Origin of the sequence: Sphingobacterium arenae, assembly GCF_014692505.1 — a bacterium.
Taxonomy (GTDB): Bacteria; Bacteroidota; Bacteroidia; order Sphingobacteriales; family Sphingobacteriaceae; genus Sphingobacterium; species Sphingobacterium arenae.
This window is the reverse complement of sequence record NZ_JACNYK010000006.1, coordinates 230685-288355: the sequence shown is the minus strand read 5'-3', so window position 1 is coordinate 288355 and position 57671 is coordinate 230685. Positions and strand designations below refer to the sequence as shown.

Annotated in this window: 38 protein-coding genes (1 of these 38 only partly in view); 11 read left to right on the top strand and 27 right to left on the bottom strand. The window is 42.4% G+C overall.

The genetic code is table 11. The features are described from left to right. Nucleotides 1–425: 425 nt before the first annotated feature. The 9 genes from H8B17_RS18070 to H8B17_RS18030 form a co-directional block, all read right to left on the bottom strand. Nucleotides 426–1661, bottom strand: a complete 1236-nt coding sequence (locus H8B17_RS18070) for an MFS transporter (protein WP_190310634.1) — start codon at nt 1659–1661, stop codon at nt 426–428. 229 nt (nt 1662–1890) lie between these two features. Further along, nucleotides 1891–2475, bottom strand: a complete 585-nt coding sequence (locus H8B17_RS18065) for a uracil-DNA glycosylase family protein (protein ID WP_190310633.1) — start codon at nt 2473–2475, stop codon at nt 1891–1893. A 22-nt stretch (nt 2476–2497) separates the two neighbouring features. Then, the gene (locus H8B17_RS18060) at nt 2498–3313 is read right to left on the bottom strand and encodes a ZIP family metal transporter (protein WP_190310632.1); all 816 of its coding nucleotides are present in this window, start codon (nt 3311–3313) and stop codon (nt 2498–2500) included. A 388-nt stretch (nt 3314–3701) separates the two neighbouring features. Beyond that, nucleotides 3702–5420, bottom strand: a complete 1719-nt coding sequence (locus H8B17_RS18055) for a polysaccharide biosynthesis protein (RefSeq protein WP_223816659.1) — start codon at nt 5418–5420, stop codon at nt 3702–3704. A 782-nt stretch (nt 5421–6202) separates the two neighbouring features. Further along, nucleotides 6203–7003, bottom strand: a complete 801-nt coding sequence (locus H8B17_RS18050; RefSeq protein WP_190310630.1) for an MBL fold metallo-hydrolase — start codon at nt 7001–7003, stop codon at nt 6203–6205. A gap of 30 nt (nt 7004–7033) precedes the next feature. Next, complete coding sequence (locus H8B17_RS18045) at nt 7034–8464, bottom strand: L-serine ammonia-lyase (protein WP_190310629.1); 1431 nt, start codon at nt 8462–8464, stop codon at nt 7034–7036. Nucleotides 8465–8597: 133 nt separating this feature from the next. Continuing rightward, the gene (locus H8B17_RS18040; protein WP_190310628.1) at nt 8598–10076 is read right to left on the bottom strand and encodes a redoxin domain-containing protein; all 1479 of its coding nucleotides are present in this window, start codon (nt 10074–10076) and stop codon (nt 8598–8600) included. A gap of 105 nt (nt 10077–10181) precedes the next feature. Beyond that, nucleotides 10182–11840 (bottom strand): glycoside hydrolase family 3 protein, encoded by a 1659-nt coding sequence (locus H8B17_RS18035; protein ID WP_223816658.1) that lies wholly within the window; start codon nt 11838–11840, stop codon nt 10182–10184. A 139-nt stretch (nt 11841–11979) separates the two neighbouring features. Next, entirely contained in the window at nt 11980–12522 is a 543-nt protein-coding gene (locus H8B17_RS18030; protein WP_190310626.1) for a TetR/AcrR family transcriptional regulator, read from the bottom strand. A gap of 125 nt (nt 12523–12647) precedes the next feature. On the opposite strand from H8B17_RS18030, the gene H8B17_RS18025 reads away from it, so the two are divergent. The 3 genes from H8B17_RS18025 to H8B17_RS18015 all read left to right on the top strand — a co-directional run bounded on the left by H8B17_RS18025 (nt 12648) and on the right by H8B17_RS18015 (nt 17941). Further along, nucleotides 12648–15413 (top strand): outer membrane beta-barrel protein, encoded by a 2766-nt coding sequence (locus tag H8B17_RS18025; protein WP_190310625.1) that lies wholly within the window; start codon nt 12648–12650, stop codon nt 15411–15413. Between the two features lie 137 nt (nt 15414–15550). Beyond that, nucleotides 15551–16924, top strand: coding sequence for a DUF4270 family protein (locus H8B17_RS18020; protein ID WP_190310624.1), 1374 nt, complete (start codon nt 15551–15553; stop codon nt 16922–16924). 3 nt (nt 16925–16927) lie between these two features. Beyond that, the gene (locus H8B17_RS18015; protein WP_190310623.1) at nt 16928–17941 is read left to right on the top strand and encodes a Kelch repeat-containing protein; all 1014 of its coding nucleotides are present in this window, start codon (nt 16928–16930) and stop codon (nt 17939–17941) included. Nucleotides 17942–18014: 73 nt separating this feature from the next. On the opposite strand, the gene gltX is transcribed toward H8B17_RS18015, so the two are convergent. Then, the gene (gene gltX / locus H8B17_RS18010) at nt 18015–19535 is read right to left on the bottom strand and encodes a glutamate--tRNA ligase (RefSeq protein ID WP_190310622.1); all 1521 of its coding nucleotides are present in this window, start codon (nt 19533–19535) and stop codon (nt 18015–18017) included. A 25-nt stretch (nt 19536–19560) separates the two neighbouring features. Here gltX and H8B17_RS18005 point away from each other — a divergent pair, with 25 nt between their 5' ends. The 5 genes from H8B17_RS18005 (at nt 19561) to H8B17_RS17985 (ending at nt 24396) form a co-directional block, all read left to right on the top strand. Then, nucleotides 19561–20835 (top strand): sensor histidine kinase, encoded by a 1275-nt coding sequence (locus H8B17_RS18005; protein ID WP_380933905.1) that lies wholly within the window; start codon nt 19561–19563, stop codon nt 20833–20835. Continuing rightward, on the top strand, nt 20816–21370 hold the full coding sequence (locus H8B17_RS18000; protein WP_190310621.1) for a DinB family protein: 555 nt from the start codon (nt 20816–20818) through the stop codon (nt 21368–21370). Before H8B17_RS18005 ends, H8B17_RS18000 begins: the two co-directional genes overlap by 20 nt. Nucleotides 21371–21497: 127 nt before the next feature. Beyond that, nucleotides 21498–21935, top strand: a complete 438-nt coding sequence (locus H8B17_RS17995) for a hotdog fold thioesterase (protein WP_190310620.1) — start codon at nt 21498–21500, stop codon at nt 21933–21935. Nucleotides 21936–22232: 297 nt separating this feature from the next. Then, nucleotides 22233–23516, top strand: a complete 1284-nt coding sequence (locus tag H8B17_RS17990; RefSeq protein WP_190310619.1) for a sugar MFS transporter — start codon at nt 22233–22235, stop codon at nt 23514–23516. A gap of 37 nt (nt 23517–23553) precedes the next feature. Continuing rightward, nucleotides 23554–24396: a DUF2911 domain-containing protein gene (locus H8B17_RS17985; protein WP_190310618.1), complete on the top strand. Its 843-nt coding sequence runs from the start codon at nt 23554–23556 to the stop codon at nt 24394–24396. A 246-nt stretch (nt 24397–24642) separates the two neighbouring features. Here the strand turns inward: H8B17_RS17985 and H8B17_RS17980 are convergent, their stop codons facing one another. The 6 genes from H8B17_RS17980 to H8B17_RS20845 all read right to left on the bottom strand — a co-directional run bounded on the left by H8B17_RS17980 (nt 24643) and on the right by H8B17_RS20845 (nt 39135). Continuing rightward, on the bottom strand, nt 24643–28881 hold the full coding sequence (locus H8B17_RS17980; RefSeq protein WP_190310617.1) for a two-component regulator propeller domain-containing protein: 4239 nt from the start codon (nt 28879–28881) through the stop codon (nt 24643–24645). 40 nt (nt 28882–28921) lie between these two features. After that, entirely contained in the window at nt 28922–30088 is a 1167-nt protein-coding gene (locus H8B17_RS17975) for a glycoside hydrolase family 88 protein (protein ID WP_190310616.1), read from the bottom strand. Between the two features lies 1 nt (nt 30089). Beyond that, nucleotides 30090–30632 (bottom strand): hypothetical protein, encoded by a 543-nt coding sequence (locus H8B17_RS17970; RefSeq protein ID WP_223816657.1) that lies wholly within the window; start codon nt 30630–30632, stop codon nt 30090–30092. Nucleotide 30633: 1 nt separating this feature from the next. Beyond that, entirely contained in the window at nt 30634–32292 is a 1659-nt protein-coding gene (locus tag H8B17_RS17965) for a RagB/SusD family nutrient uptake outer membrane protein (protein WP_190310615.1), read from the bottom strand. 11 nt (nt 32293–32303) lie between these two features. Further along, nucleotides 32304–35429: a SusC/RagA family TonB-linked outer membrane protein gene (locus H8B17_RS17960; RefSeq protein ID WP_223816656.1), complete on the bottom strand. Its 3126-nt coding sequence runs from the start codon at nt 35427–35429 to the stop codon at nt 32304–32306. A 133-nt stretch (nt 35430–35562) separates the two neighbouring features. Continuing rightward, entirely contained in the window at nt 35563–39135 is a 3573-nt protein-coding gene (locus H8B17_RS20845) for an alginate lyase family protein (RefSeq protein ID WP_190310614.1), read from the bottom strand. Between the two features lie 363 nt (nt 39136–39498). Between H8B17_RS20845 and H8B17_RS17950 the strand changes: the two genes are divergently transcribed. Then, nucleotides 39499–40482, top strand: coding sequence for an aldo/keto reductase (locus tag H8B17_RS17950; RefSeq protein WP_190310613.1), 984 nt, complete (start codon nt 39499–39501; stop codon nt 40480–40482). A gap of 89 nt (nt 40483–40571) precedes the next feature. On the opposite strand, the gene fabD is transcribed toward H8B17_RS17950, so the two are convergent. The 4 genes from fabD to H8B17_RS17930 all read right to left on the bottom strand — a co-directional run bounded on the left by fabD (nt 40572) and on the right by H8B17_RS17930 (nt 46380). Then, nucleotides 40572–41462: an ACP S-malonyltransferase gene (fabD, locus tag H8B17_RS17945; RefSeq protein WP_190310612.1), complete on the bottom strand. Its 891-nt coding sequence runs from the start codon at nt 41460–41462 to the stop codon at nt 40572–40574. A gap of 90 nt (nt 41463–41552) precedes the next feature. Continuing rightward, a complete protein-coding gene (locus H8B17_RS17940; RefSeq protein ID WP_190310611.1) occupies nt 41553–42779 on the bottom strand; it encodes a M16 family metallopeptidase in 1227 nt (408 codons plus the stop codon). A gap of 44 nt (nt 42780–42823) precedes the next feature. Next, on the bottom strand, nt 42824–45643 hold the full coding sequence (locus H8B17_RS17935; protein WP_190310610.1) for an outer membrane beta-barrel protein: 2820 nt from the start codon (nt 45641–45643) through the stop codon (nt 42824–42826). 14 nt (nt 45644–45657) lie between these two features. After that, nucleotides 45658–46380 (bottom strand): hypothetical protein, encoded by a 723-nt coding sequence (locus H8B17_RS17930; RefSeq protein ID WP_190310609.1) that lies wholly within the window; start codon nt 46378–46380, stop codon nt 45658–45660. A gap of 254 nt (nt 46381–46634) precedes the next feature. Between H8B17_RS17930 and H8B17_RS17925 the strand changes: the two genes are divergently transcribed. Continuing rightward, nucleotides 46635–47231 carry a ribonuclease HII gene (locus tag H8B17_RS17925; protein WP_190310608.1) on the top strand — a complete coding sequence of 199 codons (597 nt, stop codon included), beginning with the start codon at nt 46635–46637 and terminating at the stop codon, nt 47229–47231. A 44-nt stretch (nt 47232–47275) separates the two neighbouring features. On the opposite strand, the gene H8B17_RS17920 is transcribed toward H8B17_RS17925, so the two are convergent. Further along, nucleotides 47276–49411, bottom strand: a complete 2136-nt coding sequence (locus H8B17_RS17920) for a carboxy terminal-processing peptidase (RefSeq protein ID WP_190310607.1) — start codon at nt 49409–49411, stop codon at nt 47276–47278. 486 nt (nt 49412–49897) lie between these two features. Here H8B17_RS17920 and H8B17_RS17915 point away from each other — a divergent pair, with 486 nt between their 5' ends. Next, entirely contained in the window at nt 49898–51019 is a 1122-nt protein-coding gene (locus tag H8B17_RS17915; protein WP_190310606.1) for a tetratricopeptide repeat protein, read from the top strand. A 28-nt stretch (nt 51020–51047) separates the two neighbouring features. Here H8B17_RS17915 and H8B17_RS17910 read toward each other — a convergent pair whose 3' ends face one another. From H8B17_RS17910 to H8B17_RS17885, 6 genes are all read right to left on the bottom strand, one after another. Beyond that, nucleotides 51048–52289: an MFS transporter gene (locus H8B17_RS17910; protein WP_190310605.1), complete on the bottom strand. Its 1242-nt coding sequence runs from the start codon at nt 52287–52289 to the stop codon at nt 51048–51050. Between the two features lie 69 nt (nt 52290–52358). Then, on the bottom strand, nt 52359–53378 hold the full coding sequence (locus H8B17_RS17905; RefSeq protein WP_190310604.1) for a kelch repeat-containing protein: 1020 nt from the start codon (nt 53376–53378) through the stop codon (nt 52359–52361). Nucleotides 53379–53421: 43 nt separating this feature from the next. After that, nucleotides 53422–54360 carry a dihydrodipicolinate synthase family protein gene (locus H8B17_RS17900; RefSeq protein WP_190310642.1) on the bottom strand — a complete coding sequence of 313 codons (939 nt, stop codon included), beginning with the start codon at nt 54358–54360 and terminating at the stop codon, nt 53422–53424. Between the two features lie 59 nt (nt 54361–54419). Then, complete coding sequence (locus H8B17_RS17895; RefSeq protein ID WP_190310603.1) at nt 54420–56093, bottom strand: sialidase family protein; 1674 nt, start codon at nt 56091–56093, stop codon at nt 54420–54422. 33 nt (nt 56094–56126) lie between these two features. Continuing rightward, nucleotides 56127–57371: a sialidase family protein gene (locus tag H8B17_RS17890; RefSeq protein ID WP_190310602.1), complete on the bottom strand. Its 1245-nt coding sequence runs from the start codon at nt 57369–57371 to the stop codon at nt 56127–56129. 56 nt (nt 57372–57427) lie between these two features. Next, on the bottom strand, nt 57428–57671 hold the end of the coding sequence (locus H8B17_RS17885) for a PKD domain-containing protein (protein ID WP_190310601.1). 1259 nt of this gene lie beyond the right edge of the window; the window shows 244 of its 1503 coding nt (coding positions 1260–1503); its start codon lies off the right edge, out of view; its stop codon occupies nt 57428–57430.

Genomic DNA, 57671 nt, shown 5'->3' with positions numbered 1-57671 from the left:
CTGTATAGACCGGATCGTCAGTATTCTTGTACTGTACGGCCCGGACCGGAATAATTGTAACTTCTGTTACAGCATTCCCCTATAAAGGGTATCTGCTGCGCTACATGATCATCTATTTAAAGAACTTCTATACCTCCGCTTCGCGCTTTGGCCTCTATATCTGGACCGAATAAACGGCCGGATTATCTTTTTTTAAAACCCCTCGTTCCCGAAGGGACTGCAAAGGTAAGGGAAATTTCCAACAAAACAAAATAAAACTTTCTTTTTTATCGGACCGGAACCTATCTACCGGTATCCCCCGTACCATACCCCCTCGCGGAGTGGTGCAAAGGTAGAAACTTTAACCTTATACTCCAAGGCCCATAGCAACCTTTTACACCAAAAATATCCTAAAGCGCTGAAAGGTTGGAGAATAATTTCACATATCAACTCCGTTTATCTCCTCTAATATCGGGCAGAAACCACGTCACGACACCAATTAAGGGAAGATAAGCACAAATCCGAAACACATATTCAATACTCGTTTGATCCGCCAGCCACCCCAAGAAAGCCGAGCCCAACCCGGCAATCCCAAAAGCAAAACCAAAAAAAAGACCTGCAATCATACCTACTTTACCGGGCACTAAATCGGTGGCGTACACCAAAATGGCTGAGAATGCCGACGAGATTATGACGCCGATAATAACCGCCAATACAACCGTGAGCGTCAGCCCCACATGAGGCAATAAGAGCGTAAAAGGAGCGGCACCTAAAATAGAAATCCATATAATCAACTTGCGACCATATCGGTCACCTAATGACCCACCTAGTATTGTTCCTACAGCTACTGCCGCGAGAAATGCAAATAAATAAAATTGTGACTCTTGGACACTTAGACCAAATTTATCGATTAGATAAAAAGTAAAATAACTAGTCATAGATGCCATATAAATGTATTTAGAAAAAATCAGCACAAGCAAAATAACGATCGAGCCTATCACCTTTGATCGGCTTAAAACATCGGCAGGCACAACCTGACTTCCTTTTCCTACGTCCGGTAAAACCTCCCGACTCACCCGCGCCTCTATATTTCCCCTATACCATTTTCCCACAACAGACAGCAGCAAAATCCCGACAAGGGCGATTAAGCAAAACCATCGGATATTTGCCTGTCCATGCGGTATAATAATTAGCGCTGCCATCAATGGCCCAATAGCGCTACCAGCATTCCCCCCCACCTGAAAAATGGATTGTGCAAGCCCTTTTTTACCTCCCGACGCAAGTTGAGCAACACGAGAAGCTTCCGGATGAAACACGGATGAACCAATCCCAACTAAGCAAACAGAAAGAAGAACGAACAAGAAGCTTGACGCCACAGACAGCGACACCAGCCCGACCAATGTAAACCCCATACCAATAGCAAGCGATTTTGGATTCGGCTTTATATCTGTATAGCGCCCCACAAATGGCTGCAATATGGAAGCGGATAATTGAAAGACTAACGTAATCAAACCAATTTGTGTGAAATTTAATTTAAAATTTTCTTTTAACATAGGATATATGGAGGGTATAACCGCTTGCAATAAGTCATTGATAAAGTGTCCAAAACTTATTGCGAACAAAATACTATATACCGTTTTCCTCACCGCTGGATGCTTCGACGGCCTGGCTGTTGCTTTCATATTCACTTCCTCACTTATGAGATTCTATATTCACTTAAAATTGTATGCGATTTACGAAAAATCAAGGACACTCGTCTATTTTTTTGGTCACAATTCTCTTTTCATATCTGGTCCCTCACTCGAAATAGTTTTGGCACAGAATTTGCAAGAGTCTTAATTCATAATTTAGGTTAATAATTGGTTTGGAAACCCTGAAGTCGCCCGACTTCGGGGTTTCTTTTTTCCTATCTTAATATAACACCCGACCTACTACCTCTTGTAACCGAGGCACAACCTCTTTTTTAAACCACTGATTTTTTGACAACCAAATAAAATTCCTCGGTGACGGATGCGGTAACGGAAAATACGTCGGTAAATAGCTTTGATAATTTTTCACAGTATCCGTCAAAGTTTTATGTTTTCGCCCCCGAAGGTAATAGGATTGTGCATATTGACCGATTAATAATGTTAATTCAATATTTTGCAATTGCGCTAGCACACGTTCATGCCACAAAGGAGCGCATTCTACACAGGGAGGTAAATCACCATTTTTACCTTTTCCAGGGTAACAAAACCCCATAGGAATAATAGCAAATTTTTTGGAATCATAGAATACGTCTTCGGTAACACCTAGCCAATCCCTAAGCTCTCTGCCGCTTTGATCATCCCAAGGGATACCCGACAAGTGTACTTTTGCACCGGGAGCTTGTCCTACAATCAAAATTTTTGAACAATCGTCCATTGTTACCACAGGATTAACTCCCGCTGGCAATTTTGACTCACACAGCCTACAACGTTTTATCTCCTTATATAATGCCTCCGTTTCCTCCTTCATATCTATCCCCTCTTTCTCTTATCTAGCCCAATACCACATCCAATGACATCATTAAAATAAATCCTCCGATAAATCCCAAAGTTGCCCAATCAGAGTCCTTATTTTGTTGTGCTTCAGGAATTACCTCCTCTACCACAACAAACATCATCGCCCCAGCAGCAAACGCCAAAGCATACGGCAATAATGGGGTAAAAAATGCTACCGCAAATGCGCCCAACACAGCAGCTATCGGCTCCACAACGGCGGAAAGCTGTCCATAATAAAAACTCTTCCGACGTGAAATCCCCATACGACGCAACGGCATCGCTACAGCAATACCTTCAGGGAAATTCTGCAGCCCTATTCCGACAGCCAGAGCCACAGCACCACCAATGCTGGCCTCCGGAACACCTGCCGCGACAGCTCCAAATAGCACACCGACAGCAAGTCCCTCCGGAATATTATGTAGTGTAATGGCTAGCACCAGTAACGTCGTCTTTTGCCATGGGGACTTCACGCCCTCCACTTGCCTAAAATTAACATGGAAATGCGGCAACAACTTGTCAAGTGCAAAGAGGAATCCGGCCCCCATTAAAAAGCCCATAACAGCGGGGAACACCTGAATGAACCCTTCTCCTTCACTCATATTTATTGCTGGAATTAATAAACTCCATATACTGGCGGCCACCATCACCCCTCCTGTGAAGCCTAACATAGAATCGAGAAAATTACGGTTCATAGTCTTGAAGAAAAAGACAAATGCCGCACCTAAGGCCGTCACCAACCAAGTGAATGTCGATGCATATAAGGCTGCTAATACAGGATTTATTTCCGAAAGGTAGTTAATAACGTAATCCATTAATTATGCTTTGGGGTATATCATGCACAAAGTTAATACAAAAACTAAACTTTCGTGAACCGACATGTACCGACAGTTACAAAATAATCCTGAAACGTCTCGCTTCGGAACGACCGGTATAACGGTTACCCTCAAAAAAAATCCTGGAGCGGGGAACTCCAGGATTTCTCTACTAACCAATTATTAATTAACCTAAATTATGAAAAAAATTACTCTATTGTTATTACTAAAACGCACAACCCCAGGCTTTATTTTTTTCATCCGTTTCATTTAACATCTTTTAACGATTAACACCCCTTAGGAAGCCATTTCTTTCCTTGGAAGGATAAAAAACATACTTGATAGTGCCCTATTATTTAAGAACTCTATTACCACTTATATGAAACCGTTATTTATCTAATTGGTCAAAAATGGAATTTTGGGATATAAATTCGGGAACGATGGCTTTTAGTTGACGAACAATTTCCAAATCAGCACGTTCTGCACATGATATTTCACTGTGTTCGACAAGCCCGCATAAAACATCTATTTGTCTCCTTTTCATCAACAAATCTTCCGTACACACTTTCGCTATCATAATTTTGGGATGATGTGTTTTCAGTGTATTCTCATTATTTGCTAAAAGTTCCTCATATATTTTTTCTCCGGGACGCAATCCGACTATCTTAATATCGATATCTTGTGGATATCGATAACCTTTCAACTTGATCATACGCTTAGCCAAATCAATAATTTTGACCGATTTCCCCATATCAAAAACAAATATCTCTCCTCCTTTCCCCATAGTTCCGGCTTCCAAGACAAGCTGACATGCTTCCGGAATAGTCATAAAGAAACGTGTAATCTCTGGGTGTGTCAGTGTTAATGGTCCACCTTTCGTTAGTTGCTTCTCAAAAAGAGGAATAACAGAACCGTTGGATCCCAACACATTTCCAAACCGAGTAATAATAAAATTGGTCTCACTCTGTTCATTGCAGGAGTTCACATACATTTCCGCAGCTCGTTTAGATGCCCCCATGACATTTGTAGGGTTAACAGCTTTATCCGTAGAGATCATCACAAACTTATACACATTATATTCCATCGACAAATCTGCCATAATACGACTGCCGTATACATTCGTCCAAATCGCTTCATAAGGATTCGCTTCCATTAATGGAACATGCTTATATGCGGCCGCATGGAAAACAACGTCGGGACGATGAATCTCAAATATACGTCGCATAAAGATCTTATCCCGTACATCTCCTACAATATAGTACGCTTCTTCGGGATTGGACGTATGGATCGTCTGCTGCACATCGTACAGAGCTGACTCGGCCTGGTCCACGAATACAACTCTTTTATAAGAAAGAATAGCAATCTGTCGTGCAAGCTCACTCCCAATAGAACCCGCAGCACCAGTTATCAAGATAGTTCGACCTTTTAATTCCTTTTCTACAACGGGATTATCCAATTTAATTGGCTTTCTTCCCAAAAGATCTTCAATTCGTAGCTGGCGAATTTGTCGCTTACCTCCCCCGCTCAACAGAGATCGACCGGGTTGCATAATTTTAAGATCAATATTCAAGTTATGAAAATGGTCTGTTACACGCGAAAGTCGCTCTGGATCATCATTTTCCACCGCAATGATCACTTCGTCAATATCGTTTTTCCTCACAAAATTGTGATCGATGTCGGTAATATGTAAAATCCGTACCCCCCGTGAGTTTTTCCCTACTCTATTTGGTTTATCTTCGACAAATGCGATAACTTTATTTTTTGATCGAATATCATCTTGCAGCATGGCATAAGCCACTAAACCAGGTCTCGACGCACCAAATATCAACACATGTCTACTTTTTCTTTTCGTAAAAAAGAGAAGCTCGTAAACCTGTCGATAAACTACTCTGGCCGCAACCAACATCACCATAGTAAAAAAACCATGCGAAAAGATCACAGCATAGGATAAACGAAGATATTCTCCCCATGTCGAATCTTTCAAAGCGGTAGATCGGACCAAGAACGTAATGAGAAAAAGTACCATACAGGCCAGCCAAACCGTCTTGAAAATACGTATAGCTTCACTAAGCCCTGTATGCCGTACAATTTCACGATAAGTTTTCATGAAAAGAAAAGACATCAGGTAAATCGTCAAGATTATTAAGCTTTGCTTAAACATCAATTCTATGTCGAACTCCCCTAAAAAACTATTTAAAATAAAGTTGAATGTGACATAGCATCCGAACACTATTATTATGTCAATCAACAAAATAACCCAACGCGGGTTATCCTTTCGCAACTTCTTCCTCAATACATTCAAATCCATCCTTTGGATAGTCTAGTTTTATTATTTTATGAAAATAAATTTGTTATTGGCATGGCTTTCTTCACACAGTATTCCCTAAAACGGGACCATTATTTAACTGATAAAATAACAGCATCAATCGTAGTATTTTCACTACACTCCCGTCCTAAAACTTACCCGTTTTATAGTATCCGCCGTAGATTAACTGAATCTGTGCAAGGTCAAAAGTTCGACTATTAAAATAAGCATAAATAATACTAACAACCAAAATGTACGCGCTGCAAACGGCACACGATCATATCTATCCTTCAATTTATTCATGTTTTTCCATCGTTAACGTTAATCCACTGATAAGTTCTAAAAATTATCTTCCTAGAGCAGCTGACTTCTATATTCAAGAAGTATGCCGAATCAGCAGATAATGCATGCGATCTCCAAATTTTGTAAAAAATATGTGATAAAGCCCTAAAATTTGGAAAAAATAAAAAATACCTCTAAATTTGTGCTATCATAATTTAGGTTTATAATTGGTTAGCTAAAGGTTTTCATTCTCCCCGTTTGAAAACCTTTTTTATGTTTAAACCAATCTGACCGCAGACTTATCATTCTGGAAAAACAAGAGCAGCCTGATACGATACCGATAAAATTTCGCCACCGAACAGTTTCGTTTCTTCATAACGTGTAGCAATAGACAATTTCATTTGTTGACAATGAGGAGCAAACATTTGACGCACTAATTCCACCTTGTTGTTTTGTCCAGAAAGATGTCCCAATATTAAATGCCGAAGACGGGATGTTCGATATTCTAGAACAGTTTCCAATGCCATGCGGTTAGAAAGGTGTCCCCAACCGTTTCGTATTCTATTCTTCAAAAAGAAAGGATAGCTTCCCGTATCCAATAGCTCTTCATCATAGTTTGCTTCCAGTAAAAGAATATCCGCTTGCCGAATTACTTGTTTCACATTATCACAGATACGCCCGATATCAGTCAGCACAGCGATATTGATCTTTCCATTTGAAACCAAAAAACTACAAGGCTCTTGTGCGTCATGATACTTAGGAACACCACAAATCTTTAGGCTACCAATTTCCACATATTCATCGCGACGAATGATGTGTGTTAAATTTTGTGGCAGTTGCAGTCGAGACCCGCGATATGAACCGGCAGTCATATAAACCGGAATTTGATAACGCTTACAAAAAACGGCTAATCCACGGATATGGTCGGTGTGTTCATGCGTTATGAATATTGCTTTAATTGCTGCAGGATCGACACCTACGTTAGCCATGCGCAGTTCGACGTGCTTCGCATTGATCCCTACATCAATTAAGATAGCATCTTCTTCATTGGCTACGTAATAGCAATTACCATTACTCCCAGAAGCTAAAGCACAATATTTCATCTATTTAGTTTTTTTCATATGGCCCTCAACCTAACATTCCGGTAAACTCAAAGGCACTTTAATAGCCAATCCACCATCTGCAGTTTCTTTATATTTCACATTCATATCTTGCGCAGTCTCCCACATGGTGCTGACCACGGCATCAAGGCTTACCTTCGCTTTATCTGGATTCGAGCTTAATGCCAATTGAGCAGCAGTGATTGCCTTGACGGCACCCATTGTATTTCTTTCTATGCAAGGTATCTGCACTAAGCCACCGATCGGATCACAGGTCAATCCCAAATGATGTTCCATCGCAATTTCCGCGGCCATCAGTACTTGGCGCTGAGACCCCCCAAAACATTCGGTTAGCGCGCTTGCAGCCATGGCAGAGGACACACCAATTTCCGCTTGACAGCCACCCATCGCCGCAGAAATAGTTGCGCCTTTCTTAAAGATGGAACCTATTTCGGATGCTGTGGCGAGAAATTGGATAATTTTCTCTTCTTTATAACCATTGTGAAAGGTAATATAATACTGGAGAACCGCAGGAATAACACCAGATGCGCCATTGGTGGGTGCAGTAACCACCCTTCCGAAAGAAGCATTTTCCTCATTGACTGCAAGCGCAAAACAACTAACCCAATCCAGAATATAATCGAAATCCCTCCCTCCTTCACGGATAGCAGCCATCCATGATTCATAATCTTTATACTCTCCCTCCCTCTTCAATAAGCGTCTATTCATCTTCGAAGCACGTCGCTCTACGTGCAGTCCGCCAGGAAGCACCCCTGTCGTATGACACCCCTTGTATATACAATCCCTGATGGTATAAAAAATTTGCATGACACCTTTTATAGTCTCTTCTTCAGGTCGCCAAGCGAGCTCATTTTCTAACACTAACTCCGAAATTTTCAATCCTGTCCGCATGCACCACATCATCAACTCCTGTGCCGTGTCCACAGGAAAAGCCAAATCAACTTCCTGTAGCACACCAACCGTATCCTCTTCTTGCGCGACAAACCCTCCTCCAATAGAATAATAGGTCTCAGACACTGCAGTGCCATCGTTCAAAAAAGCTTGAAAAGTCAAGGCGTTGGGATGAAAAGGTAGGCTTTCTGCATAGACAAACAATAAGTCTGTTGCATAGGCAAAGTCGATAACGCGTTCCGTACCGAGGTTTAGCTTTCCTGACATTTTTATTTCATGCACTTTTGGCATGACCCGATCCACATCAAATGTGACCGGATCGTCTCCGCTAAGCCCTAATAACACGGCAATATCGGTGCCATGCCCCACGCCCGTTTTTGCTAAAGAACCGTATAATAAAATTTGGATACCGTCAACCTTTTGCAGGAGTTTCCTATCTTTTAAAATAGACACAAAGCGCTGTGCAGCACGCCAAGGACCAAGGGTATGCGAACTCGATGGTCCGATACCGATTTTAAACATATCAAAAATAGAGATTTGTTCCTTAACCATTGCCAAAATCTAAGCTTCACAAAGCTATCGTTTAAAAAGCAATATCCTAAATGAATCATCTTAAAAATTAAAACAATTTATTTAGGATATTTTAAGGTTTGAAGGCTTTGCTTATTACTTTCGCATTTTCAGCTTATCCTTTTTTCACCAGGTCAATTTTGGTTTCCATTTCGTTCACGATTTTTTCTACATCGTCACTACCTCCTGAACTTTGAAAACGGATAAATCCTTCTTTATCAATCACTACTTTTGTTGGAATACCTTTTACGCCATAAGCGGTTACGGTGGCTTTTGCACGATCTTTCATCTCATCAAACAATACGTGGAACGTATAGTTGTTTTCTTTTATGAATTTGTCCACCAGTTCCTTATAGTTTTTCTCCGATTGCCAGGTGTCAATGAATAAAAACTCTACTTCGGGATCGTCTTTGTATTTATTGACTGCCGCTTGCATACCTGGGAATGATATTTTACAGGGTCCACACCAAGTTGCCCAAAAATCCAATACAACAACTTTACCTTTCATATCTGCTAGGCTGACGGTTTCTCCCTTCCGGTTTAGTAATGAAAAAGCAGGAGCTTCTTTTTTAATCATCTCCGCCTCATACTTTGCCACTAAGGCCTCTTTCGCTTGCTTTTCTATCGACGTCAGGTAGTTCTCAAAATCACCTTTATTACCATTCAGTTTAGCATAAAGTGAAGACATCAAATCTGAAAAATCAGCTCGTTTACCGTTTTTCACCGTATATTCTTGCAACAGCAGAAACGCATCCAGTTCCTGACCTTGTTTAGTTAATCCTTCTGCCAGCGCCAACGATGTTTCGGGAGATGGTCGAGAAGCATGCACTTTCTGCAAAACCTCAACAGCCCCATCCATTTGTCCATCTGCTAGCAATGCAACACCATACTGTTGTGCAATACGTCCATCATACTGCGCTACCCGTTTTGTATCCATATCAGTGTCCTCGGCTTTTACCGCCGCCTGTGTTTGGGCATACCCTTTCTCTAATAACGGAAGAGCCGGACGATGTTGTTTGTTCTTTAAGAGCTCTTGAGCCACATCAGAAATCATATGGATACGAATAGAGGGCATTTCAATCATTGCCAAGTATTCATTCATTTTCTCCAGATTGTCCTCTTTCGCATAACGAAGACCTACATAATAAGCTGCAAAGCCATAGATGGTTGGGTTATCTTCGTCAAATGCTTTCGGAGGATACTGTTTGATCCACTTTTCGTACTCCCTCTCGAGCTCTTCGGCATTTGCTCCCTCATTTCTAAAAATAGCATCCGCTGCATGACTACGGGCAGCCATTCCTTTCGGGAAGCGTTTCAATATACTTTCGTTGACTTCCTCAGCCTTTTCGGTGTCGCCCGCCGCCTCATATGCACGGACAGCCAGGCTAACAAAGCGTTCATCCTTGCTTTTCGCCATTGCCTCCGCTTCTTGTTTCAATTCTACTTTCGATACCTCGTCATCTTTCTGACTTAGTACCCTGACGTGCTTGGTGAGTGCCTCTAACGTCACTCCTTTTTGCTTGGCCATCTGCGCTTGCGCAGATGGGAAGTATAAAGCCACGCCCAATAGGGCGACTGCTATTATTCTTTTCATCTTATTTTATATTTAGTTTATAAGTTGCTATTATTTTTCTAAATGCGGGGAACTATTTTAAACCTTTACATGATGTTTCACTGGTAATATGACTACTACAACACCTTATATCCCATCACCATACGCAAACCGTTTATTGACGGTTACCGATAATTTACCTTCTGCCTGGACTTGTCCCAAAAGAACCTTCAGCGCTGCTTTCTGCATAAATGGATCATTTTGATAGGCCATAATGATGCTATTACTTCGTTCAACAGGCAAACTATCCATCACATACGGATTCGTAAACATCACCGTAATGGTTCTTCTGCCCGCCAACCGATCAATGAATTCTCGTACCTGCTCATTTACCTTAATCTCGCTTCCTGGTCGTGTACGGTTGTCATGTATTGCCAAAACAATCTGCGGACTCCGACGAACTTCCTTCAACAGCTCTTTCATCTCATCCGTCGTTTCCTTTCCGGTAATCACAAACTCTTTTTTATTATTTAACTGCACCGCCAAGCCTTTTTCAAAATCTTGCGGTTGATTTATACCGATGGATACGACAGCTGTTTCGTCCCTTTTATCAAATGACCGTATACGCCTATCGGATTTCAAGACAGTAACTGCAGCATCAGCCAAACGCTGCACCAATGATTTTGATGCAGGTGTATTTAAATCATTCACCAGATTCACTGTATTAACCGGCCGATATTGATTTAAACCCAACCAATACTTTGCAGCGAGTACACGTTTTACACGCTGGTCTAGTTCTGTCTGTTTGACACGTCCACTCTTCACCGCTTTTTCGACTAAGCTGATGGCCCGAGCGCTATTTTCGGATATTTCCAGCAAATCATGCCCCGCTTCAATCGCCATTACGTCAGCCTCTCCATTAGGAAAAAACTTCTTCACCCCTTTCATATCCATCGCATCAGTCACTGTTAAGCCCTTAAAGCCTAACTCTTTTCGCAAAAGATCTGTCACCACCTTACGAGAAATCGATGAGGGGATATTGGGTGTCGCATCCAGTACTGGAATATTCATATGGGCAACCATTATTGCCGGTGCGCCTTGTTGAATTAGTTCACGAAAAGGGAAAATTTCCAGACTGTCCAGATGTTCTTTAGAAAATTTCAGTTGGGGGAGGTCGTGGTGAGAATCTACATCCGTGTCACCGTGTCCGGGGAAGTGTTTGAGGGAAGCGATAATTCTTCCGTCGACCATGCCGTCCATATATGCCTTAGCCTTCCGCACCACATTGTATTTATTATCACCAAACGAACGAAAGTTGATAACTGGATTTTTTGGATTATTATTGATATCAACTACCGGAGCAAAATTAAAATGCATACCAATACGTTGGAAATCTCGCGCTACCTGTCGCCCCATTTCATAAATAAGCATTTCGTTTTGTATAGCGCCTAAGGTCATTTGATAAGGAAAGGAAACGGTAGAGTCAGGAAGCCGCATACCGAGCCCCCATTCACCGTCAAAGGTCACCAACAACGGAATTTTTACTAACTTTTGGTATTGATTAAGCATTTGAGCGTGCCGTACTGGCCCACCTTGAAACACCACCAAACCTCCCAATTGTTCTTGTTTGATGACTTGCGCAACCGAATCTATATATCGTTGTCCTAGATTGGTATGGGCACGAACTAAAAAAAGTTGTGCAATACGCTCTTTAGGCGTGAGATTCTGAAAAACGGAATCTACCCAATGGTGTTGGTCATTAATAAACTGGACAAAATTGGATTTTTCTTGCCCCCATACACTCATTGTCAAAAAAACGCAAAGAAAGAGAAAAGAAGAGAGCTTTTTAAACATAAAATACGAATTATCAAGAACCGAATTACGGAAAAAAAAATACTTTTTCCAAATTGTTACGTGTTTCAGAAAAAAAACGCATAAAATCGCTCTACACCAAATTATATTTCTTTTTTAGTAGCTGGGCGAGTTCCACCCCATTATCGATATCCCCATTGGCTTCTTTTTTCCATAGCATATCAATAATAAGCAACAAGCATTGCGTTTCCAATTCGGGGTTTTCATATCCTAATTCAGAAAAAGCCTTAACCAAAACGGGCTGCACCGGCTTCATAAATTGTTCATGTTGTTGCTTGGAAAAACTATTATGCGACAATCGTTCTTGCAATTTCCAAAAGAGGGATTCATCAGCTACCAATTTATTTGGAAGAAAAATCATATTTTTCAAAAACTCTTTCGGGTTTTTATATGTCATCATTCCCCGATGATGTGAAAGCACCCTTCTATACCCCGATTTAATAATATGTGTCAACAAGGAATCTTTATTACCAAAATGCTTAAAAATAAGTGCTTCCGACACCCCTGCTCCTATAGCAATCTCTTTTGTCGACGTATCCACATAGCCTTTCGTCGCAAATAAAGAAAGAGCTACTTTCATTATCTTCTCTTTACGGCTCAATGTCGTCTCTTTCATTTAATATTATACTATTTTTTAACAAAGATACTATTTTTCAGAAGGACTGCTCTTTGCAAAATTTTTGAAACAATCCAAAAGTCTGCTGCACCTTTTTTATCTTTAACAATTAACATAAACCTATAATGGATTTTCGCCACTTCATATGTATTCGTCTTATTAGCCTGACTTTAATTTTATCAGCAACCAGCATTGCTTCCATAGCTCAATACACGATAAACGGTAAGGTCGAAGATAAAGTCTCGAATATTCCACTTACTGGTGTAACGATAAACCTTCTAAATACAAAAGACTCTCTATTACGGTCTACTTCAACAAATCGATTAGGTATGTTTTCGTTTAAAAACATGCCTAAAGGCATGTATAGTGTGCTGGCTACTAATATCAGTTATCAATCTTTTAAATCATCCGTTACCCTAATAAATAAAAATATACACATCGATATTTCATTAGAATCTGGAGAGATCGCTTTGGAAGAAATTGAGATCACTGGAATACCTGCAGTTTCCCTTCGTGGAGACACCACCGAATTCGATGCTAAAAGGTTCAGTACCCGAGAATATGCTGATGCAGATGAATTGGTTGTGCAGATACCAGGTGTAGAAATGGATGAGGAGGGGAACGTGAAAGCGCACGGAGAGGAGGTTACCAAGATTATCGTAGATGGGAAGGAGTTCTTTAGCACGGACCCCCGGATAGCTCTTAAGACGTTACCTGCTGAAATTATAGATAAGATTCAGCTCATAGACGAAAAATCTGAACAAGCCAGGTTTTCTGGTTTTGATGATGGAGAACGACAAAAAGTGATCAATATCGTGACAAAACCAAACAAGAAACGAGGCACCTTTGGAAAGGCATCTTCAGGCTATGGAGACGAAAATAAATTCGCATTAAATACCTCCGTCAATCGTTTTGATGGCGATAAAAAAATCGCTATAAATCTTATGGCAAATAATGTCAACGAAACGAACTTTGCGGAGCAAGGGCGGGGCGGATCACGACAGGGAAACAACAACACAGACCGCGGATTATCGGATACGTATGCGGGGGCCATTAATTATAATAATGATTTTTTTAACAACACCATGGACGTTAGTGGCGATTATAATTTCCGTTCTTCCAAAACAAGTGTCATCTCGCTATCCGATATTGAATATATTTTGGGAAACCGCGCCAACCAATCCCGCGCGCAGGAACAGTATAGCCTTAACCGACAAACAGAACATAAAGCAAACGCGCGTGTACGTTGGAACATCAGCAGTAATCAACGTGTTGATTTCGCACCAAATCTATCCTATCGCTCTATTGGCCGCACGGGAAGCAATCATTTTTCTACCTTTCTAAATCAGGATGCTTTACTTAACAAATCCGCAAGACAGAACGACAATAACGGTACTAATTTCAATATTGGAGGACGACTCACCTATATGTATCGTTTCAAAAAACCGGGGCGCACAATTTCTTTAAGTGCTTCCGGAAATAAAAGCACCAACGACGCCCTAGGCAAAAACCTTGCACTTACAGAATATTATAAGGATGCTTTATTAAATCGTATAGACACCAACAACAATCAAAGTATCACTAATGGGTATGGCTCTGGCTTCAACAATCGGCTGTCGTTTACGGAAAATATTTCTCGACAGAGCCGGTTACAGCTTAGCTATAATTACAGAAACACATTAAACTATTCCGATCGGGAAACATTTGAATGGCTAACGGAGACAGGCCAACTGGGTGAGCTTAACGATCGTCTGTCTAATGAATTTAGAAACGATTACAACTATCATAAAGGAGGTTTATCATTCTCCTACAACAAAAAAGATTCATTACGCTTTCAAATTGGATTAAGCTATCAGCACGGCGTACGTCATAACGATCGCACTATACCCATCCACCTCGTTACACGAGCATCGTTCGGCAGTTTTCATCCGGAATTATCGGCCACCTATAATATAAACCAAGAAAAACGTTTGGAAATAAACTACAATACCTCCACCAATACACCGACGGTCAACCAGTTACAGGACTTCATTAACAATCAGAACGAACTAAACATCCGCAATGGTAATCCTGATCTTCATCAAGAATATAACCATCAGGTGAAAATTCAATATAAGGATGTAAAACGATCTACCGGGCAAAGCTTTAATTCCAGTATGAATTTTAACTATACAAACGACAAAATCGTCAATTCTGTTCTGACGACCGACACAGCCCTCACGCTATTTGACGATATACGTCTAGGAGCCGGTGGCCAATATACCAGACCCATCAACGTCGACGGGGCATACAGCGTACGTTGGACCAACAGCTTTGGCATTCCCATCAAAAAATGGAAACTCAACATCAATCTAAACAACACTACTTTTTACAATAGTAACTTCGCAGTGCTCAATGAAGAATTTGTTCAGGGATACAATTATGGTATACAACAGCGCGTCGGTTTAAACACCAATATTAACAAAAAATTTGTTTCGGGATTAAATTACCGAACCACCCTCACTTTAAGTGAGAATCCTGTGTCTCGTGTAGCTGCTTACAAGGTTTACACCCACATTGCCAACCACACATTAACATACGAATTTCTGGGATCACTGATCGTACATTCCAATCTGTTGTATATCTATAACAGCGGTTTGTTAGAATCTCCCGGAACAAATACGATACTCTGGAATGCTTCGTTGGGCACCAAGTTTTTAAAACAGAAAAATGCAGAACTATCATTAAAAGCTTTCGACATTTTTAATCGAGCACAAAATATTGCTAGAAGGGTCACGGACATTGCGATTACCGACGTTACATCCAACACCTTGACGCGTTATTTTATGTTGTCATTAAATTACAATCTGCGAAGTTTTGATAGTAGCAATGGAAATAACGAAAACCTGTAATTACTTCTAAGAACGTTCTTCATACACCAATAATATTAGTAGCTTTGCACCGCATAAGTAAAAATGGCTCGTTTTTAACAAAATATAACACTGATTAACAGTCCTATTTCATTACTTTTGCTGGTCAAATAACAAATATGAATCCATTTATAAGAAGAAGTATTAACTTTTTTGCTATTTCTTTTCTCGCATTAATCGTTTTCGTTGCTTGCGACAAAGACATGAGCGTCATGTTAGACAATTCCGCGACGAGCAACGTGGGGGTTACCTTAGTAGATTCTTTCACTGTCAATACTTCCACTGTTCAGCTTACAAACATACCCACTGCAGGTTCGGGTACTCTTTTGGTCGGAAAAGCTATGGATCCCCAAAGTGGAACGATAAAATCTACTTCTTATTTTAGAATTGGGCTTTCTTCAACGACAAACGACATTCCGGAGACTGCACAATTTGATTCCATAACTTTAGTTTTAAAACCAACTGCCACCCCCTACTCCTTTGGAGATACGACAAAAACACAGAAAATTGCTGTACACCAGATAGAAAAAGCACTAACAATAAAAACACCAACTCCCCTTTTTCCAAATCAAGCGCTTCCTATCTATGTTACAGGAGCCACTATTTTTGCTGATCAAACCTTTGATTATAATAGCGTTCCTATCGGAACCTCTTCTTTTCGCCCACACATGCACGCTATAGATAGCCTCAGCATTCGCTTAGCCGACGCTATCGGACAAGATTTCTTTACCCGTATAAAAGCAGGCGATATACAAATGACATCCTACGAAAATTTTAAAGAATATTTTAAAGGATTAGTACTTGTTCCAGATGAAGAGAATACAGCTGTAGTTGCTTTCAACGACACCTTGGAAGTTAGGATAAACTATAACTATCCTTCTCCGGACGGGCACAAACGTACAGGTTTCAAAACCCTTAACATTATGGAACCCGCGTTTCAATACAACAATATCATCACGGACAGAACAGGAACTGCTTTTGAAGAGTTGTCTGCAACCAACGAGCTTCGAACGTCCGCTACGGGGGGACTAACTTTCGTCCAGGCAGGCAGTGGTGTTGTAGCGAAAATTGCTTTTCCCTCGTTAAAAGAGTTCTTACAAAGTGAAAATATTGCCATCAATAAGGCAGAATTAGTTATTGAAACTTCTTCAAAATCGAATACTATGCACCCTATACCAAGCAATTTAATGCTTTTTATAGCTGATAAAGACGGTGTCCCTACTTCGTTCTTGCAAAACCCTTACGCACAACAAGGACAAATTCAACAGGCTCCTTTTGTAACGGGGCGAGAGGCAGGACAAAATGGCACCTATACATTCAATCTGATGTTGTTCTTACAGCAACTTAAATCGTCTAGTGTGTATGACAACACCTCCTTCTATTTAAGCACTACGAGTTCTAACTTGTTCACTAGTTTCAACACGGCTTCTATCGCATTGGAAAATTCCACACCCAAAATAAAATTGAATATATTATACACAAAATTTAGATAATTTATGAATAAGAAAAATTGGCTATTGTTATTCTTTGCCTGCACTATTGCCCTGACATCATTTAATTCCTGTAGCAAAGATGATGACAATGATTCAAGTACGGACGATGGTCCTACAGAATGGACAAAATCAACAGTATTTACACAGGATCCACGTAGTGGGGCAACTTCATTCACGATAGATGGAAAAGGCGCTTATGTAGTTGGAGGGTATGTCAATCCAACGATAGGGATTGCTTTGGATGGAGCTGTATTCAATGGCAAAGGATGGAGCGGCATTGCCGACTTCACAGGATCAGCACGTCACGAAGCAGTAGGTTTTGCTGTTGGGGGGAACGGTTATATTGGAACGGGAAGAAACCTTAACAACGAGCTTTTTAAAGACTTCTTTAAATATAACCCCACTACCGACAGCTGGACAGAAATTGCAGACTTTCCTGGCGTTGCCCGTTCTGGTGCCGTAGCATTCACATTGGGCAACTATGCATACGTAGGGCTTGGCACGAATGCTGGTGGAGGACGCTTGGGCGATTTATATCGGTACAACCCCGGTCAAGATGAATGGACTGCTGTAGATAATCTTCCTTTCAAAGATAAGCTGACTGGAGCTTTTGCTTTTGTAATTGGTGATAAGGCTTATATCGGCGGGGGATATAACACGAGTTCTAACCTACCAAGTGGCTTTTACTCTTTCGACGGAACCAACTGGAGCACGTTGAATAGCTTAAACCGTTCAGACGATAACTATACATACGACGCACGCAAATATAATGCGGCCACGTTTGTTATCGGTAACTATGCATATGTAGTAAGTGGAAGAAATGCCAACACGGTTACCAGTACAGTATGGAAATACGACCCTTCTTCGGACTCGTGGACAGACAAACACCAAGCACTTTCCACCGATCCCCGTGAAAAAGGGGTAGGCTTCTCTTTGGACGGCAAAGGTTATGTTGTTACCGGAGTAAATGGCTCTATTGTTTTCGATAATATGTATGAATTTACACCTGTTCGTTAGGAGCAATTATACAATAATAAAAAAGGGTGCTGATTGCACCCTTTTTTATTATACAATCATTTTGATTTGGTTATCATAAAAAATGTGGCAAGCTCCTTTCCATACGCTTAACCACCTCGTCTCTCCCTAATATTTCCGCGATCTGGAATACCTCCGGTCCAAATTTTCCTCCGACTAACATAATCCGGAAAGGCATCATCAATTCGCCGATCTTCATACCCGCCTCGACAATCCTATCTTTAAAAAATGGTTCCAAGGAATCTGCTTTCCATATAGGAAGGGTCACAAATTCCCGAGCTATATCCTGAAAGAAAGCAGTCTTATTTTCGTTCCATTTAGGCTTTACCGCGTCCACATCATAGCGCTCAGGCATAATAAAGAAAAAGGACGCCTGTTCCCAGAAATCTTCAACAAAAGTCATGCGTTCCTTAACCAAGGCCAACACTTTCAATACATATTCTGTCCGATGAGAAGCTATACCATGTCGGTTTAAAACTTCTTCTACCTTCGGTAGGATAGCCGTATTACTTGTTTTCTTAATCCATTCATGATTAAACCACTTCGCTTTCTCAAAATCAAATTTTGCTCCCGCTTTACCAATTCGATCTACGGAGAACTTCGAAACAAGCTCTTCTTTACTAAAAATCTCTTGCTCGGTTCCGTCATTCCAACCCAACACAGCTAGCATATTAATAAATGCCTCGGGTAAAAATCCCATTTCACGAAACCCTTTCGTAGTCTCGTCCGATTTCTGATCAGTCCAGTTCATGGCATATACCGGGAAGCCCAGTCGATCGCCATCTCGTTTGCTCAGCTTGCCATTTCCATCTGGTTTCAATATCAGTGGCAGATGCGCCCAGTACGGCATTTTGTCCTTCCAACCTAGGTATTCCCATAGCAATACATGGACTGGCGCCGAAGGAAGCCATTCTTCTCCCCGAAAAACATGCGAAATCTCCATTGCTTTGTCATCAACCACTACCGCTAAGTGATAAGTTGGCATACCATCTGCTTTTAACAAAACTTTATCATCTACCAGACTCGTTTCAAAAGCTACTCTTCCTCGAATCATGTCCTCAAAAGAAACAGTTTCTTCTACAGGCATTTTAATACGGATGGTGTACGGATGTCCTTCAGATAACAACTTTGCTGTTTGTTCTTTAGATAGACTCAATGAATTACGCAGCTGTAAACGATTTTCGTGCGAATATCGAAAATTAGGTTCTTCTTTGCGCCGCGCATCGAGTTCTTCCGCGGTATCAAACGCGTAATAGGCAAATCCGCCATTCACCAACTGCTCCGCGTACTCCCTGTAGGAATCTTTTCTTTCACTTTGTCGGTAAGGACCAAATTTGCCTGGCTTGTTGGGGCTTTCATCCGGTGTGAGCCCACACCATGCGAGGCATTCGTTTATATAATCTTCTGCTCCGGATACAAATCGAGTTTGGTCAGTATCTTCAATTCTCAAAATAAAATCACCTCCGTAATGCCGAGCGTACAGATAATTGAACAATGCTGTGCGTACACCACCGAGGTGTAAACCGCCTGTAGGGCTTGGTGCAAAACGCACTCTTACTTTTCGTTGCGAACTCATAGGAACAAAATTACACATTTTAGGAATGGCAAAAAATCCCTATTTTGCACACTATTTAGATATGAATCAGAATAAGCTATATCAATATAATCATAAACAACGCTGGAAATTCTTTCTTTTCCTGTTTGCAGCTCTTATTGCCGCAGCCTCGTTGTTTTACACAAACTATTTGGTAAAAAGCCTTTCTCGCTCTGAACGCACCAAAGCTGAAGTTTGGGCGATGAGCACCCGTAGTATTATGACGATGCCCGATGTGGATGATCAGTTCATTAGTTATGTATATGCCGTAAGGGATAGTTTATCTATCCCTGCTATTATCACCGATAGCAAGGGCAACATCATATTCTGGAGAGATCTGGACCCTAACAAGACTAATATCCAAGAACAAATCGATTCAACTGGTAACAATTTAGAGTACGACCCTGTCTATTTCGAAAAACAGTTAGCTAACATGAAACGTAATCGCGCACCCATCGCGCTCCCTCTCGACACGGGCGAAACATGGTCTGTTTACTACTTAGATTCCCTTGCGTTACGTCAATTACGTGTTTTTCCTTACCTCCAACTTTCTCTAATTGCTATTTTTCTGATCATTGCTTATACTGTTTTTAATTCCATAAAAAAATCAGAACAAAACTTAGTTTGGGTAGGGATGGCGAAAGAAGCTGCACATCAGCTCGGCACGCCTATCTCGTCATTGATGGGGTGGCTAGAGCTTGTGCGTATTAAATTCAACGCGGAAGACGACAGTGCATTAAATGAAATGGAAAGAGATGTAAAACGTCTCGAAGTCGTTGCCGACCGCTTTTCAAAGATAGGCTCTATACCTTCTTTAACGAGTCATGTTGTTCACAAAGTTATCCACGATTTCGTCGAATATTTTAAAGTACGAACAAGTGAAAAAATCACTTTCGAAATTACGGGAGATAAAACTGTTGAAGCAAAATTGAACATCCCCTTATTCGATTGGATTATCGAAAATTTACTAAAAAATGCCGTGAATGCAATTGAATCAGAAGGAAAAATAACGGTTAACATTACCGATAACATTGCAAAAGAGGAAATTTTTATAGACATTAGCGATACAGGAAAAGGCATTCCGAAATCGAACTTCGATACGATTTTCCAACCTGGCTTTACGACACGTAAACGTGGTTGGGGATTAGGACTCAGCTTGACAAAACGCATGGTGGACTATCATCAAGGCCAAATATTTGTTAAGGAATCTGAGCTAGGAAAAGGAACAACATTTAGGATTATACTTAAAAGCAATTTGCGCTATGAACCCACTCAAGTCTGATGAATATCCTGCAATATACAGCGACTACATAGAAAATGTAGTTGGTCCTGTTATGGAAGAACTCCACGAACAGGTAGAAACGTTTCCCGAATTTATTCAACGGATTCCAGAAGATTTAGGCGATTACACCTACGCTGAAGGAAAATGGACAGTGAAAGAAGTATTATGTCACATCTTAGACACGGAACGGGTTATGGCTTATCGTGCTTTACGGTTCGCACGAAATGACATGACGGAACTAGCCCCTTTTGAACAAGATGAATTTGTGCAAAATGGACGTCACAACGAACGTTCTTTGGAGAGCATCGAAGAAGAATTTACATACCTCCGGAAAGCGAACCTCGCTTTATTCAATACGTTTAGCGAAACAGAATTAGAGCGCAAAGGCATGGCTTCAGGGAGGCTCATCACCGTTAAAGCATTCCTTTATGTAATTGCAGGCCACGTCACCCATCATCGCATTATTTTACAGGAGCGTTACCTCAACAATGAGACCAACCCCGACGCCGTTGGCGGAGTTCTCATCACCCATTGAAATCAAAATGTAAATGATCTTGCGCCTCACGCGATGATTATCTGCGATGAGCTCGCAAGCTCGGTTATTTACTCGTGCTCTCTTCAGCCCGAAGAAAGAAAAATAAATAGATGAAAACAATAAACAGATGAAAACGTCGAAAATTTGGTTTAAAGATTATACCTTGGAGGAGATTAACCGTATCTTCCATAAGTTTATGACAGGCTATCTCAACATTCAGGCCACTGAAGTACGAGATGATATGCTCATCGCATCAATGCCCGTATCTGATAAAGTCAAACAACCATTCGGTATCTTGCATGGGGGAGCCTCTGTGGTTCTGGCAGAATCTGTAGGGAGTGTGGCTTCCAATCTCCTTATCGATCCCCAACATCTCGTAGGTGTCGGCATGGAAGTAAACGCAAATCATTTGAAATCTATTGCGGAGGGTACGCTATTCGCTTACTGCACTCCGCTTCATATTGGAAAAAAAAGTCATGTCTGGGATATTAAAATAAAAAATGAAAAAGACCTCCTGATTTGTGTTTCAAGGTTGACCGTGGCGATTATCGAAAAGCCCTCCTGAAACAAAATCTGTAGCAACTCCAACTTTTTTTATAAAAAATAAAATTTTTAAAACTTAATCATCCCCTTAATTGTACTATATATAAATACCATTCAATATGGTTTTATGATACGGTTTAGGTTTTAGAGAGATTTCACCCCCAAATGAAATCTCTCTATTTTTTTGTACTAGGGTGATGTAAAAGTTTTTACAGTATGCAATCGTTTGTGTATATTTTTCTGTTTCCTAATATCAATATATTTTATTAGTCTTGTAATTCGATTTTGATGATCACATATTAAATCTAATATTCCACGAATGAATTCGAAAACCTCAACACAACAAGCCGGCCAATCTTCCCTGGGGCCAATGATTATTATTGCCTCACTATTCTTTATTTTCGGCTTTGCTACCTGGCTAAATTCCTTATTGATACCTTATCTAAGAATCGCCTGTGAACTCTCCGAAGTACAATCTTATTTTGTAACGTTTGCTTTTTATATCGCGTATTTAGTCATGGCACCGGTATCTACCTGGGTTTTAAATAAATACGGATTTAAGAGAGGAATGGCTATTTCTTTAGGAGTCATGGCTGTCGGTGCTTTACTGTTTATCCCCGCGGCTTATACCAGAACATATCTCATTTTTTTAATAGGCTTATTTACAATGGGCGGAGGTTTAGCTATTTTACAAACAGCTTCTAATCCGTATATTACCATTATTGGTCCGGTTGAGACGGCAGCAAGACGGATCAGTATCATGGGTATCTGTAACAAGGTAGCAGGTGCTATCGCTCCCGTTTTATTAGGTTTATTCCTAAATCTCGGCGAAGCCGATAAGATTGCTAAACAAGTGGAATCAATGCCGGCGGATCAATACGCCGCGGCTTTAGATCAAGTTGCACTACAGGTTGTCAACCCTTATATTGGTATTGTTGTTGTCTTGGTACTTTTAGCCATTTGGATTTCCCGTGCGAATCTTCCGGAAGTAAAGGGCGATGAAGAAGAGACTGCCGATCACCACATGGTATCGGAAGATAAGAAAAGTATCTGGGATTTTCCGCATGTTATACTGGGATTCATTGCGTTGTTCATGTATGTGGGTGTAGAAGTTCTTGCGGGTGACACGATTATTGCCTACGGTGTATCACAAGGAGTCAGCTTAGACAAGGCGACCGTTTTTACCGGATATACCATGGGTGCCATGGTATTCGGCTACATTATTGGAATCATTGCCATTCCAAAATATTTCTCACAAGAAACGGCCATGAAAGCATGTGCTATCCTCGGTATACTCTTTACGTTAGGCATTGTTTCCACTGACGGGATGCTTTCTCTTACTTTTGTTGCCTTACTAGGTTTAGCCAATTCATTAGTATGGCCAGCGATTTGGCCCTTGGCATTAAAAGGAGTAGGCAAGTTTACCAATGCGGCTTCCGGTCTATTGGTTATGGGAATCGCGGGGGGAGCGGTTATCCCCTTAATTTACGGTCAAATAGCCCACATGGTAGGTTCTCATGCTGCGTATTGGATAGCCCTTCCCTGTTATTTATTTATTCTTTATTACGGTATTGCCGGACATAAAGTGGGTAAAAGTTCATAAAAAACTATATTTTAGCATATAAAACAAACAACATTATATGAAAAAGACATTCTTTTCGTTAGTATTTGCCGGAGTGATCTTGTTTTCAACACAAGAGACACAAGCGCAGGCGAAGTTTCCACCTGCGAGCAGCACGACAAAAATCGAACAAGGCATTGGCATCAAAAAGGCCACACTTGTATACCAACGTCCAAACGTAAACAGCCGTAAAATCTTCGGAGGGTTGGTACCTTATGACCAAGTTTGGCGGACAGGAGCTAATGGCATACCTTCCCTTACATTTGAAGAGGAAGTCACGATAGCGGGCAATAAAGTTCCCGCTGGTACTTACGGTCTCTTTACGATACCGACAAAAGGTGATTGGACCATTATTTTGAGCAAGAATGTAGAGCAATGGGGCGCTTACCAATATAACCAAAGCGAAGATTTTTTACGCTTTCAAGCCAAATCGCAACAAATTTCGGATAAAGTAGAAACCTTCACTATTGCTTTTGAAAATGTGAAACCAGACGGAGCAGAGTTAACGCTGTCGTGGGAAAACACGAAAGTTTCGTTTCCTATTGCAGTAGACCAATCCCAAGAAATCCTAGCAGGTATAGAGGAGGCGATGAAAGGAGAAAAGAAACCCTATTTTGCAGCCGCTCAATATTACTTCCACAACAATTTAGACATTAACAAGGCGGTTGAATGGGTTAACGAAGCGGATAAAGACAATACAAAAGCGCCTTACATCAAATACTGGAAAGCGAGAATGTTATTGAAAGCGGGTGATAAGGCAGGTGCCGCAAAAGCTGCTACTGAAGGTATTGCCATAGCGAAGGCAGCTAATAACGATGAATACATAAAATTGAATACGCAAGTGCTCGAGGAAGCAAAATAGGAAATAGGAAGGTTTAAGCGCCAGAACATTTTTGGTGCTTTTCTTTCTCATTTTTTGTAAGTCCATCGTCCCCCTGTTCCCAACCATAGAAAACCAACGTCTTCTTTTATAATAGTATTGATATGGTCGTTTACGAGACCTTCGTCGACGGTCAGGTGGTCAACGCTAGCTGTTTAAGTGGTATTACTGCTATACTGTTCCCCAATTTTTTTATAATTTTTGTAGACTATGTTTAGATAATCGCCTCTAGTTAAGTTTCTGAAAAATATGAAATAGGTTGTGCTCGTCGATAATCCGCGCTTTTTCCGCCGGCGCCATCTCCGCAAATCTCTTCGGCGTAATACCATAATATGATTTAAAGGTTTTACTAAACCATTTCGGATCCGAATAGCCTACTTGGTAGGCAATGTCACTTATTCCTAACGATTCGCAATCGAAAAGCTCCGTCGCCCGTCTCAAACGTAGCATATTGATCAGCTCTATGATACTCATCCCTGTAAGTTGTTTAATCTTTTTATACAGTACGGGTCTACTCATACCCAACTCTGACGACAACTGCATTACATTGAGCTCTTCACTGCACAGCCGACTTTCAATAACGTTGACAATACGATTTAAGAACAACTGATCTTCATCAGGTGCCTCCTTGTCCTCCTTAACGAGCATGTATTTGCGGATAAACCAACGCCTAGCACTCTTCTTGGTGTAGAGAATATTCTGGATTTTGATCATCAGCAAGCCCATGTGAACCGGTTTGGTTAGGTAATCATCCGATCCAGCGCCCAGTCCTACGAGCATATCCTCCTCCGAGCTCAATGCCGTGAGTAGTATGACTGGAATGTGAGCGGTCATTTCGTTGCTCTTTATCAAATTCGTCAGACAAGCGCCATCCATATTAGGCATCATGACGTCGGAGATCACCACATCAGGTAGTCTATCACGTACAATATCCCACGCCTCTTCACCGTCGCGCGCGGTAACGACCTTGTATTCCTTGGCCAGCTCCTGTTGCAAGAATTGCAGAATATCTTCGTTATCGTCTGCCACAAGTACCAATGCGGGGGCTGTTTCTTTTTCAACACTCGGCTCGTCAGTTACTATTCCATTGCTCAGGAAATCCATAGGAGCTTTCTCCGGTAGCACCGTATTGGCTTCCTTCTTTACCGTATCGATAAAATCAACTTTATCGCTATCGAAATGTATCTTTCCAACGGGTATCTCTACTGTAAATGCCGTAAATGATTCCGTTGATGATGCCTTCTGCTGACTGCTCGCGTTAATTTTTCCACCGTGTAGGTGGATGATATCTCGTGTGAGTGCCAAGCCCAAGCCGCTACCATACCTATTCTTAGCAGCCATTGGGCTTTTACTTTGGTAAAAGAGCTCAAAAATAAAAGGCAAGTCTTCTTCCATAATGCCTGGACCATTATCGCCAATCTCCACGCGTACAATTCCTTTTCCTGCTATTTCGGCTGCCGCCGACAGATGGATCCAAATCCGGCCTCCTTGCGGCACGTAGCGCAATGCATTACCCAAAAGATTAAAGAAGACTTTTTCCATTTGCCTATAGTCCAACCAAACAACTGGAACGGGCTCTTTATACTTCAACTCAATAGTGACACTCTTTGTTCGAATTTCCTCTTGAAAAGAAGCTAACACCTCTTGAACAAGATCAAGTAACGGATATTCACTAACATTTAGTCGTACCAGATTCAATTCATTTTTACGGCTGTCTAACAGCTCGTTAACCAAACGCAAGAGCCGCTGTGTATTTTGCCGTACCACTTGTAGCGTCGATCGACGGGGATCATTTTCCGCCGTTTCTGAAAGCATTTGATGCACCGGTCCTAGAATCAATGTTAAGGGCGTCCGCAATTCGTGGGATATATGGGTATAAAAATTTGCTTTTATATCCGCCATCTTTTTCTCGTTGGCCGCCTCTAGTTGTTTTAAACGTAACTGATACTTCAGTTCTCTCCGGGCATGGAAAAACCGCCAAACAATAAGCAGCAGTACTAAAAAGGTTCCAATATAGATTGTATATGCCCACCACGTAGCCCACCAAGGCGGCAACACAACGAGCCGGAGTTTTCCGACCTCTTCGGACCATACACCGTCATTTGTCGTTCCCTTCACCTCTAAAACGTATGTTCCCGGATGTAAGTTTGTATACGTAGCTGTTGGCACATGCACATAATTCCACTCCTCTTCCAGCCCTTCCAACCGATAGGCATATTTGTTCTTCTCTGGTGTAATATAATTGAGTGTGGCAAAGTCTATACTCACATTATTATCCCGATGTGATAATAGAACTTCTTTTGCCATCGAAACATGCTGATTCGCTAACTGACTACTTTCTGGGAGCAGTACTTTATTGTGTACCCGAACTTCAGAAAAAATCATTTTGGGACGAAAACGACTACGGGAGATTTTACCGGGGTAAAAAGCCGTAATCCCATGTGTCCCGCCCAACAAAAGCTCGCCTTCCCGGCTGTGGCATACTGCTCCAACGGAGAATTCATTTCCGTGCAGTCCATCCTTTAAATTATACGATACAATCTCGTCTGTCGACGGATCGAAAGCACAAATACCGTTGTTCGTGCTCAACCATAATATACCCTCTTCTTCCGCTATTCCGACGACATTATTACCCGGAAGCCCTTTCGAGGTCCCTATTCTTCTGAAATCTTTCGTGGCATATCGAAATTCATTTAAACCGTTCATAGATGTCCCTATCCACAACCTCCCTTTTTCATCCTCATAGACACTCAATATAACATTTCCGCTGATGCTATAGGGATTATCCACTTGGGGGTGAAAAACGTCAAAACGATCTGTTCCTGCCCATTTGACATGCAGTCCATCTTCCGTTCCTACCCATAAGTTTTCGCGACTGTCTAGATAAACGATTCGAATTAGGTCCGAACTTAAGCGATATTGCTCTTTATTAGTCGATCGGTAAGTTTCGAAATATCCTTCCGTTCCCGCTTTCTTTACGTTCAGTCCGCCACCATAAGTTCCTATCCAGAGGTTCCCTGCTTTATCCTCCGTCATGGAATAAACGTTATTATTAGATAAGGAGGATATATCGTCTGGATCATGTTTATAATGCACAAAGCCCTGCGTCCCTTTCTTAAGCAAATTCAAACCACCAGTGTACGTTCCCACCCATAGATTGTCATCGCTATCCAGATAAATATGTTTAACATGGTTGTTCGTCAAGGAACGCGGGTCTTCCCGTTTATGTTTATAATGTCGTTTCACCCGCCTGTCAGTCGTCATGTAATCCAATCCCCCGCCCTCGTAGCCAATCCAAAATCCACCTTGACGATCCTGTACAATACCACTCACCACACTGTAAGACAAGTGGTCATCTTGTCCGTTTTTCCCATAATGTCGGAATTTTGCCAAATCCCGATCGAAAATGCTAATTCCGCCGTAATATGTTCCCACCCAGATCGACCCTCGTCGATCCTGAAAGATAGGACGGATGGAATTATCGGCTAATGAATAGGTATCATACTGATCTTTAAGGAAGGAAATAAAACCGAGCTCTTCATCATAATAGTTTAAGCCATTGATCGTGCCGATCCAGTACCCACCTTGCCGATCGCGAACTAAGCTCCGCACGTCGTTGCTACTCAATGTCGATTGCTTGTTTTCTTGAGACCCTTCATGTATGATATAACGAAACGTACCCTTGTCTTCCGCATACACATTAATTCCTCCTTCTTTTGTGCCCATCCAAAATACGCCCGGTTTCATTTCGTAGACAAAACGAACATCAGCACTGTTCAGTGCTCCTCTCCGCTGCTGGATATCGTACACAAGCTTGGGATTTGACTGTCTAGAAAGTCCTTCGAATACATATACGCCATTTGTCGTACTGAGCCAGTGTCTACCTCGACTATCCTGATAAATCTGTTGGACATTGCCCGATCCCGGAGGGAAAGTGTGCCCAGCAATGTTTCTACCATTAAAGATCAAGAAACATTGTAGTTGATTTTCCGGATTGGATTTTAGCAGAAATAATCCTGCACTGGAACAAAACCAGATATTACCGTTACGATCCTGGTCGATAGCGTAGACAAAGGGTTGGTGCGCCCCTCCCCCGACCAGCGGCACGCGCACAAATCGATCAGATTTCCGATCATATAAATTAATACCTTGTCCTGTACCTATCCAAAGCCTGTTATCACTGTCCTCATAAACAGCTGTTACATAATTATCGGACAGCGATGTGCTATCAGAAAGCACATTTCTATAGGTGACAAATCGATGCGCATCGTATTTATTCAACCCGTCCCGCGTTCCGACCCACATGAGATCTAGATGATCCTGTGCTATTGCAAAGATGCTACTTTGCGACAAACCATCTTTGGTGGATATATGCACAAACTTTACCTGATCAGCAAAAGGTTGCGCATGCAAAAACTTACTGATCAGACAGAGGCATAACAACGGTATTTTCAGGCTTATCTTCATCGTTAGCAAATGGCGGGATAACGCCAAGGTGTTAAATTACTCAAAGTTTTCCATTTTTACGCAACAGGGCTTCTAAATAATAATAGTCTGCATAGATCAATGGTACATCCACCTCGGAATCATGGGGCTTGGATCCTGTGCTATGCGCTAGAAGAAACCCGCGATTGGTTCCCTTTTTGTTTCGGTAGTCCTCCGTTAAAGAAGTCATGATACGATCAGCTAATTCCCGCAATGCAGGTTTATGGGGAACCAGATCGTCCAGTTCGTATAATGCGGATGTCATAACAGCGGCTGCAGACGCATCCCGCGGCTCATTAGGAATAGTAGGCGCATCAAAATCCCAATAGGCGACACCATCTTCGGGTAGTCTTTCTGACAGCCAAGAAAAAAGAGCCAACGCTTTCTTCAAAAAGCGTTCTTCTCCAGTTTCACGATAACACATAGTAAACCCATATATTGCCCAAGCTTGCCCACGAGCCCAGGTCGACTCATGTGCATGGCCCTGATGGGTATGTCGGTGCTTTACCTCACCCGTTTGAGGATCGTAATTAATAACATGATAACTGCCGCCATCCTCTCGAAAATGATTTTCAAGGGTTTTGTCGGCATGTGATACAGCCATCCGATAATAGGTCGAATCCCCTGTTAGCTTCGTCGCTGCAAACAACAGTTCTAAGTTCAACATGTTATCAATGATCACCGGAAATTGCCATTTATCCGTATTGTGATCCCATGAACGGAGACAGCCTACAGCGGGATTGAATCGCGAAGAGAGTGTTTTCGCCGCATGCACAATGACATCTCGATAATGAGCATCATTTGTCAACTGATACCCTTTACCAAAGCTATTGTACACCTTAAAGCCCATATCATGTGTTCGTCCGTTGCTCTTTTCTCCAGCGATTCTCGCCGTAGCTACCTGTGCCCAGTCTTTCCACTGTTCATCCTTCGTTAGCTCAAACATCTCCCATAAGATGCCGGGGTAGAAACCACTTGTCCAGTCGCTCCTGCGCACCAATACCAGTTCACCGCTTTCCAACGTGCGTGGTGAGACCCGGGTAGAATCTTGTACCGATTGTTCCGTATATTTTACCAAATAGCGGAGCTGTTCCGCCGCGTCTGCTACGATCTTCTCATCCGGCAGCGATTGCCCCCATCCCGTTGCAGCATGGCAGACAAATGCAAGACACCATAGATACCTGTTCATATTAATCGATTTGAATAGTACGTCTAAATGCAGTAGAGAATATATCGACACGGAACTGCTCCTGGATATTATCCACCAAATTAATATTAATCAAGCGCCTTCCGGTAGCGGCGGCATTGTTTAAAAGCTTGATATAAATTGTCGCTTGTGCCTTCTTCGCGCTCGGAAAGATCAATTGATATTTGCCATCCACAGGCTCAAGCACTTGCCCGGTTTCGTCAACGATTTCAAAGTCTTCTCCTCGGACTGCAGGAACTGTAGTTTCTGCTAAATCTCCCGTGCTGACTTCATACATCGCGACCGCATTATAATTACGCTCAAATTCGGAATAGAATTGTACCGGCAGCTCCAATAACGTGGTACGCGTTCTACTCACCGTCACCGCACTGTTGTTGTTAGGTACGTAAACAATATAATAGTGGTGTTCATATTCCGGTAAGCCTGCGGGATAGTCCCGACTCTCGCAGCCAACAAAAAGCACCATCAACACCAATGCCATGAAACCAAAAAGGCCAATTCTTTTCTTATTTAGTATCGTTTTCATATTATTTCCAATTAGGGTTTTGTACCACATTTCCGCCACTCAGCGAAATTTCGTTCAGCGGTACAGGATAAAGATAATCTTTTGCGGCATCAAATCGCCGTGTAGAAGCTGCTTCGACTATAACAACCTCATCGGCATTCAAATTTAAATTGGAAACGTCCGCACCTTCCCAATCTATTTCATTGTACTTGGCACCTAGTATATCTTGGGTCAAAAGAATCTCGGCTAACTTCCACCGTATAATATCCGTATACCGCAAACCCTCTAAGGCAAGTTCTACGGTGCGCTCGCGACGTATCTCCTCCAGTATATCCAGCTGGTGGGTGGCCACAAACCCATTTGTCAATACTACGTCCATCCCCACACGACGACGCAATGCATTGATGGTACGGTTAAGATCACTATCGGATATCGCACCGTCCAACTCATATTTTGCCTCCGCGTAGATTAATAAAACTTCCCCATACCGAATCAGAATTTTATCCGTCGTTCCGGCATTATTGATTTGCCAATCTTCTGCACTAAATCCTTTTTTGGTGGCATATCCCGTTCGAGAACCTAACGTAGTCGTCGGTATCCATGGCCCTTTGTATGCCTGTTCACCCGCACGAAAAAGTGTATAACTTAACCGCGGGTCACGGCGATCGAATATGCTATTATAAGTTTCCTCCTCTCCTTCCTGAATATAGAACGATGACCTATTCGCTTTCAGCTCGTTACGTTCATTATACGCGGGAAGTCCGTCTTCATACAAGTACTGACGAATCAAGTTGCGCGTGACGGCCACACGGCCGTTTTCCAAATCGCGCGAGTAATTATGTCCAAGGATCAGATTTGAAACGCTCTCGCCATAAATTTTAACAAAAATATTCTCTTTGTTTGCGGGTCCATCTCCCTCATTTACAAATAACTTCCCATAATCTGCAAACAGCACATGACCCTGATTCATCACGAATAAAGCCGCTTCTACCGCCTCCTGCAGGTGTTCTTCATAACCGCTTTCGCCATGATATTTGCCAAACGTGCCGAGAAATAATCCCGCCCTTGCTTTCAGTGCCTGTGCCGTACTCTTCGTGACGCGACCGTAATCAGTAGCTGGCAACGCTCCAAAATCAGGCAGCCAAGCTGCTGCGAAATCCAGGTCTTCATAAATTTGTGCGGCCACCTCGGCTTTGGATGTACGCGGCATCTCCAACTCTTCCGAATCTATATCCAATGTCGTTGTCAGAAGCGGTACATCACCATATCGTTGTACTAATTGGAGATAAGCATAAGCCCGGAAAAAACGTGCCTCACCCAAATATCGGTTTCTTACTTCATCCGCAACCGACGCGCGCACCCCTTTCTCCAGTATATTGTTTGCCGTAAAAATCATATCGTACGGACCGGACCAATCACCACTCGTACTTGGAATATTCCAAGCGCCATTACTCGTCAGGTTTACCGTTTGATTCACATTGTCTTCTGCGCGGGAATCCAACTGTACCCCATCCAGCTGCTGATACAAACGGTTGGCTGCAAATTTAAGATCGTTCTCGGTGTTCCAAAAATCCTGATCGGAAAATTCCGTTTCTGGGAAACGATCTAAGCTACAACTACCCGAAAAGGTAATTAACGTAGCTAGCATCACTGCTTTTATAAAGCTGTTTATTACTTTCATAGTTTTGTCTTTTAAAAGGTTACGTTTAGACCAAAAGAAATAGAGCGGAAGAACGGATAGGTCGTCGCCGACACATTGTTCGGAACTTCAGGGTCGAATACATTCAACACATCCGTGTATTCCCACAAATCTTGTCCAGAGAAAAATACCCGAAGCTTTTGGATCGCAGGTGTACGAAGAGGAACCGTATAACCCAGCTGCAGATTTTTAAGGCGGACATAGGCTCCATTCTGAATATACCTGTCCGATGGTCGATAATTATGCGCACTCGTCTGGTACATTCGCGGAAAAAAAGCGTCTGGATTATCTGGTGTCCAGCGATCTATATGGATGGTCCACGGTAAATCTGCCGTACCCAGCATAGGTGACAGTGTACCTTCATTGATCAAAAATACACGTTTGGCCACCCCTTGAAAAAAGATACTGGCGTCGAAGCCTTTCCATTGAAAGTCTAGATTGAGCCCATAAAAATAACGCCCGTTCGTCGTTCCGTAGTTTATTAAATCGCCAGGCTCCTCTGGTGTACCTCCACCAGCGGTGATTACCCCATCGCCATTTAAATCCAGGTATTTGACATCTCCTGCCCCCGCATTGTTCGGAAAAAACGGTGTGGAGACTGTTTGCTTATATTGATCGTATTCCTCCTGGGTCTGGAAGTAACCGTCTGTTCTATACCCCCACACGGTATTCATCGGATACCCTTCCAGTAGCTCCACATGTCCTTCGTTGATGATATTTCGACCATCAAACTTCACCAGTTCATTTTGATTATCCGATAGGTTGAGTCCGATAGAATAGCTGAAGTCGTTTACTTTATCACGCCATTTCAGGTCAAACTCCCAGCCCCAACTTTTCAGCTCCCCAACATTAAAACGGGGCACATTAATCCCGATAATAGAAGGTAAATTTAATGTTGCTAGCATATTTTTATTACGCTTGACGTAGTAATCTCCAGTAAATGACAATCGGTTCTCTAGGAATGTCATGTCCAAACCAACGTTACTTTGCTCGACAACTTCCCATGTTTTCTGTGCGGAAGCTAACTCTCTTTGGTACAAAAACTGTGTCCGTAAGTTGTTAAACACCAATCGATCTTCTTCGCTTGTCGGCACATTCAACCCACTCGTTAATAGCGGAATATAGTCGTAAAACCCTAAAGAGGAACCATTTCCCAATTGACCCCAGGAACCCCGCAATTTCAGCTGATCAAAAATACCATTATCACGCAAAAAATCTTCCTGATCCAAACGCCATGCGGCTGAAAAAGACGGAAATAACTTCCATCTATTTTCGGGAGCCAGACGCGAACTACCGTCATAGCGGACGGAAGCTTCAAACAAGTATTTCTCTTGAAAATTATAATTCAAACGACCGAAATAAGACGCAATTGCCCATGTCTCGACCAAATCACCATTGGTCTTGGTTAACGGATCACCGTAGTTCAAGCTAAAAAAGTCGTTGGTGATCATAGACTGCGCTCCGGCCGTAAGTTCGTCCTTACGGTATTCCTCATAAGAAGTTCCCCCCAAGAGCGTAAAATGGTGGTCGTCTAACACATCGAAATTATAGGTAGCTACCGCTTGGAGGTTATTGAGATAGCCCCTATTTTTTGTATTTTCCGTACTGTTTGGATTATGGATAGAGAAGCGTGTGGTATTTGTAGAACGTCCGTACCACATCAAGGTACGCCGGTTACGAACAGACGAAAAATAATCCTGATTACGCGATCCACTCAAATCTACCGTTAAACCCTTCAACAGGTCCTTAATTTTCAAATTAGCCCGACCCGTAAAAGACTCGTATAAACGTCTCCACTCGCCGCCGTTTTTTTGAATATCCACGGCATTTATCTGCAAATCTCCGTTATAGGGTTGCCCTGTCACATCTTCCTCCGGGACATATAAACTTTGGCGCGTACGGCTTCGATACAAACGATTGATAATCTGATCCGTACCGTATGCATTTTCATTCACCTCAGATCCTACGTAATTAGCGGAAATATCCAAGTTGATGTATTTGTTAACTTCGGTGCTGAGGTTGGTACGTAGTGTATAACGGGAATTATCATCCGGCCCGTATCGTAATACGCCGTCACGATGATAATAACCGGTTGAGATATTATAAACAGTTTTTTCTCCTCCACCGCTGACAGATACATTATGATTATGCATCCCACTATATTTATTCATCCCTTCGGTTACCCAATTATTATTTCCGAAGTATTCCCACCTATCCTGCGTTGGATTTGGACGGACGGAGAAATTTGGATTTTTCAACCATTCTATTTGCTCTTCGGTAAATTCCGGATTTCCAGTCGCATTTAGCCGAGACTCATTAATTAGAATCTGTTCATCCCAAGAGTTTAAACGTTCTGGTCTGCGAGCGGCCACGTTTACACCATAATAGTTATTGTAATTGATAACGGGCTTGCCTTGTTTTCCTTTTTTTGTCGTCACCAGAATAACACCCCCAGCTGCTCTCGCACCATATATAGCCGATGCTGATGCATCTTTCAATACAGATATAGATTCGACATCTTCCGGATTAATCAGGTTCAGATCCATTTGTATACCATCCACAAGTACCAATGCCGACATGGCATTCGCAGAACTGAACCCCCGAATACGAATGCCATAACCTTCGCTCCCCGGTTTACCACTCCCACGCGTGACGGCGACCCCCGGCAATGTGCCTTGTAAGGCACCTGTCAAGTTGGCCACCGGCCTGTCAACAAGCTCATCACCACCAATTTGTGAGACGGCTCCACTGAGGTTTACCTTCTTTTGGGTACCATATCCAACGACCACAACTTCTTGCAGAGCGTCTTGATCCTGCATTGCCACATTGACCGTGGTTCGTGCGCCCACCGACACCTCCTGTGTTTGGAATCCTACCAAACTGAATAATAATATTGCTGATTCCCCCGCTTGAATTTCGTAAACACCACGCTCATCCGTGACTACTGTCTGCGTACCATCTTTGACTTTAACCGTGACGTTGGTGGCTGGTGTTCCATTCTCAAAACGGACTTCTCCCCGTATGGTTCGAGCAGATTGCGCGAAAACAAGATTTAATGTTAAAAGCAGATAGCCTATTATTAGCAAATGTCTGCTCATTCGATTTAAAATTTTCATCATAACATGTTGGTTTAACTTGGACTTCTAGCCCATAATTTGAGGCATCTTCACCCAAAATTCCACTTTTCTATTTGTTTTGGGGGAGAGAAATTGTTTATTTAAGAGGATAAATCGCTCTCCATCATTATTTTTGTCATAACCATAATAAGGGATGACGAATTGGGGAGTTACGTTTTACTTCTTGCTCACTGTAGTCCAAGGGTAGTTGTCCCCATAACTGCAACCATTGTGGCTGCTCGAACATCACGCTCCCTAAAAGCAGAAACGGATGTGCAATGGGCCAATTATCCCAGTACATCACGTCCTCGCCATAGCGCCACAAGTTTTTATCCTGGACATAGGGAAACATAAACTGTATGCCCTTTTTCAAACTTTTCTCGCCGATATGTATGGAAGGTAGGGTGGGTTTATGCTCTTTTAAGATATAGTTCATACCCGAAAATACATCGAGGTTAAACAAGGAATAACCATAGGGTTTGGTTCGTTCTAATTCGAGCGGAAAACTTCCATCGTCTGCCATCTGATCGGGCAATAAAACTGTTTTATATCGTGTTGCTGCAAAGTCGAGGAGATCTTCATCACCGACGTACTGCGCAAAAGCGGCTACCTGCAGCACCCAGCAGGCGGCATGGTTGTTTTTCGTATCTCTCTCCTGCAAGCCATAAGGATGTGTCGTAATCCAGTCCAAGTAGGCCGAAAACCAAGATTTCGTACCGGCATAGATTTCTGATGGAAGCTTGTGAGCATCATGTAGCACTTGCAGTGCCCGTGACACCTCTACGAGGTGGATTCCATCAATAATGCCAATACCACGTCCAGTGGCTATCCCTTTTATCGCCTGTGCATATTCCATAGAAGGGTTCATCTTTGTTTCTGAATGGATAAACCAAGCCTCCACATGTTTCAAGGAGGCATCTAGATAGCGTGCTTCGCGTGTTAGTTCCCAGGCCGAGACTAACGTGCCCAGGATGTCCCCCAGGCGCATAACAAGGTTTCGGTGATCCACAAAATTATCGGGATTGCTCAAACCATCTTTCCGGATGTAAGGTCCTTCTGGATTTTTGGGGTCTGGCCACCAATAATCGCCTTCCGAATAAAAGTCGTGCTTTCCACCGGCGCTGCGCGGACAAAGGCTGCTGGTAACCGTTAACGGAGGTAAGGTGAGCGCTTCTTCCGCCGACTTCAATACGTGTATTTTGATGCGCTTTGACACCTGTGCTTTGACATCGGTAGCGGTCAGCGACAGATCCAATATAATGGTGTTCAAACTATCAGCCTTAGCCGTGACTACGACATTCTTTCCGGTACGTACCAACCGCACGCGAGCCCTTCCGTTATAGGCTTGCAGACGTCGGCTGCCATCAGACGTTCCTTGATCTACTAACAGTTTTCCTTCGCCTACCGCATCGAAGTTAATATAGTTACTTGCATCCAGACAGCGCACACCTTTCTCATCGAAGAGCTGTGCCTGTAACCAAAGGGTATCCTGCTGTTCTTCTAATACCTCTAGTGCGACGCGTACTGGCTCACCCCAGCGCTCGGTCTGATATTCCTGTACGAGTAAGTCACGGATCGTCTGTCCGTTTTTGTACCCAATCGCTTCCAGCCTATTTTCACCGGTTTGAAATTTCACCATCCAACGCAAACCTGCCGCCGGGAAATCTTGGCTGTCGCGTTTTCGCTTACCCAAGCTTTGCCCATTGAGGAACAGTTCTACCTCCTGGCAATTCGAATAGACTTTCACCATCCGCTCTTGTCCTTCATCGCCCCAGCGAACGGGCCAGTTGTGCCCATAGATATGAATCATCGGCTTCTCAGCCCAGTAGGATTGAAAAACATAATAGGATTCTTTCTTCTTAAAATCACGTGCCACGACGCCCTTTTGGTTCATGTAAGGAACGGGGTTTTCAGGGCGTATTGGCGTAGAGAAGTCTTTGAAAGGCCAATAAGCTGTACCGGTGAGCCAAGGCATCGTTTCCTGTTCCTTTAAATGCCAATCAATCAAATTCACCATATAGCTCTCGCTCCAATCGCCATCCTTCGAAACCCGCGACGGCCCGCCATACAAGGAAGCATCACCTGCGCGTTCATCAGCAGTAGTACTGCGCATCACCTCAGACAATCCAGCATCCGGTGTTTCTGAATGCCGACCGGCATGACTGTCACCTCCCCATTCCACATGCAAAAAATGATCTACCTTTTCAAATTCATTCTTAGTTGCCGTTTTATAATCTGTATATACACCACGGTACCAACCGGCCCATATCGACGGCGAATACACATCCACAATATCCTTACAGAAGTCGCATCGTCGAATAGCCGTTTTACGGCTATCGTCCAGCTGATGCGACAAGTCGTGTAATTCTTTCATAAATGTCCTTATTTTCTGTTGGTCAAACTCATCAAAATCGCCCGGCCAGTCATTCTCATTACCTAATCCCCAGAGGATAATGGACGGATGGTTAAAATGCTGTTGAATCATATTCGTCAACATCCTTTTCGCTTGTTGTTGATAAACAGAGCCTCCTAATCCCCCCCGGCACCAAGGAATTTCTTCCCAGACCAGTATACCGAGCGAATCGCAAGCATCCAAGACAATGCGCGATTGCTGATAGTGTCCGAGACGGATAAAATTAACACCCATCTCTTTCATCAGTTTCATTTCTTGCACAATTTGCTCTTCGGTCATGGCGGGCCCAACACCTGCATGATCTTCATGTCTGTGGGTTCCCCGCAACAACAGACGTTCGCCGTTCAGTTTAAACGGACCGGACTGGACAAACTCGAAATTACGAAAGCCAATTTTTTCGATCGTCCGTGCAGTATCCGTACCGTTGATCACCTCCAGCTCTAAGGTATACAAGTAGGGCTCGTCTGGCGACCAGATATTGGGTTTTGGTACCCGGATATCGCCCAGTGTCTGCATCTCTGATGTGGGCTGCAATTCCATTGTAGTACGCTGCTGCGCGACAGCTTTTCCGGACCGGTCTTTGACCGTGGTATGCACGTCGGCAGAGGATATTCCGTTTGGATTCCAAAATTGTGCCCGCAAAGTGACCATTCCTTCCTTACCGTTATCATTCAACTTCGCATCAGCAAAAAGATGACGGGTGGAAAGTGTCGGCACGTAGCATAGGTTAACATAACGATATAAACCACCATAGACATTAAAATCAGACAAATCCGAGGGAATCATCTCCACATCCCGCGAATTATCTGTACGGACCAAGATCGGAATCCGTCCGTTGAAACGTTTCGCCGCACCTTTTTTATAGAAACGTGCCACGGCATCGGTAATATCGACATACCATTCATCATATCCACCAATATGCTCACCTACTTTTTCTTGATAAACATACACCTCGCTCTTCTGTCCGGCACCTTCGAAATGCAAAATAGTCCTACCGCCACTATAGGGATTTTCGATATCCAAATACGTTCTATACCAGGCCGGTCCTTGGTAATAATTTTTTTCAGGGTGTACCGCATCTGTCGCATTATAGCTATGTGGCAGTACTACGTTTTCCCAAATAGGTAAGGTTTCCGGTGCGCCGTTAGGTGCTGGCCGCACGCCCTCCCAAATGTCACCCAAATCCCCTCGGACAAACTCCCATCCATGCGATAGACGATGCTTCTCTTGCGCAACCACCTTTAATTCCAGCGCCATCCCAATTAAAACAAATAACCATAAGAATTTTCTAACCATAATCATCTCGTCTTATTTTCTATTCATAATCCCATTATACACTGCCTAGCGCAGTTCCTTCCGACGTGTCGCCGGCATATTCCCAGTACATCTACCCAACAGCCCTTGATCGCGCACATAAACACAATTCTCCCTCGCTATTTATCATCTATTTAACTCTTCAGTTTATTAAGCGCAAGATGCATATATGACGCATCCCGCAGGAGGAGTTATTGTTCAAAAAGGTGTATAATTTGGCGTAGGAGGCAAAGAATTTCTGAAAATCCCCTATATTCGAACTTGCCTAAAAGGCATTACATTATTCGATGATAGTTCTGAACAACATCGCAGGAAAATAGAATTGGCATTTAATATAGAAAAGAAATGAATTATAGCATTTTTAAAGGTGACCAGATTGCGGCAATAGGATTGGGAACTTGGCAGTTGGGGAGTGCCGATTGGGGACAAATAGACGAAACCAATGCATTGGACATCCTAAACACGTATGTAGAAGCAGGTGGGAATTTTATCGATACAGCCGACGTTTATGGCATGGGAACCAGCGAACGCCTGATTGGAAAATTCCTAAAACAGACCGACAAGAAGGTTTATGTCGCAACGAAATTGGGTAGGCGGAACGATGCTCCAAACGGATGGCCGCAAAACTTTACGTATGACACTATACGACGGCATGTAGAGGATTCCTTGACACATCTTGGATTGGACCAACTGTATCTGGAGCAGCTACACTGTATTCCGACTGAAGTTCTTCGTAAAGGAGAAGTTTTTGACCATCTCCGCCGTATACAGGAAGAGGGTCTTATCCAGCATTTCGGTGTCAGTGTCGAGACGGTTGAAGAAGCGCTTATCTGTCTCGAGCATCAGGATGTCGCTGCTCTACAAATTATATTCAATCTGTTCCGCCAGCATCTAGCAGATGAATTTTTTGACAAAGCCATCGTGCAAGGGACAGCGCTTATCGCCCGGGTACCCTTGGCTAGCGGGCTCCTGAGTGGAAAATTTAACCGATCGACAATCTTTAACGATAACGATCACCGCCATTATAATGCCAACGGCGATGCTTTTAATGTAGGTGAAACTTTCAGTGGGATTGCGTTTGAAAAAGGCATCGAACTATTGGAGGAAATCAGGGGCATCCTTCCCGAAGGAAACTTGGCACAACAAAGTATCAAATGGATATTGCAGCATCCAGCAATCACAACCGTCATTCCCGGAGCAAGCAAAGTGGAGCAGGTACAGTCCAATATCGCAGCCGCAAAACAACCGGACCTCGATAACGATACCGTCCAAAAGCTTAAAAGACTCTATACCGAGCGCATTCGTCAAGAAATCCGGGGGAAGTATTAATATGCAATGCGTCGCTCTAAAGCGACATTATGTTAAAAAAAGCCACTTCTTGTGGCTTTTTTTTATTCCAGCAGTTGTTTCTAATATTCCTATTCACTAATCGCTGCTGCCGAGGTTGGTACCGAACGATCGACCTTTTTAACCAAACCTTGAAGGACGTTTCCGGGGCCAACTTCTACAAACGCTTCGATCCCATCCGCCAACATTTGTTGTACCGTTTGTGTCCAACGAACAGCTCCAGTTAATTGTGCGATTAAATTTGCTTTGATCTGTGCCGGATCGGTATAAGGTTTTGCATCCACATTTTGGACAATAGGACAAATAGGGGATTTGATTTCCGTTTCTTCAATCGCCTCCTGCAATTCCACCTTCGCGGGTTCCATCAAAGGAGAATGGAATGCCCCGCCGACGTTTAACTTTAAAGCTCGTTTAGCGCCAGCTTCCGTCAACAAAACGCAGGCTTTATCTACCCCCTCTATTGTGCCCGAAATAACCAATTGTCCGGGACAATTGTAATTTGCCGCCACTACCACGTCTTCTACTTGCGCACAAATTTTCTCTACCGTTTCATCCTCTAACCCTAAAATCGCCGCCATTGTCGACGGTTGTGCTTCGCATGCTTTCTGCATCGCGTTGGCGCGCTTTGCTACCAATTTGAGACCATCTTCAAAAGATAACGCGCCTGCTGCTACCAACGCGGAGAATTCGCCTAACGAATGTCCCGCGACCATCGCCGGCTGAAAACTATCACCCAAAGCTTTCGCCAAAATCACGGAGTGTAGAAAAATAGCTGGTTGTGTCACTTTGGTCTGTTTCAAATCCTCATCCGTTCCCGAAAACATAATATCGGTAATACGGAAACCTAAAATATCATTTGCTTGCTCGAAAAGAGATTTCGTCTCTTCATTTAAGTTATATAGATCCTGTCCCATTCCTACGAACTGAGCGCCTTGACCTGGGAAAATATAGGCTGTTTTCATCTATTTGTTTTTTCGTTATGGTTGATGGGAATTCATTATATCTTAGTTTCCCACTTTTGGTATTGCGTCAAAAATAAAAAATTCTTTTATCTATTCCGGAACAAATGCTAAGGACGTGAGTTTCTTATCATCAAAAATATCCTGTGCAGTAGACAATAGCTCGCTAGCAGATACCGCATCTATTTTTTCAAAAACTTCATTTAGCGTTATCACCCGATCATAGTCCATGACATTTTTTGCTTCTGCAATAATCATACTCATTCTATTTTCCTCCGCGAGCGCTATTTGCCCCTTAAACTTATGTTTTGCTTTTTGCAGTTGATTTTCAGAAACTCCCTTTGTTTTTATTTTATCGAGTTCCCGGAAAACGAGTTTTTTTGCTCTTTTGATTTTTTCTTCATCCGTACCAAGATAAATCGTAAACAATCCCGTATCTGTAAACAGTGTATAGTTTGATTCAATCGTATACGCAATTCCATACTTTTCTCGGACAGCGAGATTAAGAATTGAAGTCATCCCAAATCCCCCCAACATGTTATTAAGCAACAGTAGCCCCGTTTTACGATCGTCGCGGATACTATACGCCGGCGCACCCAACATATAATGTACCTGATTGATGGGCTTCTTTAATTCGATGTGTGCTGCTACATTCACTGCTGCCCCTTGACGAGGACGCACCTGCTTATTCTCTTTAACCGGTTCGAAGTAACGTCTTAACATCTTCTCTACCGTCTTTAGTTCATAATCTCCTGTGATCCCAATGACAATATCATTCGTTTGATAATTCTGATGTATAAATTGCTGAACATCTTCTTTCGTAAAAGCCAGCAGATCCTTTTCCCAACCAAGAATGTTGTGCCCCAATCCCGAGCGATTAAAAATTAAATCCTCGTAATCATCCATAATCGATTCTTCGGGATTATCCCGATAAGATGCCATTTCGTCTACGATAACCCCCTTCTCCTTTTCCATTTCATCTGATGGAAATGTAGAATGGAAGATAATATCTTCAAATAAATCCAATGCCTTATTCAGGTGAGGTTTAAGGATGGAGGCGTGCACACAAGTATATTCTTTGGTCGTGTATGCATTTAAATCGCCTCCTACAGCTTCCAAATAACTGAGAATCTGTTGTGTAGACCGTCGTTCCGTTTTCTTGAACAGCAAATGCTCAATAAAGTGGGCCACTCCGTACTTCCCGAGTTCTTCATCTCGAGAGCCGGCATTGACAACCAAGCAGGTATGCGTAATGGGAGAAATCTGACGGTGAAATACCGCGCGGATACCGTTGTCCAAGCGGATAATTTCATATTCCATATTTATCAAAGTCAAACCCCAAAAGTAGAAATAAAAAAGGACATTTACATCCTTGGTCGTCTCATCCCCCTTGATCCGCTTTCTTCTTGGAAAGGATTCATTCCCGAAAATTTCTGAAATCTAAAGGTAAAGGTCAACATAAAGTACCTTCCCAAACGATTGGTACGAGAATCTGTCAATATATCACCAACCGTTCTATTGATATTAATTTGCTGGTCTAACAAGTCAAAAGCCTGTAAGCGTATCGTCCCCCGTTGTCCCTTCAACATGCGCTGCTCTATATAGCTATTGATGATAAATGGATTTTCAGTGGCTCGGTAGCCTCTATTGAACGTCTTGGAAACGTCTGCACCAAAAATGGTTGTCGGCGTGATATTTACAGAACCGATCAGCGTTGGCGAAAACGACGAAACATTGCCTTGTGAATACTGCGGCAAGGATGATTTGGTAATGTTGTAAGAGTACCGCGCGCCAGGACTAATTTCCAGTTTCTCTGACGGCGTATACCGAAAGAACAGTCCCTGCATTAAGACCGTATTATTGGTCACATTTTTATCACCTTCTAATGCATCTGGATCCTCCGCGATATAGGCGATATTCTTATTATAATTCACACTCCCCATATACATGATGTTATAGGTCTTATCTTTCAACGATCGACCTAGGTGGTAAAACGAATTAACCGAATAAACAGGTTCCGATTCGTTCAAGTAACGTACTTCTTGGTATATACCATCGCCCTCGACCGGATAACGTTTATTAAAAGAAACAATTTTGTCATTGGTCAAATTAGCACTGACCGTCGCGAAGAATGTCTTGCCTTTCTGGAAGTCGCCACTGCGGAAACGAATCCGTCCGCTGTGTTGGAATTCCGGATCTAGATTCGGATTTCCGATCGTGGTACTCGTACGGTTTGTACTCACCTCGAAAGGCAATATCTGCGACACCCCTGGTTCGGAAGCACGCGCGGAATAATTGAAGGTGATATTGGATTGTCTTGAAAACCGATATTCAAAACGAGCGATCGGAATAACATTAAAGTTATTCCGGCTAATAACCGCAGATTCCGACGCACTGTATGCATTCCCGCTCAAAACGGTGGGTTGAACCGCAGCACCTATACTATACTTAATTTTATCCTTGTCATACGAATAGTTCGCCCCAACTCGATGCGAATTAAAGGCATAATCGTAATCATACGCGTAGTTTAATACCGCCGCATTGTCTATGGCGTTATCAATCGGGTTACCGTTTCTGTCGAATCCATTTTGTCGATCAAAATTATCATAGTTGTTAACATTGAAATCATATGTCAGCTCCATACGACTGTTTTCTCCAAGAGGCTCTGTATAAGAAACAGATGTTCCGGCATTCCAACTTTTATTTCGTGCTTCCCGGATGGTCTGTTCCCAAATCTTCCCAATTTCTTGATCCTGATTATTCGGATCATAGATAAGACGATCTAAAATCTGGTTATAATCATTTTCTGAAACGGCATTGTCGTAATTAAAGTTGATAAAGAAATTTCTTCCCTTTTCATTCAGCCTTCTGTTATACAATCCGCTGATTCCATAACGCGGCGCATTGCTACCATTTAATTGGGTCTGCACTTGTGTATAGTCCAGCACATTATCCAAATAAAACGTAGAATTATCCAGATTATCAGCATCATTCTTGTTAAAGCCAAATTGTGGTGTTAACTTCAAATAGTCTTTTTCCGAAATATTCCATTCGACGTTTGCTTCCAAACGATGGTTGGTGCGAATGCGATTATTATCTTGATCACTATCAACCCCCATATTTTGTCCGATATATTCGGTGAACGACTGCGTTTGTGTATTATTGTCGTCCCGACCAAACGAATACGACCCATAGACTTTAAGCTTATCACTAAAATCATGACGGACATTTAAACCAATGGACCCCACCTTGGTGATACCATCAGAACCACCAGCCATGCCGCCCCCGCGACCACCCCCTCCGCCCATACGCCGACGCGCACCGCCACCCATCGTATTAAAATCGAATAAGCTGGCGTTCATATTGTTTAAGTTCCCCAATACGGAAACCTGGGTTTTATCGGTAAGCCCCATCCACATCCCGGTGGTTTGGAAACGTTCTTCCGTTCCATAACCTACACGTACGGTCGCCATTTGGCCTTTATTATATTCCGGATCGATCTGAATATTTAAAACCTTTTCCGAGTCGCCCGTTCTATTTCCGGTCAAGTTTGCCATATCACCATAATCATCAACCACCTGCATCTTTTCAATGATATTTGCGGGTAGGTTCTGTGTGGCCGTTTTCACATCACCACCAAAAAAATCTTTTCCATTGATACGGACGCGTGTAATCTGTTCTCCCTGTGCTGTTACATTCCCATCTTTATCGACTTCCACACCTTGTAAGCGCTTTAAAGCATCCTCTGCCAGCGCCCCTTCCCTTAATTTTAAGTCCTTTGTAGCATATTCGATAGTGTCTCCTTTCACTTGTACGGTAATTACACCATCGACAATTACTTCCTCCAGCATATTTGCTATCCCCTGTAATTGAAAAGACGGAATTACCATTTTATCCTGTCCCGGCGAAAAGTTGAATTGCTGCTCAAAAGGTTCAAAACCCAAACTCGTGACTTTCACCGTAAACGTCTGTGATTTTACATTATTAAATGTAAATATGCCTGCCGGGGAAGCACTTGTGCCTAGTGTGTCCTTATCGCCTTCCAACTGCACAGACGCCCCGGCCACTACTCTTGATTCATTATCCCGCAACATGCCTTGCACCGTTCTACCTGTTTGTGCAATCGCATTGGAAGCGGATAACCAAACCGCCAAACCACAAACTATTTTCAAAAAACCTTTCATTTTTTTATCGTATGCTAATTTAATATTGTTTCTAAAAGCACGGCCAAGGTCAACTTATCCTTTGATTTGGGAGCCGGTCGTCCGCGATAGCCACCGTACATTCCCCCTGAGCGGCTCGAGACAACTTTCTTAGACGAGATTAAGGGTGTAAAACCATCATAAATACCAAGCTTGAACGTCGCAACAGGTGTCGTATAATCCAATAACGATTTCGGTACAACCGCTTCATAATAGAGCTTCCCGTCGTTGATACGCGCTTTTGCTTGCAGTCCATAAGCATTTTGCAAGGACAACAATCCATTTGGCACCGTTGGGAAGCCATACACAAAATATCCGCGCGATCGGTTGATCAAATCTGTTTTATAAGCCCCATCAGAATCGTGATCCTCACGCAACATAGCGCGTTTCACTTCGCTGTCGGGGTAAGGAAATAGAAATTGGATGTCGTCTCTGTTTCTATGATTGGATTGGACAGTCAGCAAAACACCATTTCTAACGGCTAGATGCTGTAGCATTTGATTTTCTACACGAATAGCGATGTAGAGATTGGAAGCGTCTTGTCCCAATCGGAAGAACCAAAAACCTTCTTCTGCAACGTTATTTAACGTATCCCACTCCACTAAATCTGCATCAATCGTTATATCCGTCACCGACTGGATGATCATCTTTTGCTTCTTTTGTGCAAAAGATTCACCCATTCCTACAATTACTATTATGCCGAGAAGAAATGCTTTCATTGTTAGTTGTTATTCTACTTCATTTAAATGCTCTATGTATAGACTCAGCGATCATATCAAAGTAAAAAAGCATTTCTTCTTTTTTATCGAATATCACACACATGTTACATACAGTCCGGTCATTTTCATCTATTTATTTCATTTTTATGGTCGATGGGAGCTCGTGTAAATAACCGAGCTTGCGAACTCATCGCAGATAATCATTTCTTTATGTGTTCATGCTTATTTACATCTCGGTTTTGTATTTTAGCAAAATGTTATTATCAACTTTTCAACGTGATGTAATGGAAGCAGGATGCGACGAAGCTGGAAGAGGCTGCCTAGCAGGACCCGTATTTGCCGCAGCCGTTATTTTTCCGCCGGACTACTGTAATGAACTGCTTAATGACTCCAAGCAGCTTTCGGAAAAGAAAAGAAAGACTTTACGTCCTATTATTGAGAAAGAGGCTTTAGATTTTGCCGTAGCGAGTGTATCTGCAGAAGAAATTGACCATATCAATATTTTAAACGCTTCCTATTTGGCCATGCACCGCGCATTGGATCTGCTGAAAACAAAAGCGGCTTATATTATTGTTGATGGTAACAGATTCAAGGCATATCAAGATATCCCCCATCAATGTATTGTAAAGGGCGATGGGAAATACCTTTCTCTAGCGGCTGCATCGATCTTAGCCAAGACCTACCGGGATGAATATATGCATTCGCTAGCAAATGAATTCCCTTATTATGATTGGCTGTCCAATAAAGGATATCCAACCATTAAGCACCGCAATGCCATCTTGCAACACGGTATCAGCCCACACCATAGAAAATCATTTCGGGTTACTGACCCCCAGCTGAAGATGTTTTGATGATATGAAACAAGTAGAGACGCCGTTTAGCGTCTCTATTAATTTTATTTCTTTGCCAACTTAGTCTGTCCAAGCCGTATATAATCTGCCATTACGGATAAACTTTCGTCTAAGATAAAATCAAAATCTGTTTTGGGTTGCGGTTCTCCCTCTTTCCATAATGGTAAACCGCGCAGTTCTAAGCCCTTGTTTATTCGCGCTCTGTTTTTCGCTCGGGTCTTCTCCCGCTCTTCTTTTAATTTATTTTGGTTCAAGCTGATCTCTTGAATAGAATCCAGTTCCTGAAATTCCTCAATATCTTCCAATAGATAAGCATACTCAGGAGATTTTTCCATTCGCAATTCGTGAACTTCTTTTAATTGGTTCTTTAAACTTGTCAAATCTGCCACTGCTGTAAAGTTCGAAGACTTAATCTGATCCCAAGGCAAGGCCGAAGGTTCAGAACTTTCGCCAAACTTTTCTGCTGCATATTGGGTAGGGAAAGTAATATCGGGCACCACTCCTTTATGTTGCGTACTGCTTCCTGTTACACGATAAAATTTCCCCATCGTAATATTGATTTGACCAAATTCTGGAGCACCTGTTGGCGTATCGGGATCTTTGTCTAGACCTTTAGCCTTTAATAACAATTTATTCGTTGCACTAATAAAACGTGACATATCAATAGCCGATTGTACAGTCCCTTTTCCATATGACTGGGTTCCCAGCACCACCCCTCTTCCGTAATCCTGAATCGCCCCGGCAAAAATCTCGGAGGCTGATGCTGAGAAACGATTGATTAGCACACCAAACGGACCATCCCAAGCAACACCTGCATCTTTATCGCTTTCTATATCTACCCGATTACGCACGTCGCGCACCTGGACAACCGGTCCCTTGTCAATAAACAATCCGGTCAATTCAATAGCTTCCTGTAAGGAACCGCCACCATTATTTCTTAAGTCTAACACAACCGCATCCACATTTTCTTGACGAAGGGTATCCAAAATCAGTCGAACATCTCTCGTCGTACTCTTGTAATTTGGATCGCCCCGCCGGTACGCCTCAAACTCAATATAGAATTTTGGTAATTTGATAAGCCCTACTTTATACGTTTTTCCATCGTCGCCTTTCACCTGCTTTATCTCTTTCTGTGCAGATTCTTCTTCAATAACAATCTTATCCCTACTTAATGCCACCACTTTCGGCTGTGCTGTAAGCTCTTGCCCAGCCGGAATAACTTTCAATCGCACAACCGTATTTTTCGGTCCCTTTATTTTTGCAACTGCGGCATCTAAACGCCATCCGATAATATCCTCAAATTCGCCTTCTCCTTGCGCTACACCGATAATTCTATCGTCCACATTTAAGCTTTTGTCTTTAAAGGCCGGACCTCCCGCAATGATCTCCTTGATCGTGACCATTTCGTTTTCCATTGATAAACGTGCGCCGATACCTTCAAAAGTATTGGACATGCTTTCGTTAAATGCTTGTGCAAACGAAGGGTTATAGTAAGTCGTATGTGGATCAACGGCATCTGTCAGTGCGGTCATGACCAGCTGAAACGCATCATTGGAATTAGTCTGTTTTGCTTGGCTAACTAAGTTTTTGTACCGCTTGCGCAATGTTTCTTTGTGTTTTTCCATATCCACAGAATCTTTATCTGTACTTGTCAACCGCAAATTCAGTAAATCGTATTTCACACGTTTACGCCACTGGTCTTTCAGTTCCGTTTCGTCCTTGAAATAAGGAAGCTTCTCTCTGTATGCCACGTATTTCTCATCGATTTCAAAATCATGTGGCGCATCGACTTGAGATAACGCATATTCCATCGCTTCCAAATAACGTTGTGAATAGATATTGAAAATATAGAACGGCGCAGATAGATCACCTTTCCTAAAGTCTTGACTAATGGCATTTTCAAATTGCTTGAAATCATCAATATCGGATTGAAGGAGGTAATTCCGTCCTTGATCCATCGATTTTAGCAAGTTCGTAAAAACGATGCGTGACAGCGAATCCGTCATCGGTACCTTTTTATAGCTATAGTTCTCCAACAGGTTGGCCACCTCGGCGGCAATAACTTCGTGTTGTGCCGATGGTTTTAATTGTAATGCTTCTTCCTCCAAACTCACCCGGGGTTTTGATCCACACGCTATAAATGAAATTAAAGCCAGACCAAATACAATATTCTTAAACATATAAGCTATTTTTTTTAAATACATTTGCAATAATCCTTTTCAGTATCCAAAACTTGCAATAAAATTTTGTTTGCCATAAAAATACTGAAAACAAAGCACAAAATAACAAGGACGTTAAAATTAACGGCCGTAAGTTACTAAGTTAACATTTATCTCATTTGTAAATAACTGCATAAATAGAGACTTATTGTGTAAATATTTTGTGGTGTAACTTTTTTATGTTCTTTTTCCCGTGAAAAAGAACCAAAAACCTCCTCGCTTCGAATGTTTTACATTAAGTATCGTGCTAAGCATAAGATACTGCCGTTGTAAAACATTCGGATGCAACTTTGGTGGTTAAAGGTGGGATAGTGCAACGGTGCGTCATTCCGCCCGCGGCACAGGCATACGTCCAACAAAGAGGAATGTAATGGACGGAAAGCAAAAAATCATCATTTGTGAATGTGCCAATTAGGCTATAACTTTGTAAAACAGGAAAGAACGCGTATGACACTCCATCAAAAGAGTATTTTTTATATTATATCAGGGCTGTTCGCTTTCGGACTAAGCGTACCCCATATTCAAGCGCAGGAGGCCGACGTCGCGTTGGATCCAGCAGGCTATGTGAATAAGTATGATGCGGATTTTGACGGAGTAGGTCCTCGCGTATATGTACTTCCTGCTCCCCGAACCCGCGAAGAGCTCCTGACGGATTCCTATAAAGAAAAGACAGCTTTTCAGGACAGCATCGCCAGAGCCCTCGACCTTCAACAATTGATTGCGGAGTTTAAAACTACGCGTGCCGAGCGGCATGTACAATACCTGCTTTCGCCCATACCCAATACAACGTCGGCGTGGAACGAACTAGTAGAACGAGAAGTTGAACGAGGTAATTATAACACGGCTTATGGTTTGCTACATACTTACGCGTCATCATCCTTAAAAGAGGGGGCGATCTCCCAAGCTCTTGGCCTGTTGCAAACCGCCCTTCAACACGCACAGAAAACTTCAAACGCATCCGATATAGCCGTTATTCAGTATAATTTAGCCAACATCTATTTATACGATAAAAATATTCAACAGGCGGGTTATTTTCAGGAAGCTTATTACAACATGGCTGTTCAACAGAGAAGTATTATCGATCAGGCGAATTCTCTTCTGAAAATAGCGCTTATCCAGGCCTACGACAAAGACTACCGGTCTGCTGAGAACAACATCATCCGCAAGGCTATCCCCCTACTGAACCGCGCAAAAGCATACGAACAAAAGATTATTGCCTGGCAAACGTTGGCACGGATTTACCAATTGCAAAATAAGCATACGGAAGCGCAATGGTTTTTAATCCAAGCACGCGATCTGGCAAATAGTAAAAACTTCAACGAGGAACTTGCCGAAATTGAATATATGCTCGCGTTCTCTAAATTTGTCCAGAAGAATTATAATGTTGCCAAAAAGGAGTTTCTCCAAGCCGATGAGCTCGCTAAATCGGAAGAAAACAAACTACTTCAACTTGCCATTATAGACAAGTTGGGACAGATATACATGACACAGAGCGACTTTAATAATGCCGAAGCAGCCTTACTTTACTATCAAGATTTGCGGACCGAACTTTTTAACAAAGGGCAGTAGCTTATTGTCTCTTTGGCAATAAAGCATTTCAATCTACATAATCGTTCACCTTAGGGCGAAGAAAATATAATTGGATCAGCAGTGCGATCACGACAATTCCTGCGAGTGTGGCAAAGTCTTTCCCTAGATGCCCTGCATCCGAAGATCGTCCTAGAAAATCCGTGATATATGCTCCGGAGAAAACACCAACCATATTCATCAACCCATAGGCTGTTGCTCTATATTTCGAAGACACAAACTGGCATAAGATGGGCATATTATTCGCATCAAACATACCGAACCCTAATCCAAAGCAAAGGGCTGCAGTGACAACATGAAAGAGCGAATGACCAAAACCTAACAGCAATAACGATGGAATCGTTAAAGCTATACCGATAGCACTCGTATAAATTCTACCCTTTATATTGCGTTGTACCCATGTATCGGATAGAATCCCTCCACAAATAACCCCTATAAAGGACGAAACAGCAATTGTAATCGTCGACAATGGTCCCGCACTAGACATAGGAATATCTAGATTTTGTGCAAAAAGTGTCGGAAGCCAGTTTTTTGTTGCCCACCCAGGTAAGCTTGGCACGGCAAAATAAAAAAGTATAACCCAAAAGGAAATATTGGTAAACAATATAGCCAATGCTTTAAAGGCAAACGGACGTTGTTTCTCCAATTTTTCTTGCGCAGTCTTTATACTATTAACAGAAGATTTAGCTTCTCGTAAGAAAAATATCAAGATAATAGCATACACTATTCCTATAAGCCCAAAGGCACGAAATGCGGTATGCCATGTAAACGCTTCTGCTACCGTCGCACCAAAACCTCCAAGCGCCTGCCCCATATATAGTCCCGTCATATGAATACCTACAGCTAGGGATCTCGTTTTTTCCTGATGAAAATCAGCTATGAGAGAAAGTCCGGCAGGAATATACAGTGCCTCGCTTACCCCCATGACAGCTCTTAACCAATAAAGCTGTTGAAAAGTATTCGCATACCCCATGGCAAAAGTTACACCAGACCAAACAAATAAACTCCCAACAATTAGCCATTTTCGATTGAATTTATCCGCTATACCTCCCGCGACAGGACTCATAAAACCATATATCCACAAGAAAACAGCCATTAAATGGCCAAAGTTTGTAGCCGATTGTAATTCAACAATGTCAGCTTCCATACTGGGTCGCATTGTAGCCAACATCTGTCTATCCATGTAATTGAGCAATGCAACAATCCACAAAAGGCCTACAACGACCCAAGGGTAATATTTTGAATTTTTCATCAGCGTATTTGTTTAATCGGCAATATGCCACCATTAGCGAATCGCCATGTACATTTTTCGCAAACGCACTTATTCAGAGGTTTTAATGGCTTCCGCGACAACAACTTTTGTTGTTCTCACCGAGGGGCTTATCTCACCACCTGGAATTATAGCTTTGTTATTCCATATCACTAATGGTGTAGTTACCGCTGCATCACTGGGTTGAGCGCCAACCTCGGTCCAATTATTATGTTTTGTATTGTACGACAAAACAGTTTTTGAAAACCCCGGATGTTTCTCCTTTTTCAGATTTATTCCAATCTGTGAACCGTTATCCCCACCAAAAACAACCAAGTTGTCGTTACCTACAGCAAAAGCCGGACTAGGCGCCGCAACGATCGCATGTGGCAAATCGGTAATTCTTTCCCAGCCCCGCCCGACTTTGTACTTATAGGCATCTTTTAGATACTCACGATCACCATTCTTTAGGTGAGTGCCGCTAAATAGATAGATTGCGCCATCCTGTACGCCTGCAATAGCAAGCATCCGCGAAGGTCCTGGCCAAGAGTCCAGCATTTTCCATGTTGTCGCAGATTTATTGAGGTCTAAAGACCAAAAATTGTTCTCCGTTTCCTTCGATGTAGGATCCAGCGTACCACCCAATACATACACCACATTATTCAGGATCACGCCTGTCGAATTGGCTACAGGCTTAGGTAAGTCAGGGAGATGTTTAAAGGTAACATTCTTCCCATCATATTGAAGCAATCGTACCTCAGCTATATGCTTTTCATGCGTGCTCCCACCGATTAAAATCAACCCTTTATCACATGTAATCGAGACACCGTACCCTACGGCAGTCGGTAAATTTCCGATAACCTTCCATTCGCCGTCCGGGCTATCCAACGCAAAAATTTGATCATGCCATACTTTTTTGGAACCTGTCCAGGGAGCACCTCCATCAGGAAAGTTTGCTCCTCCTGCAACAATCAACGTATTATTCCATACTCCTGCAAAAGAACCCGCAAAACCGATATCATCGGGCACATTTGCCAATGTGTCCCATTTAAAGGAAATATTTATCTGCGCATAAACTGATGTAACTGTCATATAGAAGATTATACTTATAAAATAAAAGAAGAATTTCATTGCACTAATAATTTAGCGCAGAAGCTGTCTCTCTGCATTGATCTACCTGTTTAAAAAAATCTTTTGCTTCCAAATCTTCCTTTAGTCTTTTTCTTTCTTCCGATGTTAGACCAATCAATGGTAAACGACACGAACCTAGTTCAAAACCGCCCATATCTACGATAGCGCGCTGCGCTGGAATGGGTGAAAATTTACCCAGAGACTGAACCATTTTGATAGAAACCATTTGTAATCTGCGGGCTTCTTCCATATTTCCCTTTTCAAAATTTTCAATAACCTTGTTATATAATGGTGCGGCAAATGTATATGTACTTCCCACCGCTCCTTTCGCCCCTACAGCCAATGCTCCTAAAAGCATTTCATCTAAACCATACAATACATCATATTTACCATCTTTATAGTTCACGCAAGCCTCATATTCATGCAATGTAGACGCCGTATATTTCAGTCCCGCAAAGTTAGGGATCATTTCTTCCGCCAGCTTTATGAGTTCCAGCATATCCATGGATATGCCTGTCAAATGGGGGATATTGTAGTAATAAAAAGGTGTATTCGGGGCGGCAGAAGCAATTTCGGCTAAGCTTGTCACCAAAGCCTTCACTGACGCCGGTTTAAAGTAAAAAGCTGAGACCGAAGAGAAAGCATCTGCCCCCACCTGTTCTGCATGTGCAGCTAATTTACGCGCTTCTTTTATCGAGCTATGCCCAACGTGGACGATCACTTTAATCCGCTTATTAGCCGCTTTCACATAGGTTTCAACGATTGCCTGTCTTTCCTCGACGGTCAGATTAGGCCCCTCCCCGTTTGTGCCACAGACAAACACGCCAGAGACGCCATCTTCAATTAATTTATCCACTATCTGCGGAATAATCGCTACATTAACTTCACCATTTTCGTGATAGGCCGCAAAAGTAGCCGCCACCAATCCTGTAATTTTTCCCATTATCATTCTCTTCGTTTATTATTTCACAGCGCGTAAAACGATTTCACGCACTCTTTTCTTTATTTTTTTGTTTCTATTTTCAGGATATCCTTGAGCTTGATAGCCTGAAAAACCATATCCGCTTGACTACTCTCATAAAGAATTCCAATTGTTTCACTGTCTATACTTGTTAAGCAGGAATATCCTCGACTGTTAACTTCGTCCAACAATAGAGAGGAGGAGGTTCCAGACCACTGCATCCCATCGTCATAACTGTGTTTAATAGTCATATTATGTCTCTTTGTCTTTGACGCCGGATTTGAAAATAAAAGGACAGATTTGTACTTGTCGCCGGCTTTATAGTCATGGCGAATAATGCTTGCCATACAAACAGGCTCAATTAAAGCACCATGCGAAGTAGGATGCACAGACCAATTTTCACCTAAATCTTTGGTGACAGCAATAGCTCGCCCATTGGAATCATCTATTCGTCCTTTATTTGAATTCGCTCTCATATTCAACATAATCGATCCGTCGGAAAGCTCGACAGCCATACATTCGGTCGTTGATTCGTTTATAGCGGGTGTGCTGGATTTCCAAGTTTTTCCACCGTCTTTACTATAGGTGATATTTGAAAAAGCTTCGCCGTTTTTGTCTCTTCCCTGCGTTGGGAATACCAACGTACCATCTTTCATCGTAATTCCTTGGCCCGGCGCCGGAGCCCACAACCACCATTCTTCCTTCTTCCCCATCTCCGTGATATTCATAGGATCTGACCAAGTTTTGCCGTCGTCGGTACTTTTTACAATCAGGAACTGCGAGGTTTGCTTTACCCCAAATCCGGGCTGAGAACCTTTCGTCCGCCACTGATGATTCCACTCATCACTCTGTTCATTTAAATCCTCGACCCATTTACCCTCCGCATTGATCACTCCGTGCATCCACAAACCAGCGATATAAATCGCATCGGAATTTTTATCTACGAGAATACACGCATCCGAAACCCCATTAAACTTCTCCGACAAACCACCCCATTCTCCCATATCCATAACGATCTGTATGGGCTCCCATGTATTTCCATTATCTTCACTTCGATGAATGCCAATGTCCATATGCCCCTGTAAATCACGCCCACTGTCGTAACGGGCATCAAATACTGCTATCAACGTTCCCTTATTTGTTTGCGCCAGACCTGGAATTCTGGACGTATGTACCGCATCTTGCTTATGCTTCCGAACGGCAACCCCAATTCGTTGCTTAATTCCATTATCCTTCTTATAGGCTCTCTTGTTTTTCCCATCAATTTGAACAGATAACAAGCTAGCGTCAACAAAATTTAAAATGTTTGCGTCGTCATTAAGTTCATAAGAAAGCCAGAAATAGTTGTTCCCTTTTTTTAAAAGTTGATCGCTTTCAAGCCTTAGCTCTCGGCCCACATTATTTGTGGTTGAAACCAATATCGCCTTCGTAGTTTCCATATTCCCTGGAAGAGTATCCTGCCCGTAATAGTAGACACGAGCTGCTTTGATATCTTTCAGATCTGTTGTCCCTTCTGTATCCAAGCGGATGCCTGTCAGCTTACGACCTTCCGAAGAGGAGACAATATTAATTCGGATGATGGGGTTATTTGCTTTCTTTTTTAATACCGGCAGTTGAAACTGATCGCTTGAGATTTTGAAATCAGCAGGAGCAAAAGCAAAAAGCGATAAGATAAAACAAGAAAACACTGCACTAACTAAAACACTAATCTTCATTTTTGTTGACTTAACTTATTTACTATTTATTTATTACTTGGGCTCCGCAGAACCGTTTAATACCCACGTCAAATTGAATTTGTGAAAATCAATCGAACGGTTACTAGTTTCCGAACTTCCGCTATTTTCGTTAATTTCGATCAAAGCACCAATCTCACTATCTTTAGTCTTTACCATACTAGAATACCCGCCTTTCCCTTGGCCTTGTGCCTGTTGTTCGGTTAGCGAATCGTAAACTCGTCTATCAATAGGCCAAGTTTTACCTTCGTCATAACTTAACCTAACCAACATCCGACCTCTCGTCGTGGTACTCGCAGAATTCAAGAAAAGTATCCTATTTCGGTTCCACGTAAACCTCAGTATGGATGCCTGATTGGCCGGATCAGGAAGGGTTACATCCGAAGTCCAGTTCGAAAAGTTCGATATCGTCCCAGTTGCTACCCTTCTTGTTTTGGAAAGCTCCCATTGGGCTCTGACCGGTCTATCGTTTCTAATTAAACCTCCATTGGTTTTTTCAATGATCGTTCCCTCACTCGTGCCGGAAGCCAAGAGCTGATATTTCCATGTCTGACCATGGTCATCACTGTAAATATTTCTACCTATCGCCGGAATAATCAATCTTCCTACGGCCTCCACTTGTGTTTTCTGAATTCCAATACCCGGTCCCATGGCATCCCATGTGTAATTACGGGGTAACAAGGTAGACGTTAAGTCTACAGGAGAAGACCAGCTATTGCCGTCGTTGTCACTATATGAAGCGAATACTTTTCGTTCTCCCCAACTATCGATTCTTTCAAAGCCATCCGTGCCAGACTGATTATGATAACCACTATTCCAAGACATAAACAACCAAACGCGCCCGTTGGATTCATCCACTACCGCAGTCGGATTTCCCCAGGTACCGTCCCCTTCGCTGACAACAGTTTTTAGTGCTGACCACGTTTTTCCATTGTCTTTAGAAGTTTTATATACTAAATCAATATTTCCATAATCACGATTATTTCCTTTCCTTCCCTCAGCAAAAGCGATCAATGTACCCGTTGCTGTCCGGATAAGTGATGGTATCCGATAAGAATGATATTCCTCTGTTCCCCCGTCGAAGAGTTTCAACTGGGTGTGTGTAGGCGGAGCCTCCAACAATTCATTGTCCAGCGAATCACGGTTCGATGGAGTATCTGGTTTCTCCTTTGGTACACCTTCTTTTTCACAGGAAGAAAAACCCACCAACACGCCTATTAGGATCAAAAAAAACTGTATAGGTATTTTATTCATTATCATGCATCCCTGTTTAAAAGCCGTCCGGAAGCAAGAACTCCCGGACAAAGCTATCGTGGTTAAAAATTATAAAGAGCTGCTACCTCAGCCGCAGTTAACGCCTTATTATAAATCACCAAATCATCTAACATACCGTCAAAGTAGTTACTATCGCTCGTCGCCCCTCGTTGCATTCCTATCTTAAAGTCCCCACCATTGGATACATTCTTAATTCCTTTAGTAGAAGTAACCTCTTTCGCCTTTACGCCATCAATGTAAACGGTTGTTTTCAAGCCACTCCGCGTCGCAACCACATGATGCCAT

Coding starts and splice junctions, on each gene's coding strand:
- H8B17_RS18055 (WP_223816659.1), bottom strand. CDS start 5,420: ATGAAAACTTATCGTGAAATTGTACGGCATACAGGGCTTAGTGAAGCT.
- fabD (WP_190310612.1), bottom strand. CDS start 41,462: ATGAAAACAGCCTATATTTTCCCAGGTCAAGGCGCTCAGTTCGTAGGA.
- H8B17_RS17895 (WP_190310603.1), bottom strand. CDS start 56,093: ATGAAGATTAGTGTTTTAGTTAGTGCAGTGTTTTCTTGTTTTATCTTA.
- H8B17_RS18040 (WP_190310628.1), bottom strand. CDS start 10,076: ATGAAAAGAATAATAGCAGTCGCCCTATTGGGCGTGGCTTTATACTTC.
- H8B17_RS17975 (WP_190310616.1), bottom strand. CDS start 30,088: ATGAACAGGTATCTATGGTGTCTTGCATTTGTCTGCCATGCTGCAACG.
- H8B17_RS17920 (WP_190310607.1), bottom strand. CDS start 49,411: ATGTTTAAGAATATTGTATTTGGTCTGGCTTTAATTTCATTTATAGCG.
- H8B17_RS18045 (WP_190310629.1), bottom strand. CDS start 8,464: ATGGTTAAGGAACAAATCTCTATTTTTGATATGTTTAAAATCGGTATC.
- H8B17_RS17925 (WP_190310608.1), top strand. CDS start 46,635: ATGTTATTATCAACTTTTCAACGTGATGTAATGGAAGCAGGATGCGAC.
- H8B17_RS17995 (WP_190310620.1), top strand. CDS start 21,498: ATGAAAACGTCGAAAATTTGGTTTAAAGATTATACCTTGGAGGAGATT.
- H8B17_RS18030 (WP_190310626.1), bottom strand. CDS start 12,522: ATGAAAGAGACGACATTGAGCCGTAAAGAGAAGATAATGAAAGTAGCT.
- H8B17_RS18065 (WP_190310633.1), bottom strand. CDS start 2,475: ATGAAGGAGGAAACGGAGGCATTATATAAGGAGATAAAACGTTGTAGG.
- H8B17_RS17935 (WP_190310610.1), bottom strand. CDS start 45,643: ATGAAAGGTTTTTTGAAAATAGTTTGTGGTTTGGCGGTTTGGTTATCC.
- H8B17_RS18035 (WP_223816658.1), bottom strand. CDS start 11,840: ATGAGTGTATGGGGGCAAGAAAAATCCAATTTTGTCCAGTTTATTAAT.
- H8B17_RS17890 (WP_190310602.1), bottom strand. CDS start 57,371: ATGATAATGAATAAAATACCTATACAGTTTTTTTTGATCCTAATAGGC.
- H8B17_RS17985 (WP_190310618.1), top strand. CDS start 23,554: ATGAAAAAGACATTCTTTTCGTTAGTATTTGCCGGAGTGATCTTGTTT.
- H8B17_RS18005 (WP_380933905.1), top strand. CDS start 19,561: ATGGCAAAAAATCCCTATTTTGCACACTATTTAGATATGAATCAGAAT.
- H8B17_RS18025 (WP_190310625.1), top strand. CDS start 12,648: ATGGATTTTCGCCACTTCATATGTATTCGTCTTATTAGCCTGACTTTA.
- H8B17_RS17950 (WP_190310613.1), top strand. CDS start 39,499: ATGAATTATAGCATTTTTAAAGGTGACCAGATTGCGGCAATAGGATTG.
- H8B17_RS18070 (WP_190310634.1), bottom strand. CDS start 1,661: ATGAAAGCAACAGCCAGGCCGTCGAAGCATCCAGCGGTGAGGAAAACG.
- H8B17_RS17960 (WP_223816656.1), bottom strand. CDS start 35,429: ATGATGAAAATTTTAAATCGAATGAGCAGACATTTGCTAATAATAGGC.
- H8B17_RS18050 (WP_190310630.1), bottom strand. CDS start 7,003: ATGAAATATTGTGCTTTAGCTTCTGGGAGTAATGGTAATTGCTATTAC.
- H8B17_RS20845 (WP_190310614.1), bottom strand. CDS start 39,135: ATGGTTAGAAAATTCTTATGGTTATTTGTTTTAATTGGGATGGCGCTG.
- H8B17_RS17915 (WP_190310606.1), top strand. CDS start 49,898: ATGACACTCCATCAAAAGAGTATTTTTTATATTATATCAGGGCTGTTC.
- H8B17_RS17930 (WP_190310609.1), bottom strand. CDS start 46,380: ATGAAAGCATTTCTTCTCGGCATAATAGTAATTGTAGGAATGGGTGAA.
- H8B17_RS17990 (WP_190310619.1), top strand. CDS start 22,233: ATGAATTCGAAAACCTCAACACAACAAGCCGGCCAATCTTCCCTGGGG.
- H8B17_RS18060 (WP_190310632.1), bottom strand. CDS start 3,313: ATGGATTACGTTATTAACTACCTTTCGGAAATAAATCCTGTATTAGCA.
- H8B17_RS17910 (WP_190310605.1), bottom strand. CDS start 52,289: ATGAAAAATTCAAAATATTACCCTTGGGTCGTTGTAGGCCTTTTGTGG.
- H8B17_RS17940 (WP_190310611.1), bottom strand. CDS start 42,779: ATGGAATATGAAATTATCCGCTTGGACAACGGTATCCGCGCGGTATTT.
- H8B17_RS18020 (WP_190310624.1), top strand. CDS start 15,551: ATGAATCCATTTATAAGAAGAAGTATTAACTTTTTTGCTATTTCTTTT.
- H8B17_RS17965 (WP_190310615.1), bottom strand. CDS start 32,292: ATGAAAGTAATAAACAGCTTTATAAAAGCAGTGATGCTAGCTACGTTA.
- gltX (WP_190310622.1), bottom strand. CDS start 19,535: ATGAGTTCGCAACGAAAAGTAAGAGTGCGTTTTGCACCAAGCCCTACA.
- H8B17_RS17970 (WP_223816657.1), bottom strand. CDS start 30,632: ATGAAAACGATACTAAATAAGAAAAGAATTGGCCTTTTTGGTTTCATG.
- H8B17_RS17900 (WP_190310642.1), bottom strand. CDS start 54,360: ATGGGAAAAATTACAGGATTGGTGGCGGCTACTTTTGCGGCCTATCAC.
- H8B17_RS17905 (WP_190310604.1), bottom strand. CDS start 53,378: ATGACAGTTACATCAGTTTATGCGCAGATAAATATTTCCTTTAAATGG.
- H8B17_RS18000 (WP_190310621.1), top strand. CDS start 20,816: ATGAACCCACTCAAGTCTGATGAATATCCTGCAATATACAGCGACTAC.
- H8B17_RS18015 (WP_190310623.1), top strand. CDS start 16,928: ATGAATAAGAAAAATTGGCTATTGTTATTCTTTGCCTGCACTATTGCC.
- H8B17_RS17980 (WP_190310617.1), bottom strand. CDS start 28,881: ATGAAGATAAGCCTGAAAATACCGTTGTTATGCCTCTGTCTGATCAGT.